General features: G+C 60.1%; 48 protein-coding genes (1 of these 48 only partly in view). 9 read left to right on the top strand and 39 right to left on the bottom strand.

Annotated features, from left to right (window positions below; genetic code table 11):
* On the bottom strand, window positions 1-635 hold the 5' portion of the coding sequence (locus JI745_RS18100) for a hypothetical protein (protein ID WP_201810134.1). 4 nt of this gene lie to the left of the window's left edge; only the first 635 of its 639 coding nucleotides appear in the window; the start codon lies at window positions 633-635; its stop codon lies off the left edge, out of view.
* A 163-nt stretch (window positions 636-798) separates the two neighbouring features.
* On the opposite strand from JI745_RS18100, the gene JI745_RS18095 reads away from it, so the two are divergent.
* Window positions 799-1,653: a LysR family transcriptional regulator gene (locus JI745_RS18095; RefSeq protein WP_310738756.1), complete on the top strand. Its 855-nt coding sequence runs from the start codon at window positions 799-801 to the stop codon at window positions 1,651-1,653.
* Between the two features lie 143 nt (window positions 1,654-1,796).
* Here the strand turns inward: JI745_RS18095 and JI745_RS18090 are convergent, their stop codons facing one another.
* From JI745_RS18090 to JI745_RS18000, 19 genes are all read right to left on the bottom strand, one after another.
* Complete coding sequence (locus JI745_RS18090) at window positions 1,797-3,389, bottom strand: methyl-accepting chemotaxis protein (RefSeq protein ID WP_201810130.1); 1,593 nt, start codon at window positions 3,387-3,389, stop codon at window positions 1,797-1,799.
* 15 nt (window positions 3,390-3,404) lie between these two features.
* Window positions 3,405-4,064: an HAD family hydrolase gene (locus JI745_RS18085; protein ID WP_201810128.1), complete on the bottom strand. Its 660-nt coding sequence runs from the start codon at window positions 4,062-4,064 to the stop codon at window positions 3,405-3,407.
* 55 nt (window positions 4,065-4,119) lie between these two features.
* Window positions 4,120-5,322, bottom strand: coding sequence for a carbohydrate porin (locus JI745_RS18080; protein ID WP_201810126.1), 1,203 nt, complete (start codon window positions 5,320-5,322; stop codon window positions 4,120-4,122).
* 152 nt (window positions 5,323-5,474) lie between these two features.
* Window positions 5,475-6,734, bottom strand: a complete 1,260-nt coding sequence (locus JI745_RS18075) for an ABC transporter substrate-binding protein (protein WP_201810124.1) — start codon at window positions 6,732-6,734, stop codon at window positions 5,475-5,477.
* Between the two features lie 79 nt (window positions 6,735-6,813).
* The gene (locus tag JI745_RS18070; protein WP_201810123.1) at window positions 6,814-7,917 is read right to left on the bottom strand and encodes a hypothetical protein; all 1,104 of its coding nucleotides are present in this window, start codon (window positions 7,915-7,917) and stop codon (window positions 6,814-6,816) included.
* Window positions 7,918-7,920: 3 nt separating this feature from the next.
* On the bottom strand, window positions 7,921-9,210 hold the full coding sequence (locus JI745_RS18065) for a glycerate kinase (protein WP_201810120.1): 1,290 nt from the start codon (window positions 9,208-9,210) through the stop codon (window positions 7,921-7,923).
* Window positions 9,207-10,373 carry a dihydrodipicolinate synthase family protein gene (locus tag JI745_RS18060; protein WP_201810118.1) on the bottom strand — a complete coding sequence of 389 codons (1,167 nt, stop codon included), beginning with the start codon at window positions 10,371-10,373 and terminating at the stop codon, window positions 9,207-9,209. The genes JI745_RS18065 and JI745_RS18060 overlap by 4 nt, the downstream gene beginning before the upstream one ends.
* Window positions 10,374-10,387: 14 nt before the next feature.
* Window positions 10,388-12,001: a GMC family oxidoreductase gene (locus JI745_RS18055; protein WP_201810116.1), complete on the bottom strand. Its 1,614-nt coding sequence runs from the start codon at window positions 11,999-12,001 to the stop codon at window positions 10,388-10,390.
* A 2-nt stretch (window positions 12,002-12,003) separates the two neighbouring features.
* Window positions 12,004-12,771, bottom strand: a complete 768-nt coding sequence (locus tag JI745_RS18050) for a 3-ketoacyl-ACP reductase (protein ID WP_201810114.1) — start codon at window positions 12,769-12,771, stop codon at window positions 12,004-12,006.
* The gene (locus tag JI745_RS18045) at window positions 12,768-14,279 is read right to left on the bottom strand and encodes a GMC oxidoreductase (RefSeq protein WP_201810112.1); all 1,512 of its coding nucleotides are present in this window, start codon (window positions 14,277-14,279) and stop codon (window positions 12,768-12,770) included. The genes JI745_RS18050 and JI745_RS18045 overlap by 4 nt, the downstream gene beginning before the upstream one ends.
* A gap of 5 nt (window positions 14,280-14,284) precedes the next feature.
* Entirely contained in the window at window positions 14,285-15,406 is a 1,122-nt protein-coding gene (locus JI745_RS18040) for an ABC transporter ATP-binding protein (protein WP_201810110.1), read from the bottom strand.
* Window positions 15,407-15,418: 12 nt separating this feature from the next.
* Entirely contained in the window at window positions 15,419-16,315 is an 897-nt protein-coding gene (locus JI745_RS18035; protein WP_201810107.1) for a carbohydrate ABC transporter permease, read from the bottom strand.
* Window positions 16,308-17,174, bottom strand: coding sequence for a carbohydrate ABC transporter permease (locus JI745_RS18030; RefSeq protein WP_201810105.1), 867 nt, complete (start codon window positions 17,172-17,174; stop codon window positions 16,308-16,310). Before JI745_RS18030 ends, JI745_RS18035 begins: the two co-directional genes overlap by 8 nt.
* Window positions 17,175-17,176: 2 nt before the next feature.
* A complete protein-coding gene (locus JI745_RS18025; protein WP_201810104.1) occupies window positions 17,177-18,415 on the bottom strand; it encodes an ABC transporter substrate-binding protein in 1,239 nt (412 codons plus the stop codon).
* A 78-nt stretch (window positions 18,416-18,493) separates the two neighbouring features.
* Entirely contained in the window at window positions 18,494-19,732 is a 1,239-nt protein-coding gene (locus tag JI745_RS18020; RefSeq protein ID WP_201810102.1) for an ABC transporter substrate-binding protein, read from the bottom strand.
* 36 nt (window positions 19,733-19,768) lie between these two features.
* On the bottom strand, window positions 19,769-21,274 hold the full coding sequence (locus JI745_RS18015; protein WP_201810100.1) for an aldehyde dehydrogenase family protein: 1,506 nt from the start codon (window positions 21,272-21,274) through the stop codon (window positions 19,769-19,771).
* A 30-nt stretch (window positions 21,275-21,304) separates the two neighbouring features.
* The gene (locus tag JI745_RS18010) at window positions 21,305-22,084 is read right to left on the bottom strand and encodes an enoyl-CoA hydratase/isomerase family protein (RefSeq protein WP_201810098.1); all 780 of its coding nucleotides are present in this window, start codon (window positions 22,082-22,084) and stop codon (window positions 21,305-21,307) included.
* A complete protein-coding gene (locus JI745_RS18005) occupies window positions 22,077-23,672 on the bottom strand; it encodes an acyl CoA:acetate/3-ketoacid CoA transferase (protein WP_201810096.1) in 1,596 nt (531 codons plus the stop codon). Before JI745_RS18005 ends, JI745_RS18010 begins: the two co-directional genes overlap by 8 nt.
* Window positions 23,673-23,682: 10 nt before the next feature.
* Window positions 23,683-24,687: a Gfo/Idh/MocA family protein gene (locus tag JI745_RS18000; protein ID WP_201810092.1), complete on the bottom strand. Its 1,005-nt coding sequence runs from the start codon at window positions 24,685-24,687 to the stop codon at window positions 23,683-23,685.
* A 258-nt stretch (window positions 24,688-24,945) separates the two neighbouring features.
* On the opposite strand from JI745_RS18000, the gene JI745_RS17995 reads away from it, so the two are divergent.
* From JI745_RS17995 to JI745_RS17965, 7 genes are all read left to right on the top strand, one after another.
* Window positions 24,946-25,965: a LacI family DNA-binding transcriptional regulator gene (locus tag JI745_RS17995; RefSeq protein WP_201810089.1), complete on the top strand. Its 1,020-nt coding sequence runs from the start codon at window positions 24,946-24,948 to the stop codon at window positions 25,963-25,965.
* Window positions 25,966-26,095: 130 nt separating this feature from the next.
* Window positions 26,096-27,367: an ABC transporter substrate-binding protein gene (locus tag JI745_RS17990; RefSeq protein ID WP_201810086.1), complete on the top strand. Its 1,272-nt coding sequence runs from the start codon at window positions 26,096-26,098 to the stop codon at window positions 27,365-27,367.
* A gap of 177 nt (window positions 27,368-27,544) precedes the next feature.
* Window positions 27,545-28,936, top strand: coding sequence for a sensor domain-containing diguanylate cyclase (locus tag JI745_RS17985; RefSeq protein WP_201810083.1), 1,392 nt, complete (start codon window positions 27,545-27,547; stop codon window positions 28,934-28,936).
* A gap of 279 nt (window positions 28,937-29,215) precedes the next feature.
* Window positions 29,216-30,397: a hypothetical protein gene (locus JI745_RS17980; protein ID WP_201810081.1), complete on the top strand. Its 1,182-nt coding sequence runs from the start codon at window positions 29,216-29,218 to the stop codon at window positions 30,395-30,397.
* Between the two features lie 46 nt (window positions 30,398-30,443).
* Window positions 30,444-32,399 (top strand): hypothetical protein, encoded by a 1,956-nt coding sequence (locus tag JI745_RS17975; protein ID WP_201810079.1) that lies wholly within the window; start codon window positions 30,444-30,446, stop codon window positions 32,397-32,399.
* A gap of 8 nt (window positions 32,400-32,407) precedes the next feature.
* On the top strand, window positions 32,408-33,460 hold the full coding sequence (locus tag JI745_RS17970; RefSeq protein WP_201810077.1) for an OmpA family protein: 1,053 nt from the start codon (window positions 32,408-32,410) through the stop codon (window positions 33,458-33,460).
* Window positions 33,461-33,723: 263 nt separating this feature from the next.
* A complete protein-coding gene (locus JI745_RS17965; protein WP_201810075.1) occupies window positions 33,724-34,053 on the top strand; it encodes a hypothetical protein in 330 nt (109 codons plus the stop codon).
* 249 nt (window positions 34,054-34,302) lie between these two features.
* Here JI745_RS17965 and JI745_RS17960 read toward each other — a convergent pair whose 3' ends face one another.
* The 3 genes from JI745_RS17960 to JI745_RS17950 are packed head-to-tail and all read right to left on the bottom strand — an operon-like array spanning window position 34,303 to window position 38,602.
* A complete protein-coding gene (locus tag JI745_RS17960) occupies window positions 34,303-34,707 on the bottom strand; it encodes a hypothetical protein (protein ID WP_201810074.1) in 405 nt (134 codons plus the stop codon).
* Window positions 34,704-35,357 carry a T6SS effector amidase Tae4 family protein gene (locus tag JI745_RS17955; RefSeq protein WP_201810071.1) on the bottom strand — a complete coding sequence of 218 codons (654 nt, stop codon included), beginning with the start codon at window positions 35,355-35,357 and terminating at the stop codon, window positions 34,704-34,706. Before JI745_RS17955 ends, JI745_RS17960 begins: the two co-directional genes overlap by 4 nt.
* On the bottom strand, window positions 35,357-38,602 hold the full coding sequence (locus JI745_RS17950) for a type VI secretion system Vgr family protein (RefSeq protein WP_236675033.1): 3,246 nt from the start codon (window positions 38,600-38,602) through the stop codon (window positions 35,357-35,359). Before JI745_RS17950 ends, JI745_RS17955 begins: the two co-directional genes overlap by 1 nt.
* 251 nt (window positions 38,603-38,853) lie before the next feature.
* On the opposite strand from JI745_RS17950, the gene JI745_RS17945 reads away from it, so the two are divergent.
* The gene (locus JI745_RS17945) at window positions 38,854-39,204 is read left to right on the top strand and encodes a hypothetical protein (RefSeq protein ID WP_201810069.1); all 351 of its coding nucleotides are present in this window, start codon (window positions 38,854-38,856) and stop codon (window positions 39,202-39,204) included.
* Window positions 39,205-39,255: 51 nt separating this feature from the next.
* Here JI745_RS17945 and JI745_RS17940 read toward each other — a convergent pair whose 3' ends face one another.
* From JI745_RS17940 to JI745_RS17870, 16 genes are all read right to left on the bottom strand, one after another.
* Window positions 39,256-40,296, bottom strand: a complete 1,041-nt coding sequence (locus JI745_RS17940) for a DUF4253 domain-containing protein (RefSeq protein ID WP_201810067.1) — start codon at window positions 40,294-40,296, stop codon at window positions 39,256-39,258.
* 87 nt (window positions 40,297-40,383) lie between these two features.
* Window positions 40,384-40,818 carry a hypothetical protein gene (locus tag JI745_RS17935; RefSeq protein WP_201810064.1) on the bottom strand — a complete coding sequence of 145 codons (435 nt, stop codon included), beginning with the start codon at window positions 40,816-40,818 and terminating at the stop codon, window positions 40,384-40,386.
* Between the two features lie 18 nt (window positions 40,819-40,836).
* Window positions 40,837-41,106, bottom strand: a complete 270-nt coding sequence (locus JI745_RS17930) for a hypothetical protein (RefSeq protein WP_201810062.1) — start codon at window positions 41,104-41,106, stop codon at window positions 40,837-40,839.
* A gap of 74 nt (window positions 41,107-41,180) precedes the next feature.
* Window positions 41,181-41,576, bottom strand: a complete 396-nt coding sequence (locus tag JI745_RS17925; RefSeq protein ID WP_255545723.1) for an AAA family ATPase — start codon at window positions 41,574-41,576, stop codon at window positions 41,181-41,183.
* Window positions 41,540-41,896, bottom strand: a complete 357-nt coding sequence (locus JI745_RS26655) for an ATP-binding protein (protein WP_255545722.1) — start codon at window positions 41,894-41,896, stop codon at window positions 41,540-41,542. Before JI745_RS26655 ends, JI745_RS17925 begins: the two co-directional genes overlap by 37 nt.
* A gap of 1,001 nt (window positions 41,897-42,897) precedes the next feature.
* A complete protein-coding gene (locus tag JI745_RS26480) occupies window positions 42,898-43,293 on the bottom strand; it encodes a prepilin-type N-terminal cleavage/methylation domain-containing protein (protein ID WP_310738684.1) in 396 nt (131 codons plus the stop codon).
* Window positions 43,271-43,741, bottom strand: a complete 471-nt coding sequence (locus JI745_RS26475; protein WP_236675032.1) for a type II secretion system protein — start codon at window positions 43,739-43,741, stop codon at window positions 43,271-43,273. The genes JI745_RS26480 and JI745_RS26475 overlap by 23 nt, the downstream gene beginning before the upstream one ends.
* Window positions 43,742-43,756: 15 nt before the next feature.
* Complete coding sequence (locus tag JI745_RS26810; RefSeq protein ID WP_201810057.1) at window positions 43,757-45,598, bottom strand: secretin N-terminal domain-containing protein; 1,842 nt, start codon at window positions 45,596-45,598, stop codon at window positions 43,757-43,759.
* A gap of 510 nt (window positions 45,599-46,108) precedes the next feature.
* The gene (locus JI745_RS17905; RefSeq protein WP_201810051.1) at window positions 46,109-46,729 is read right to left on the bottom strand and encodes a hypothetical protein; all 621 of its coding nucleotides are present in this window, start codon (window positions 46,727-46,729) and stop codon (window positions 46,109-46,111) included.
* A 5-nt stretch (window positions 46,730-46,734) separates the two neighbouring features.
* Window positions 46,735-48,060, bottom strand: a complete 1,326-nt coding sequence (locus JI745_RS17900; protein ID WP_201810049.1) for a hypothetical protein — start codon at window positions 48,058-48,060, stop codon at window positions 46,735-46,737.
* A 16-nt stretch (window positions 48,061-48,076) separates the two neighbouring features.
* Window positions 48,077-49,798 carry a GspE/PulE family protein gene (locus JI745_RS17895; protein ID WP_201810047.1) on the bottom strand — a complete coding sequence of 574 codons (1,722 nt, stop codon included), beginning with the start codon at window positions 49,796-49,798 and terminating at the stop codon, window positions 48,077-48,079.
* Entirely contained in the window at window positions 49,795-50,937 is a 1,143-nt protein-coding gene (locus JI745_RS17890) for a type II secretion system F family protein (RefSeq protein WP_310738682.1), read from the bottom strand. Before JI745_RS17890 ends, JI745_RS17895 begins: the two co-directional genes overlap by 4 nt.
* Window positions 50,938-51,054: 117 nt before the next feature.
* Window positions 51,055-51,531 carry a type II secretion system major pseudopilin GspG gene (gspG, locus tag JI745_RS17885; protein ID WP_201812634.1) on the bottom strand — a complete coding sequence of 159 codons (477 nt, stop codon included), beginning with the start codon at window positions 51,529-51,531 and terminating at the stop codon, window positions 51,055-51,057.
* A 53-nt stretch (window positions 51,532-51,584) separates the two neighbouring features.
* Window positions 51,585-51,956, bottom strand: a complete 372-nt coding sequence (locus JI745_RS17880) for a hypothetical protein (RefSeq protein ID WP_201810043.1) — start codon at window positions 51,954-51,956, stop codon at window positions 51,585-51,587.
* Window positions 51,953-52,927: an RHS repeat domain-containing protein gene (locus JI745_RS17875; protein ID WP_201810041.1), complete on the bottom strand. Its 975-nt coding sequence runs from the start codon at window positions 52,925-52,927 to the stop codon at window positions 51,953-51,955. Before JI745_RS17875 ends, JI745_RS17880 begins: the two co-directional genes overlap by 4 nt.
* Before the next feature lie 41 nt (window positions 52,928-52,968).
* The gene (locus tag JI745_RS17870; RefSeq protein ID WP_201810039.1) at window positions 52,969-57,249 is read right to left on the bottom strand and encodes an Ig-like domain repeat protein; all 4,281 of its coding nucleotides are present in this window, start codon (window positions 57,247-57,249) and stop codon (window positions 52,969-52,971) included.
* Window positions 57,250-57,671: the final 422 nt, after the last annotated feature.

Here is a 57,671-nt window from a genome sequence, read left to right as displayed (position 1 = left end):
TCGCGAGGAGACATCAGAGGTTGAACGAAGGAACGAGGCAGAGGCGAGTTTCCGGCAGGAGTGGCACGCATTCGCCTTCTCGCAAGGAGGGACCAGATCACTACGCAGACCCCACCCAGCGCTGCCATATATGCCACGAAGAAGAAGAAGAACTTGATAGAGGCAAACGTGGAATAGGCAAGCGCAAGGTGGTCTGGAAAACCGGTTGGGTCTGCCAGCATGAAGTAGGAGACTAGGTTTTCGCACGCATCAGCGATCGGCGCAATAGCGCTCACCAACGCGAAGACTACCCAGCCTCTCCGGATTCTCGAGTGAGCTCCGAACGAGCGTCCTATCCACGCAAAAACAAGGAAATGGAGGACTAGCGTGGACGCGATGAACGCAAAGTCGATGTGCTGCGTTCTGACATAGAGGTCGAGCGACCCAAGAGCCAGCAGCTGCCCATACCACGCCTTCAATTTGGCGGCGTCAAACGATAGCTGGGCAACATAGTAGGGCACCGGGAATTGCGATGATGCGTAGCTTTCGTTCAGCCACTGAGTGGCCCAAAGGTTCAGCGCAAATGCGAGCGGAACCCACACCAAAAAGCTGCGGGTCGATGGCCACTTGGTCCAATGCGAAATGAAGTCTTTCATTTGATGTGTCGAAGTCAGGAGCGCTCATTCTCTAGGGCAGATAGCGATATGAGAACGGTTGCCCACGTATAGGAGCTATGCGCGAATGGAAGCACGCAGCGGACGACGGCGGAATGCGGAAGCTCCTCCCGGAACTTGCTCACCGGAATCACTCGACTGAAATCTGCTTCGCGCCTTCCTGGGGGTGGCCGACGGTGGATCTCTTACTCGCGCCTCGCAGGCTTTGCACACAACTCAACCCACGCTGACTAGGCAGCTGGGCGCCCTAGAGAGGGCGATGGGCGCGGCGCTGTTCGAGCGGACCCCGCAGGGAATGCTTCTGACGGCAGCGGGCCAATCGCTCCTTGCACCTGCGCGTAGGGTGCAGGATGCGGTGCAAGAGCTGTCCTCCACTTTCGCTAGTGCGATGGGTCGGGAAGGCGGCACTGTACGTATCGCGGCGAGTGAGCTGGTCGCAGGTCAACTGCTCTTACCTGCGTTGAAAGGCTTGCGTGAGCGATGCCCTGATATTCAGATCGAGCTAGTCGCTTCAGACGAGATTCAAGATCTACTGACACGCCAAGCTGATATCGCCCTGCGAATGGTTCAGCCGCATCAGGGCAGTCTGGTCGTCCGAAAGCTACGGATTCTCCAGTTCGGGCTGTATGTGCATCGACGATATGCAGAACAGTATGGAGTTCCAACGCTGTCAGACGCAGAAGACCATCAGTGGATTGGCCTCGATCGGTCGCCGCTGCTGGTGGACGGATTCGCTCGTGCAGGCATGCGCGTCACCGCTGCTTTTTTTGACTTTCGATGCGACAACAGACTAGTTTGTTGGCAAGCGGTGACGAACGCGCTGGGTATAGGTATCGGTCTGCGCAATGTCGGCGACGCGGATCCCAACCTGGTCCGAGTTTTGGAAGAGGTCCCGTTGCCGGAGTTGCCCCTCTGGCTGACTACACATCGAGAGTTACGCGAATCGATTCCGCTAAGTCGAACTTTCGACTGCTTGGCCGAAGCACTAGCCTCACCTTAGGAAGGCGCAATTTGACCGTGCTCGGACACGCCAGCAACACAGGCGAAGTACTACGGGCCTGTACTGAGCACAACTGCGAGCCCGGCTGAAGTCAACGCGTGTTCTCGGCTCTTGGTCTGCCTAGAGGCAACTCGCTGCGACCTTCAGGCGGTCGTCTCCATCATGGCTACGTTGGGAATGGTCTGCGGCACCTCGGAATCTTCAAACGTCTCGTTGACTTTGAATACGCTCACGACACGAACGAGCTCGTCTGCCTGACCTCTCAACTCGCCTGCCGCCGCGGCCATCTCTTCGACGAGCGCAGAGTTGCGTTGAGTGACTTCGTCTATGTCACCGACTGCCCTCTCGACCTCGCTTACGCCAATGCTTTGCTCCTCGCTGGCGATGCGGATCTCCTCCATGATCTCAGTCACTCGCCGAGAGCCTTGCACGACCTCACGCATCGACTGCACGGACTGACTGACTAGCGCACCACCGGCATTGACCTCGTCGTTGCTTGCCCGAATCAACGTGCCGATGTCTTTGGCGGCTTTTGAAGCTCTGCCGGCGAGGCCTCTGACTTCGGTGGCGACCACCGTGAAGCCGCGGCCATATTCACCGGCGCGCGCCGCCTCGACACCAGCGTTGAGTGCCAGGATGTTGGTTTGTGCCGCAATTCCATCGACCAAGCCGACGATTTCCAGGATCTTCTTCGAGCTCTCCTGGATCACCTGCATACTCGCTGCAACCTTTTCTACGATTCGGCAGGCCTCGTCGGCTTTGCTCGACGCACCAGCTGCCAAACGGTTTGCCTCTTGAGCGCTCTGGGCGTTGTGGACTACAGCGGCGCTGAGCTCCTTCATGGCGGATGAGGTCTCCTCAAGGGAACTGGCCTGCCGCTCAGTACGAGCTGACAAATCCATATTGCCCTGGGCAATCTCTGCGCTCGAGATGGCTAAGCGATTTGCGCTCGACTTAACGCTTTTCACGATCGAGCCGAGGCTTTTCTGCGTGTCGTCGATTGCCGTCAAAAGTTGAGCCGTCTCGTCGTTGCCCTCGACCACGACTGGTTGCGAGAGATCGCCCTGCGCCAGTGCCTTGGCCACATATACCGCCTTGGCCATCGGCTTGGCCATGCGGGCAGAAAGCCACAGCGCAGCGCCAATCAAGAGCACCGTGCTGACAAGCAGTGAAGCAGCCACCAGCAATGTTGCGTTTTGAACGACCCCTTTGGAGCGTTCCGCAGATTGCTTTCCTTCCTGCTGGATCGCCTGAACCTGGCTGCGCATCAAACCTTCGGTCTCGTTGTAGAGACGCTGAAACTCCGGCACGGCGGCTGCAGCCGCTGTGTCTGCAGCAGACAGCTCCACAATCCGCTTGGCCGCGCCTTCATAGTCCTTTGCGACAGGAATCGTCTTCTTGATCGTCTCTTTGGTCTGAGAAGAGAGAGGCGCCTCTGTGAGTGCATTTAATGCGGCATTAAGCGCATCGCTATGACCAGCCAATGCACTTTGCGCTTCGCCGATCTGCTTTTTGTCTCGGCCAAGCGCTCCCAGCATGGCACGCTGAACATCGCCGCGAATGGCGTCAAGCATCAACGAGGCGCTCTGGCTGTCTTGGGCCGCCTGTCCCATGCGGGCAGTGGCGGCCATCGCGTCTGCAAGGCGGTTGGTGCTGAATAGTCCAATGGCGCCCACGAGTGCCGCCGCGCATGCGCCAGCAAGGCCGTAAAGCAACACCTGGTTTCTCAGTTTCATGGAACCTCGCGCTTTTCAATGCAGAGCCGCTTCGATTGGAAGGGTCCAACCCAATATCGGCCACAGCTCGCGGAAATCGACGACGTGATGGTCGGCAAGCGTGCTCTTCTCCACGTTGGGCCGGAGTGTTTGCACAGTAACCATGCCAAGATTTCTGCCCGCGTCGAGTTCCGACAATGGGTTGTCACCAATGACAAGCATTTCGCATGGTGCCCACTGTCCGGAATCTCTGATGCTTTCGAAGATCGCTTGCTTACCGGGATGAGATGCGGAATCGATTGCGTCGATGAAAATCGCATCGAAGAGCGACTCGATGCCAAGTGCGCGGATCTTGCTTTTCTGCAAACGTGTGAAGCCAGAGGTCACAAGAAAGCGGCGCAAAGGAAGAATGCTAAGAAGGCGAACGTCTGGATACGGCGCAATGGGCTTGGTGATCTGAAGCGCTGAGAACGCCGCTCGTCCGGCATTGAGCATTTCGACGGAAAAGCCATACCGCTCGGCAACCAAATCGAATGCGGTAAACCAGCACTCATGGAGCGCGCGATCGAGCGTTGCGGCGTCGAGCCATCCTCTATTGCTCTCGCGGATGGCGTCAAACGCGGGCGCAAACAACTCCACTCCAGCAGCGTCTGCCGGACAGATGCAATTGTCGAGATCGAAGATGGCTGCTTTCATGCTCCCCGCTCCGAATGCCCGCCGGACCTGTACGGCCCGGCGGAAGGTCACATGCTTAGAACCAGATCTCGGCTTGGAAGCCGTAGCTGGTGCCCGACCTCTTGTCGGCTTCTGCAGCGGTACCAATGATGCCGTTCGCACCTGCAGCAGCGTTGGCTGCCGAGTTCCACTTAGCAGTCGTCACGTAGAAGCGGAGCTCAGGACGGCTCCAGAACTCCGGGCCCATCGACAGCGTCGGCGCGATCGTGAACTTGGAGAGCTTCTGCGTGGCTGCTCCATCTGGCTTTTTCTGCGAGTAGCCGGCCTCAGCGACCATCTTGAAGTGCTTCATGAGCGCATAGGAAACCCGGCCGCCTACCGTCGCGGAAGTCACTTTGGAGGTGCTGCCACCTGTGGCCTCGATGGTGTCGCGCTGGACCAGACCGATGACTTGGCCACCAAAGGGGCCGGATTGCCAGTTCACGCTGTCCACGACGCGGATTTTCTTGTTGCCGGAACTGGCGTCGAGCGTGCCGAAGGTTCCCTTCAGATCTGCGGATCCCTGGGCGTACTGCAGCCACAGCGTGTTGCCGCCGCCAAACATAGACTGGTTGTGCTGAACCGTCAGCCCGAAGCCGCTCTTGCCGCCGGTGAAGTTGCCGCGTACGAAGTTCGTCAGGATGCGGAGCTTGCCACCTGGGTTGACGCCAATGTCAGACACATCAACGTTGAAGCGCTGGCCCGGCTGATTGGCGGTTGCGCCGTCGGTTGTGAAGTACGCGAGGCCGACTTTCGCGCCACCCAAATCGATCGCATCGGCGCCGGCGCCCACACCATCAAGCTCAGTGAAGCGCTGATCGACGATGTGCACGTCCGTACGCCCCAGGAATCGCTTGCCAACCCAGAACTTGACGTTCGGTGCAATATCGAAGCCTTTCCCTTCGACATACATTTGCGGCACGCCTGAGAAACCCGAATCCTTGATGTGACCGATGTCGGTCCCACCGTTGTAGTAGTTCGTCATGAACAACGCTTTGACCTCGACGTCGTTCTTCTTGATGGTCTCGCTCAGGGCGAACTCACCATAGAAATCGCACTCGTTGCCAAGGCGGTACTTCAGGCCCTCGCCGGCGAGTCCATAGCACGCACGCGACACGTCCTTCTTGGTGCCGCCCGGACCGGAGCGGAAGTAGCCGCCCCACTCGACCGCGGACGCGGGCATGGACACGGCGAACATCGAAGCGGCGAGAGCCGCGAGATAGGTCGGTTTGAAGTTCAAGAGAGTCTCCTACAAGTTGAGCTGTTGGGGGGTCCCTGTCCCCGCTTGAAATGACGATCGTTAAAGATTCGATCGTTTTGTGGAACGTTCCAATTTTGCTGTCGAATTGAACAATGCAGTAGAGCTTTTTGTCGCTCTTTGTCGCGTTCCGACTACTTCTTAGGGTAAGCCGCTAGAAGAACGCGACTCGCGGCTTCGCTCGACGGCATTGCGTCGTTGTTCCAGAAGTCACTGATGACGGCTTGCAAAGCTGCATGGGTCACGGTCGGCACCGACATGTCGATCGCAACGGACGGCACCAGCGTCTTCGCGGCTTCACTCATGGTGAAGTCCCTGGCTGATGCTTTGGCGCAGTCATCGAATTTGCTGAGATCCATATCGCGCCGCGATGGGATCGAGCCTTTCCGCAGATTAAATTTCTCTTGGAATTCTTTGCCCAACAGCACGTAGGCCAAATAGCCTTGCGCCTTCTGCGCTTCCCAACTCTTCAGCTGGAACATGGCGAAGGTGTCAATGACATAGGAGAACGCTTGCCCAGTGCCTGGAGCAGGAGTGCAGTTGAACTCTTTGCCCGGGCGCTGGCCCGCAACCACGAACTCCCCTTTAGCCCAGTCCCCCATGAACTGGAAGGCCGCCTTGCCGTTGATGACCATCTCAGTGGCGGCGTTCCAATCTCTGCCCTTGCTCTTGCTGTCGGTATAGCTCTTGACCCTGCGGAACACGTCGAATGCGCGACGCATTTCGGCACTGTTAAGGGCCGACGGATCCAAGTCCATGAAGGCGCGCTTGTAGAAGTCGACGCCGTTGACGCCAAGCACGATCGATTCGAACAGCAAGAACTCCTGCCATGCTTGGCCGCCATGCGCGATGGGAATGAAGCCGGCTGCTTTGATCTTCTCAGCCGCTGCGAGGAATTCGTCGAACTTGGTGGGCACCGCCGTCACGCCCGACTTCCGCAGCACCTCCGCGTTGCTGTAGAGCCAATTTGATCGGTGAATATTGGCTGGCACGGCAACGTACCGCCCCTTGTGCTTGACCGCATCCTGGACGACCTTGGGCAGTACCTGGTCCCAGTGGTCGAATGTGGCCATGGCGTCAAGATTGGCCAGCGTGTTCAGGGCGGCCCACTCCTGAACTGCCGGACCCTTTATCGTTGCTGCTGCTGGCGGCTTGCCAACCAGGACGCGCTGCTTTAGCGCTTGCATCGCGTTGCCGCCCCCGCCGCCCACAACTGCGAAGTCTTTCCAAGTGTGTTTGCGACGAGCAATCAGTTCCTTAAGCTCAGTCACTGAGACGGCCTCTCCAGGAGAGGTCCAGAAGTGCAGCACCTCCACCTCACCGGCGTAGACATCCTTGGCTGATAGCAGCAAACCGATGCAGACCGTCAAAAGCGAAATCAGGGTCTTGACCATTGTGTCTCCTCGCGTATGAAACTGGAACGTTCCAATTCTGCGAGTGCTTGTGTCAATCTGTATGCGGCATTTGCACGGATTAGCCCTGTGCCACGACCTCAGCCAATGCCTCTGTGCACTGTTTGGCATCCAGGCGTTGGACAAAGAAGTCGCTGATCAGCGCGAGCATGGCCTCACGCTTCGACGCAGCGCAGCATTGATCGAATGTGAGTGATGCGAATACGGATCGGTCGGCGTAGCTGAGCAGGCGGGCGCGCAACGGATCGCAGTCGTTCCACGCATCCACCATCGCTGGCATGCAGCCCTTTTTGCGCGCGTATCCCAGCTGGCAATCCGCAGTCGTCAACAGGCCTGCCACTACATCACTGATGTCGTTCCTGGCGTGATGCAACGGAACGAAGAAGTCCATGATGGCGAGAAACTTGCCGGACGTCCCGGGCACCGCCCACTCCGACAAGCCAGTGCCCGCAGATGGTCGAACCCAGTCGCCCATCACCTGCAATGCACACTGACCCTCAGCCACATGGTCGACCAGTTCCCGCCATGTCAAAGTCAGGCATTCATCACGCACGAATTCCCGCAAAGCGAGCATTGATTGGAGCGACTCGATCATCGCGTTTGATCTCCATGCGCTCGACTGCATCGCTTCGAAGGCTTGGCGATAGAACATCGGTCCGGCCACAGCGAGCACGGTGGACTCGAACAACATTCCAACTTGCCACGGGGCACTTGAGATGGCCAGCGGACCACCGCTGATATGTCGCTGAGCCTCGCCCAACCATGTCAACAGTTCCGAAAACGAGGCAGGCGGTTGAGCTCCGAGGCGTTGCGCGATCTCCGAGTTGACCCAGGCAACGTTCCCGCGGTGGATGCCCATTGGGATGCCATACCACCTCTCGCCATGGACCATATAACGACGCATGAACGTCGGCACTCTTTGACGCCATTTCCATTTCACTGCGGACGCGTCCAGTGATCTCACCGCAGAGTCGGGCGCCGCCACGGCCTCGATCAAGTCGTAGCCGTGCATCTTCACCGCGTCGCCATCAGGCGCAATGGAGCATTGTCCAAACGCGACGCCTGCCTTCGCCAACGCCGCGCCGCAGTACTGCAGCGCCTCGAGGTCGCTGTGACTACTCCATCCGTGGCGCAAGGTCCATCGTGCCTGACCGGGTGCCGCCATGACTCACTCCCCCGCGACGAATACCGCCCTGAAATCGTTGATGTTGGTATGCGTCGGGCCGGTGTGTACCAGGCTGGACACTGCGTCGAACACCGTCGCGCTGTCGTTGGCCTCGAGATGCATAGCTGCAGCAAGACCTACATCGCTGATCTGACGCAGGGTCGAAGGCGTCATCCAGGCACCCGCTGCTCCGGCACGACCATCCAGGCCGTCTGTGCCGGCGGACAAGGCATAGACCCGCTGTGCAGCGTCACGTCCCTTCAAGGCAAGTGCAAGTGCCAGCACGAATTCGGTGTTGCGTCCCCCTCGTCCATTGCCACGCACGGTCACCGTTGCTTCGCCGCCCGACAGAAGCACGCACGGCGTGCGGAACGGCTGTTCGTGCTGGGCGGAGCTCAGCGCAATGGCGGCGTGTGCTTTTGCAAGCTCCCGCGACTCGCCCTCCATTGCGTCCGACAGTACATGGCAGTCGTAGCCACGAGCACGAGCTAGTGCCGCAGCGGCATTTAGGCCCATGCGGCCAGTAGCGATCAGCGCGTGCTCGTGGCCCGCCAGCCGGGGGTCTCCGGGCTTCACCGACTCCCATATGCCAGCTTCCAGAGACTGGCGTACCGGTCCGACATCCTCCAGGCCGTATCGGCTCAAAATCGCGAGCGCGTCGGCGCAGGTTGATGTGTCCGGCAACGTCGGGCCTGAGGCGACCAAGGCAGGATCATCACCAGGTATGTCGGAAATGACGAGCGACACCACGCGTGCCGGATGCGCCTGAGCTGCGAGCCGTCCGCCCTTGATCCGAGACAGATGCCGCCTCACCGTGTTGAATTCGGAGATGGCGGCACCGCGCCGCAGCAGCTCGGTTGTGATGTGCTGCTTTTCTGCCAGCGACAAGCCCTCAGCCGGCAAGGAACACAACGCCGACCCACCGCCGGAGATCAGAGCGATCACAAGATCATCTCGCGCCAGACCGGTCACTGCAGCCAGCAGGCGCTCAGCACCAATCACACTTCGTTGATCCGGAACCGGGTGGCTGCTTTCGTGGACCTCAATGTGCTGCAAAGGCAAGCTTGCACCCTCCGGCACGACGACCACGCCGGATAGCGGTCCCCGCCAGTTTTGTTCCACTGCCATGGCCATCGCGGCCGCTGCCTTGCCGACTCCGATGACCACCGTTCGACCACGCGGCGCATCTGGTAGATGAGGTGGGACAACCTTTAGAGGATCTGCAGCCGCTAGGGCTGCCTCATACAAATCCAGCAGCAAGCCGACTTGCCATCCTGCGGTCGGTAGGTTCACGACGTGATGCCGCCTGCGACGGCGAGGAAGCGCCTCATCCTCAATACGGCCAGCTCTGGATCGGAAAGCACACCACAGGCATCTGCGAGTTCGAAGAGCTTCGAGTAGTGGAGGACACCGCGCGCCGATTGCAGGCCTCCCGCCATGGAGAAGTGGTCTTGATGTCCGTTCAGCCAGGCCAGAAACACCACACCGGCTTTGTAGTGGCGCGTCGGCGCGCGGAAGATCTCCCGCGACAGAGCGACGGTTGGGTCAAGGATTTCCCGGTAGAGAAAGGTGTTGCCTGCTGCCAATGCACCGAGCGCGACGGATGCGACCGGCGCGATCGGGTCAAAGATGCCGAGCAGGCCATGGGAATAGCCAGCCTCGTCGCCGGCGATCAACTCGGCGTAGTTGAAATCATCCCCTGTGTACATCTTCACGCCAGGCGGGAGCTTCTCGCGCAGAGCCAGCTCCCACTTCGGGTCAAGCAATGAAACTTTGATGCCGTCAACCTTGGACGCGTTCTCGGCGATCAGTTCCGCCACCGCGTCGATAGCCCGCGGAAGGCTTGAGGCCCCCCAGTAACCCTTGAGCGCAGGATCGAACATGTCGCCCAACCAGTGCAGCACCACCGGTTGCGAAACGTCGCGCAGAAGACGCCGGTACACCGCGACGTAGTCGTTGGTAGACGTTGCGCAGCGTGCCAGAGCGCGGCTAGCCATCAGGATCACCTTGACGGCCTCGTCCTCGGCGACCTGCAGCTGCTCACGATAAGCAGCCTCCACGTCTGCCAACGTGACGTCCGGCCCAGGCGTGAGCTGGTCAGTGCCGACGCCACACGCGATCTCACCACCGACGGACTGAGCGTGCCTGGCGCTGTACCTGATCAGGTCGCGTGCGACCGGCCAGTCAACTCCCATTCCGCGCTGGGCGGTGTCCATGGCCTCGGCCACCTTGAAGCCCAGCTTGAAAAGGTGGGCCCGGAAAGCCAGCGTCGATTCCCAGTCGACGACGGGCGATGCGTCCCACGGGTCGGCCGTTGCCACAGGATCAATCACCACATGGGCAGCCGCGTAGACGGTTCGATTGAATTTGACGGTGGGACCTTGCGGCGCGATGGGCTGCGCCTTGAGAACGTAGTCGGCCAGGCCGCCATCCGCGTGTGGAAGTCGAATCTGCATAGGGTTCATGTGAATCAAGCGGCAAGCCGCCCAGAGATGAGATCGGACGCCTTCTCGGCCACCATGATGGTTGGGGCGTTGGTATTGCTCGAAGTCAAAAGCGGGATGACGGACGAATCCACCACCCGCAAACCGTCCAGACCGACAACGCGCAGGTCGGGTGTCACGACAGTGGTCTTCTCGCTTTCCGGTCCGATGCGGCATGTGCCGACCGGATGGTGGTCAGTCTTCGAGTGCTGGCAGGCGTAGTCGAAAAGGTCGTCATCCGACGTCAGGGCCTTACCGGGGAGAACCTCTGACTGCACGAACCGACGCATCGAAGGCTGGTTGAAGATCTCGCGAGCAAGTCGCAAACCCTTGATGGCCATCTCGCGGTCATGCGGGTCAGACCAGTAGTTGGGATCGATGAGCGGCGCGGCCGCGGGATTTGATGACGCCAGCCGCACCGTGCCGCGCGAGCGCGGGCGCAGGTAGGCCGTGTTGAGCGTCACGCCGCCCTGCTTCAACTTGGCCATGCCGGCCTCGATGCCCGAGCCTAGGCCCAGGTGCATTTGAATGTCGGGTGAGCGCGCCGTCCCCTGTCCACCCGCGTACCAGAATCCCCCGGTCTCAAAAAGGCTCGACGCAACTGGGCCTTGCTTGAACAGCAGGTACTGCAACCCCGCCCATGCCGCATGGTGTGGCTTGAGGTACTTGTCATAGGTGTGATCTCCGTTGCATTCGGATATCACGAAAAGGTCCAGGTGATCCTGCAGGTTCCCGCCCACTCCTGGGAGGTCGTGGTGGCATTCAATCCCTACGGATTCCAAATGATCCGCAGGCCCGATGCCCGACAGCATGAGCAAGCGCGGGGAGCCAATCGCACCCGACGACACAATGACCTCTCGCGTGGCGCGCGCCATCCACGGCGTCTTGTTCTTCCCTGTCACGATCGACGCGCCGATTGCTCTTCGTCCCTCGACGATCAACTTGAGCGCATGTGAATGCATGCGTACCGTGAGGTTTGGACGTGACTTCGCCGGCCGCAGGAAACTGATCGAGGTTGACGAGCGACGTGCCTCCCACTGAGTGAGCTGGTAGTAGCCAAGGCCATCCTGCTTCGCGCCGTTGAAGTCCGGGTTGTAGGGAATCCCGAGTTCCTGCCCGGCCTGGAAGAACGCTTCGCAAATCGGCAGAGGACTGACTGGGCATGAAACGCCAAGCGGGCCTCCGTAGCTGTGGAACTCGTCGGCGAAACGCTGGTTGTTTTCCGACCGCTTGAAGTAGGGCAAAACGTCTCGGTAGGACCACCCTGTGGCCCCGGCCTCGCGCTCCCAATCGTCGTAGTCGGCCGCAGCGCCGCGGGTGTAGACCTGCGCATTGATCGACGAGCCGCCACCGATCACCTTGGCCTGGGTGAAGCGGATCACCCGGTTCTTCAGGTGGCGCTGGGGCACCGTGTGCCAACCCCACGAGCCGATGCCTCGTGTCATCTTTGCAAACCCAGCCGGCCAGTGGAAGAAGGGGTGCGCGTCTCCCCCGCCCGCTTCGAGCAGCAACACCTTGACCGACGGGTCCTCGCTCAAGCGGTTGGCCAGCACGCACCCGGCTGAGCCGCCGCCGGTGATGATGTAGTCGTAGGTTTCCATGTTCAGAATCTCGGCACCGACAAGGCACCATCCACATTCACGACGCTGCCGGTTGCAAACGCCATGTCGCCGGCGACGAGCATCCCCACGGCTCGCGCCACGTCATCGGCTTCCCCCCAGCGCCCCATGGGGACCAGCCCGTCGGCGATGCGCTGGTCGTAGCGGGTCGCCACGGCTTCGGTGAGAGGCGTCCGGATCACGCCGGGGCGGATTTCAAAGACGCCGATGCCGTGCGGCGCGAGCCTCAGCGAGAGCAGCTTGGTGACCATGCCAAGGCCGGCCTTAGAGACGCAGTATTCCGAGCGCTCGATGGAAGCCATTTCGGCACTGACTGAGGACACCGTCACGATGCTGCGGACGTGTTTGCAGTCTGAAGCGAGCATGTGTTGCGCGACCGCTTGCGAGAGAAAAAAGGTGCCACGGAGATTGACGTCAAGCACGCGGTCCCAGCCGTCAGGCGTCACATCCAGCAGGTCGCCTCGGCGCGGTGACCCGATGCCGGCGTTGTTGACCAATGTGGCAATGGGCCCGCGCCACTGCACCACGGATTCAATCAGGGCGACACGGCTCTCCACCTCCGCCAAGTCGGACGTGAAAAGGTGGGCCTCCCCACCAAGTGATTTCACCTCCTCAATGACCTCTTGTGCGCCTTCGGCGGCCACATCGGTCAGTGCCAGGTCGTACCCGAGCCGTGCGAGCTCAACAGCAATACGGGCGCCAATGCCGCGACGGGCACCCGTGACCAGCGCCAGCGGTCGGGACTGAGTCATTGGAGCACCTTCGTTCGCAGGTGGTGGCCAACACGCAAGGCCTGCGCGGCGATGGTCAACGCCGGGTTCACCGCGGCCGAGGACGGGAAAAAGCTGCCGTCGACCACATACAGGTTGTCGTGGTCCCAAGCCTTGCACATAGGGTCGAGAGCCGAGGTTTTGGGATCGTCGCCAAAACGCACGGTGCCACATTGGTGGGACACCACGTCGGTCCCGAATGACTTGGCCAACACGATCGGAAAGCCGGCGCGCTGCAGAATCTGCTTGCACTTGCGTACCCACCTGTGGTGAGTACCCAAGTTCGTACGGTGCCAGTGCAAGTTGATCGCGCCAGACGACGTGAGGCTCACGCGGCTGTCCGGATGCGGCAAGTCTTCGCTCTGGGCGTACCAGTCGACGCTCCTGTCTGCGATGGCACTGAGGACGGGCTTCGGCACACCTCGCAATGCACCTCTCAACATCGGCTCGCGAATCTTGCCCAATAGCTGCAGGCTGCCCAGCGGCTCAGGGCTTTGCGGAGTGCCCCAGTAGAAGTCGTGCACAGCCAACGTTTTGGGAAAGCGCGTCGTGTTCTTTCTGGTAGGGTGGATTGCCATCAGGGCAGTCGTGTTATGCGTCATATAGTGCCGCCCCACAACGTCACTGCTGTTCGCCAGACCGCGCGGGAACTTTGCGCCGCCTGAACGCAGCAGCAGCGCAGCGCTGTTGATGGCACCGGCACTCAGTACGAAGGTCCGTGCGCGGACGTTGAAGAGCTTCCCCTCGTGCAGCACCGAGGCGCTGATGACCCGTCTGCCGCTCCAATCGGTGACGAGCCTCTCTACCTTGGCGCTGTGACAGAGCTTGACATTGCCGGGCCGAAGGGCTGGGCGCAGAAGCTTGATCTCAGCATCGCCCTTCGCGTCGACCATGCACGGAAACGCATCGCAGTTCTCGCAACGCCGACAAGTTCCCAGAGGACCGAAATCCACGGCGCTCGGCATCGGAAACGGCTGAAGGCCTTGAGCGCGCAAGCGCGACTCGATGTCCTCGATCACGGGTTCGTGTGGGATAGGGCCATGGGCGTAGGCACCGCTTCGAGGGGGTTCAGTCGGGTCCAAGCCACTCTGACCGCGGACCCCAAACAGGCGCTCAGCCTGTGCGTACCAAAGCTCCAGGTCCGCGTAGCGGATGGGCCAGGCTGGAGACGTTCCCTCCTCCAGTTCGGTGGCCTCGAAGTCACGCTCGCGAAAGCGGAACATGGCAGTGCCGAAGAACTTCGTGTGACCGCCCACGAAATAAAACATGCCAGGATTGAACGCCCGCCCGTCGGCGTACCACGTCTCCTCAGTGTGATAGCGTCGATCGCAGAACACAGACTCAGGGTCCCAGTTCTGACTCTCTCGCGGCAGCATGGGTCCGCGCTCCAGGACGAGGACCTTGAGCGTTGTGCCGGCCAGTTGCTGAGCCACTGCGCCGCCGCCCACGCCGGACCCGATGATGACGACGTCGTAGTCTTCCTCGAGCATGGCCGTCAGCCGATCAGTGCCTCGGTCTTCGAATCGAAGCACACGAGCTTGGCCAGTTCGAGCACGAACTCCGCGGCGCGTCCTGCTTCCAAGCGAACCTCCGGCTCGAGCCGCGCGGTAATCTCCTGGTCTCCGATGGACAGCGTCACCAACGTGTCCGCGCCAGTCGGCTCCACCACTTCCACCCTGGCCCTGAAACGGCACTGCGTCGATGTCAGAGGCCGATCCGGACCTGCCAGAGAAATCGCTTCGGCTCGGATACCCGCAATCACGGTCAATCCGTCGTACTGGTAGTAAGCGGCCGGGCTCTGTCCAGGCTGCAGGTCAATGGTCAATCCGCAGCCATTGCTGCCAGCCAGGCAGAGACTGACGGCGCCATTGACGACCGTCATCTGCATCTTGAGCAGGTTCATGCGGGGGGACCCCATGAATCCAGCGACGAAAGTGTTGGCCGGCTTGTTGTAAACCTCGTATGGAGTGCCGAGTTGCTGCAGCACACCACCCTTCATCACAGCGATACGAGTAGCCAGCGTCATGGCCTCGATCTGATCGTGCGTGACATAGACGATCGTGGCTTTCAGGCGCTGGTGCAGTTTCTTGATCTCGGTGCGCATGTCCACCCGTAGTTGGGCATCGAGGTTCGAAAGCGGCTCATCGAAGAGGTACAACTCAGGCTCTCGTGCAAGCGCGCGGCCGATCGCCACGCGCTGACGCTGACCGCCAGACAACTGCTTCGGCTTGCGCTCGAGCAGATGCTCGATCTGCAGAAGCTTGGCCACCGACTGGACCCGCTCTTTGCGGGTCGCCTTCTCCACCTTGCGCATTTCAAGTGGGAACTCGATGTTCTTGGCCACCGTCATGTTCGGGTACAGCGCGTACGACTGAAACACCATGGAGATGTTTCGCTCTGCGGGGGAAACTTCTGTGATGTCGCGTCCGTGCAGGTGGAGGGAACCTTCCGTGGGGTCCTCAAGTCCCGCGATGATGTTCATCAGCGTGCTCTTGCCACAGCCGGACGGCCCTACCAGCACCAAGAACTCGCCGTCTTCCAGGCGAATCGAGATGTCGTGGAGGATCTGGACCGGCCCGAAGCTCTTTTGGACGTTGCGAAGAAGGAGAGAAGCCATGATGAGTACTCGTTAACCTTTGACGGAGCCCGCCATGAGGCCGCGCACAAAGTACTTGCCCGATAGCAGATAGACGATCAACGTCGGCAATGCGGCGATGAAGGCGCCCGCAAAATGAACGTTGTATTCCTTTACCCCGGTGCTGCTGTTGACCAGGTTGTTGAGCGCCACGGTGAGCGGATACGAGCTGTAGTCGCTGAAGGACGCACCAAACAGGAACTCGTTCCAGATGTTGGTGAACTGCCAGATCACGGTGACGACGATGATGGGAGAGCTGTTGGGCAGCAGGATGCGCCACAGAATTCCAAAGAAGCCCGCGCCGTCCATACGCGCCGAGCGCACCAGCTCGCCGGGGAACGCGGCGTAGTAGTTGCGGAAGAACAGCGTGGTGAACCCGATGCCATACACCACGTTGACGAACACCAGGCCCTTGACCGTTCCAGCAAGGCCGAGGAGCCCGAGCGTTTTGGCCATCGGAATCAGCACGATCTGATACGGGATGAACACTGAGAACAGCATCGCCGCGAACAGCAGGTGATCGCCACGAAAGCGGTACTGCGTCAGGATGTAGCCGTTGAGCGCGCCAATCAGGGTGGACAGCACAACCGACGGAATCACCAGCAGGAACGAGTTGATGAAGTACGGCTTGAGGCCAGTTGGTTGCACCCCGATCTGTGCCGTGCTCCAGGCCATGAGCCACGGATCGATGGTCCAGCTAATGGGCAGCGCCAGCAGGTTGCCCGATCGGATCTCGTCGAGTGGCTTGAGCGAGTTCACCACCATGACGTACACCGGCATGAGGAACGTCAGCGCCAGCACGAGCAGCGCTGCGTAAAGGGCTAGGCGTGCGACCCCGAAAGGCACCGGCGGACCGCCGGCGCGGCGTGCGGCGGCATTTGGGCTAGCCATGTTTCGCCTTGTTCATTTCGTTGTAGAGATAGGGAAGCACCACCACACCGATGGCAATCAACATCAGAACCGCGCTGGCCGCACCCACGGCCATCTCGTTTCGTGTGAAGGTGTACTGGTACATGAAGACAGAGGGGAGCCAGGTTGAGCGCCCCGGCCCGCCATTGGTCAAGGCGATCACGAGGTCGTACGACTTCACCGCCATGTGGCACAGGATCACGAAGGCCGAGACGAACACAGGCCCGAGCTGCGGGATGATGATTCGCAGGTAGATCTGCCAAGTCTTTGCGCCATCGACACGTGCTGCATTGACCTGCTCCGAGTCGACTCCGCGCAGACCTGCGAGGAACATTGCCATCACGAAGCCGGAGGTCTGCCAGACCGCCGCAATGACAACGCAATAGATCGCTAGCTCGCTGTCCTTGATCCAGCTGAAGGAGAAGCTCGTCCAGCCGAACATGTGCACGCTTCGCTCGAGGCCGACACCCGGATCGAGCAACCATTTCCACGCCGTACCCGTGACGATGAAAGACAGAGCCATTGGGTAGAGGAAGATCGACCTGAACGCGCTCTCGGCGCGAATCTTCTGATCGATCAAGATGGCGAGGCCCAACCCAAGGACCAAGGCAAAGCCGATATACAGACTTGCGAAGACCCAGAGGTTGGACAAAGCGACAGACCAGTTTTCAAGGCCGACCAGTCGCTTGTAGCTCGCCCCACCTGTCAACTCGTATTGCGGCAGCAGCGTCGACGGAGTGAACGACAAATAGAACGTGAACGCGATGTAGCCGTAGACGCACACCAAGATCAGCAAAGCACTTGGCGAGATCAGCAACCGAGCTAACAGGTGGGCACGCATCATCAACTCTTCGATGCAGACACCATGGCGGCAACCGCCTTGGCGTCATCCAGTTGGCCGTTGAAGTGGCGGGTGATGACGTCGTAGAACGCGTTCTTCACTGCGGTGGGCGACGCGTGGCCGTGTGCGATCGAGCCAACGAGGGTGTTGGCCTTGTTCGACTGCGCCAGTTCCTTCATCGCGCGCTTGCCGCAGATGTCGAAGGCGGCATCGGACACGTCTGTGCGAGCCGGCACGGCACCCTTGAGCACGTTGAACGCCGACTGCACCGCGGGGTCGAGGCTGGCCGATGCCATCTTGGTTTGCGCGTCCGCCTTGTCGGCGCCCACCTTGAACATTGCGAACTGGTTCGACAGGAACACCACACTGCCTTGCGTGCCCGGCACCGGGAAGCAGGTGTAGTCCTTGCCAGGGGTTTTCTGCGCGTTAGAGAATTCGCCCTTGGCCCAGTCGCCCATGATTTGGAAGCCGGCCTTGCCGGTGATGACCATGCCAGACGCGACGTTCCAGTCACGGCCGGAGAAGTCCTTGTCGACCAGCTTGCGCAACTGCCCCATGCGCTGGAACACCTTCAGCATCGTTGGCGAGCTCAGCGCTTTGGAATCCAGCTCGACGAACGCTTTGCGGTAAAACTCCGCGCCGCCGGTGGCGAGCACCACACTGTCGAAAACGGTGGCTTCTTGCCAGGGCTGACCGCCATGCGCCAGGGCGATGAAACCGGCCTTCTGAACCTTCTCAGCAGCTGCGATGAACTCGTCCCACGTCTTGGGTTCGGCCGTGACACCAGCCTTTTCAAGCACTGCCTTGTTGGCCCACACCCAGTTGATCGAGTGAACGGCAAGGGGCGCGGCAATCCACTTGCCGTTTTGCTTGGTGAAGCGTTGCACAGCTGCCGGCACAACCTTGTCCCAGCCTTCTTTCGCCGCGAGCGGGTTAAGGTCGGCAAGAACGCCTTGGTTAGCCCAATCGACCAGGTCATAACCCATCAGCAGCACGGCCGACGGCGGGTTACCGGATGTCACGCGAGCGCGTAGTGCGGTCATCGCCTGCTCACCGCCACCGCCGGCAACAGGCATGTCGTTCCACTTGATGCCTTGCTTCTCGAGGTTGGACTTCAGAACGCCCAGTGCAGCAGCCTCTCCGCCCGACGTCCAGAAGTGCAGCACTTCCACGTTCTTCTGTGCGGCCGCCGGAAACGCGATGGCCATGGCTGCGGTCAACATCGCAATTGATTTCTTCATGCTGTATCTCCGTCTGCTACATGCAAGTAGCTGGTTCTTTGAGAAGAGGCGGCTGCTCCCGAACCGCCTCTGTTGCGATCAGCTTTTGGCCGCGGCCACGAGCGCTGCTGCTGCCTTTTTGTCATCGAGCTGGCCGTTGAAGTGGCGCGTGATGACGTCATAGAAGGCGCTCTTCACCGAGGCCGGTGCGGCATGGCCGTGGGCGATGGAGCCCACAAGGGTGTTCTTCGAGTTGGCCTCTGCCAAGTCCTTGATGGCCTTCTTGCCACACGCGTCAAATGCCGCATCGGACACATCGGTGCGCGCCGGGGCAGATCCCTTCACCACGTTGAACGCTGACTGGAATGCCGGATCAAGAATGGCACCGGCAAGCTTCGTCTGCGCAGCAGCCTTGTCGGCGCCAACCTTGTACATCACGAATTGGTCCGAGTTGAAGGTGACGGAACCCTGCGTCCCGGGAATGCGGAAGCACAGGAAGTCCTTGCCAGGCACCTTCTTCGCGTTGATGAACTCGCCCTTGGCCCAGTCACCCATGATCTGGAAGCCAGCTTTCCCGCTGATGACCATGCCGGAGGCAACGTTCCAATCACGTCCCGAAAAATCTTTGTCCACGAGTTTGCGGAGCTGCGACATGCGCTGGAACACCTTTTCGGTGGTCGGAGATGCGAGCGTCGCTGGGTCACGTTCGATGAAAGCCTTGCGGTAGTAATCGACGCCGCCGGTCGCCAGCACAACACCGTCGAACACGGTCGCCTCCTGCCAAGGTTGGCCGCCATGGGCCAGCGCCACAAAGCCCGCCTTCTGGACCTTTTCGGCTGCGGCGATGAACTCGTCCCACGTCCTCGGCTCGGTTGTGACGCCGGCCTTTGTCAGCACCTCTTTGTTGGCCCACACCCAGTTGGTGGAATGCACGTTGACCGGTGCCGCCACCCACTTGCCGTTGTGCTTGGAGAACTGCTGCAGCGCCTTCGGAACGCTCTTGTCCCAACCCTCCTTGGCTGCCAACTCGTTCAGGTCCGCGAGCACGTTCTGCTTGGCCCAGTCGGTGATATCGAAGCCCAGCATCTGCACCGCAGTGGGAGGGTTGCCCGAGGTCACACGCGCACGCACAGCTGTCATTGCGGCCTCGCCGCCGCCACCGGCGACCGGCATGTCGTTCCATTTCACGCCTTGCTTCTCAAGGTTGCTCTTGAGCACGTTCAGCGCGGCCGCTTCGCCACCGGAAGTCCACCAGTGCAAGACCTCCACGTTCTGTTGAGCCAAAGCGGCTGAAGAGATAAATGCAGCAGCCGCAAAGGCCAGGGTCTGAATCTTCATACAAGTCTCCGTTGCTAAATGGTTATGTCTACGACTTCAGGGCTTGGGCAAGTACCAATTTGTCCGGGCCCCAAGGTGCATTTGCAATGTTTTGCTCTCGGTGTAGTCCTCTGTCGCAAAACGCCCCAACTCGCGGCCGAGGCCGCTCTCCCGATAGCCACCGAAAGGCAGCTCCGCGTGTCCCTCGAGAAACGTGTTGATCCAGACCGTGCCGGCGCGGATGCGTCGAGCGGCCGTCAGGCAGGTGCTGAAGTTGCTGCTCCACACCGCGGCCGATAGACCATAGAGCGTGGAGTTGGCCAAGGCGACGGCATCGTCGACCGTCTTGAAGGTCAACACGGACAGCACCGGGCCGAAGACTTCTTCGGATGCAATGGCCATGTTGGGCGTCACATTGGTGATGACGGTCGGCTCGATGAAGTAACCAGCGCGGCTCACACGGGCACCGCCGAGGGCGATCGTCGCCCCCGCGCGCTTGGCCCCTTCGATGTAGGCCAGGATGGTTTCGAACTGCTTCTCGGTGGTGATGGCGCCGACCTGCGTGCCTGGCAGCAGCGGGTCACCAAGGTGGACCTGCTTGGCCTTGTTGACGACGGCCGCCGCGAACTTGTCTGCGATGGTGTCCTGCACCAGGATGCGGCTACCGCTGTTGCAGCACTGGCCGGCGTTGAAGAAGATGCCATAAACAACGGCGTCGACTGCTGCTTCCCAGTCGCAGTCGTCGAAGATGACCTGCGGGTTCTTGCCCCCCAGTTCCATCGAGACCTTCTTCAGGGTCTGCGCAGACTTAGCAACGGCCTGCTTGCCGACGAGCGTGGATCCCGTGAATGACAGCATGTCGACGTCCGGGTGCGTGACCAGAACCTCTCCAACGACACGGCCGGGCCCCGTCAAGATGTTGACGACCCCGGGCGGCAGGCCCGCGGCGATGAGGATCTCACCCAGAAGCACCGTGGTGCCAGAGGTCACTTCAGCGGGCTTGACGACGGTTGTGCAGCCCGCTGCCAGCGCGAACGGCAGTTTTTGGCTAACGATCAGGAACGGAAAGTTCCAAGGCGTGATGATGCTCACGACTCCGATGGGATCGCGCAGCACCACCCCCAGTGTGTCTGCGCCCAGCGTGTTGTAGCTGTCTCCGTGAAGATTCCGAGCCAACGTGGCGGCGTAGTGCCACAAGTCGGCCGCGCCCTCAATTTCCGCAAGGGACTGCGCTAGAGGCTTGCCGTTCTCAAGGGTCTCAAGACGTGCCAGCTCGTCCTTTCGCGACAGGATGCCGTCGGCCACGGCGCGAAGAATTCGGCTGCGTTCGCTGCCACTCATGTGGGGCCACGGCCCGCTGTCGAAGGCGACGCGCGCCGCCTTCACGGCACGCTCTGCGTCCGACTCCGTAGCTTCCGCGTACACGCCCACCACATAGTTGTGTGCGGGCGAGCGTCGCTCAATGGTGCCGCCCTTTTCAGCGCCACACCAGTCTCCGTTGATCAGCAGGCGACCGTGGAAAGGTTTGAAGTTCGGATCGACTTGGGAAGCTTGTGTCGTCATAGATTGATATCGTTTCTGTTGGTGGCCGGCTTAACGTCCCTGGTACTGCGGCGCCCGCTTTTCCTGAAAACTTTTCACACCTTCTGCGGCGTCGAGGGTGTGAGCGGCCAACGCACCAGCCATGCCTTCGAGAGTGGCGCCCACCGCTTCACCGGCAGCGGCGTTCAGGAGCTGCTTGGTCAGCTGAATGGAGATCGGCGCTTTGTCCGCCATCTCTCGTGCGCAAGCCATCGCTCGCTCGAACACTTCACCCGCCGGCGCAACTTCATGCACGAGGCCGGTGGCGTGGGCATCGCCCGCCTTTATCCGGCGACCGGTGAGGGCCAGGTACTTGCCATGGCTGGCGCCGACAAGTTGCACCAAACGTTGCGTGCCAGACCATCCCGGACAAGTCGCGATCGATGCCTCCGGCAACGCGTACTGCGCCGCATCGGAGCTGATGCGAATGTCACCTGTTATCGCGAGCTCAAGTCCGCCGCCAAATGCGTGTCCATTGAGGGCGACGATCACAGGCTGACGAAGGCGAGCCCATTGATCGAACACCTGGTGCCCACGCTTGACCCAGCGACGCCACATGTCCAACGGCGCGAGTTCTGACCATTGGTTGATGTCTGCGCCCACGCAGAACGCTTTCTCTCCACTGCCGGTAAGGATCACCGATCGAATGGACTGATCCACATCCAGCTTGCGTGCGATCACCTCAAGCTCATCGAGCATCGCTGCCGTGAGTGCGTTCAACTTTTCAGGCCGGCTGAGGGTGACCAGTGCCGTGGCACCGCTCTCGGCATACCGAACAAGCGTCTCAGCCATGGCGTGATTCCCTTCTCGCCAGCTGCAGGCCCATCGGCGGCTCGTGAAAAAGTGCCTCGTCCATCTGCCGCAGGCTTGGTGAAACCCGAAGCGGTACATCCGACTGGCCGAGAACGTCGCGCTCCAGGTCAACCCCTGGCGCAACCTCCACCACCTCTAGGCCCTCTGCCCCCAGCTCGATGACACACCTTTCAGTCACATACGTGACACGCTGATGCCGCGTTTTTGCCATCAAGCCGCTGAAGGTGACATGCTCGGTTTCACTCACAAACTTGCGAGTCCGGCCTTCTTTCACAATCGAGAGGCGTCCGTCGCGGATTTCGATCTGCGCCCCAGCCGTGAAGAACCCAGAGAAAACGATTCGCTTTGCGTGCGCCGTGATGTCGACGAAGCCACCGCACCCGGCCGTGAGGTAAGGCTTGGCCCCCAGCTTTGACACATTGACGCTGCCGTCCTGCCCGACCTGCAGGAACGACAGCAACGTCACATCGAAACCGCCGCCCTGGAAGTACGTGAACTGGCTTGGCGATGGCACGATGCAGTCTGCGTTTGAGGCGCAGCCGAATGCAAATCCGAGCAAAGGCATGCCGCCGACGGCGCCCTGCTCGATGACCCACGTGACCTCGCCGTGCAAGCCTTCTTCAAGGAGGATGCGAGGCACGTTCGCAGAGATGCCGAAGCCGAGGTTGACCGCTTGGCCGGCTGCCAATTCCATCGCCGCACGACGGGCGATGACCTTCTCTGCGCCCCACGCTTGCAGTTCAAAAGTAGACAGTGGCTGGAAGATCTCGCCGCTGATTGCCGGGTCGTAGCTGGTTTGCGTCGTTTGCCACTGGCTAGGGTCAACCACCACATAGTCGACGAGATTGCCTGGCACTCGCACGTCGTGGGGCCGCATCGTTCCTGCGGCGACTTGGCGTTTCACCTGCGCGATGACGATGCCGCCGTTGTTGCGAGCAGCGAGTGCCTGCTCCAGCACACCGAGAATTGCGCCCTCGTGCTCGAAAGTTAGGTTTCCATGCTCATCTGCCGTGGTGGCCCGGATGATGGCGACATCTGGCGCAATAGACGGGAAGTAGAGCCACTGCTGCCCGTCGAAGGTTTCCTTGCGGACATACGGCTTCTCGGCGGCAGCGGCGTTCATTGCGCCACCCTGCAGATCTGGGTCGACAAAGGTACCAAGTCCGACCTGGGTCAGCACGCCTGGACGGCGCGCTGCTGATTCGCGGTGGACGTCATAGAGCACGCCGCTGGGCAAGTTGTACGCCTCAACCTGGTTTTCGACCACCATGCGCCAGATCGCCGGCATTGGCAGCGACGATGGGCCGCTTGGATACGAGCCTGCAAGGATCCGCGACAGCAATCCCGGCTTAGCGATGTGATCCACACCCTTGATGCCGTACATGTCGCCGGCTGCGATCGGATGAAGACTCGTGAGATTGCGGGGGCTTCCCTCGCGGTCAAAGCGAGCGCCGATCGCAGCGAGAATCGAGTCCGGACATCCGAGGCCGCTAGATGAGCTGACGGTGATGACGTCACCGTCTTTGATAAGGGTTGCCGCGTGTTCGGCGGAGATGGACATCTTCATCTTCTTCAGCTCACTTGAATGGGCTCATAACGCGGACCGTGCAACCGCTGCGGCTCGCCTCTGCCACGGCCGCCGCCACCGCCAGAGACATGACACCATCCTCTGCTGTAGCGGCCGGCCGTCCGGCACCTCGGACCGCAGCGCTGAACTCGGCGACGCTTCGCACATACAGGTTTTCGTGCTGCACTTCCACCTCGCGCTCGCCGAGCGCGTCGCGAATCACTACCTCGCCTACAGGGCGCTGGGTCATCACGTTTCGCCCGATCACTGACCCGATCTCTCCGTGTATTTCGATCCCGGTACCAGCGTGCCGAACGGTGAATGCTTCGTGCATTTGCGCCATGACGCCGTTGTCAAAGCGGATCACCGCCATCACGCCGTCTGCGACACCGTTCTCGGACATCGATGTGGACTGGGTCATGCCGACCACTTCCACGGGCTCTGCGTCCAGCACGAACCGCAGGGTGTCAGCGTCATGCACGGTGATGTCTAGGACCACTCCTCCACCGGCCTGCGGCTTGTCCACTCGCCAGCCTTGCAAGTGCGGTGGGAGGTGCACTGCATGGAAGACGCGCGCGCACAACGGGCGCCCGATCGCGCCGGAGCGAACCAATTCACGAATCTTGCGAATCGTGGCGGCGTTGCGCAGGTGATGATTGGTGCCAAGTACTACCCCGGCCTGCGCACAAGCATCGCGCATCGCCATCGCGTCTTCGACCGTGAGGGCCAGGGGTTTCTCGCAAAGAATGTGCTTTCCTGCTGCTGCTGCCGCGATCACCTGCGCGCAGTGCTTCTCGTTGGTGCTGCTGACATACACCGCATCGACCTTGGATTGAGCGAGAAGGCGGTCCACGTCGTCGTAAAACTCTGCGATGCTGTTCGCCTTTGCGAACTCTTGCGCGCGACTGGCGTTGCCGCTCATCACCGCCACCACCTCGTGGCCGGGCTGAGCTCGAATGGCACTGACCATGTGCTCGCTGGCCACGTTGCTGGCGCCGATGAGGCCCCACTTCATGCCTTGACTGATCGGAGACATCAAACTGCTTTCCTTTTTTGGAACGTTCCAATTGAAACACGTCCTTTTGTGACTTCGGGCTAGGGGAAACACCCAGTAGGCAATGTTGCGACGCACCAGTGCGAAGAAATTCGCAATGCCGACTAGGCCAGAAATGGAAGACAGTTCCGCTAAGCGCGAGGAATTTTCTTGATCCGCTTAAACTGGATGGACGTTGGGCGGCTCTTTGACCGTCATCACTACACGAAAGTAAGCGCTATGGCCCGGCACGAAGCCGACGCTGGCAAGAACCTCACCATCCTCGACGTGGCACGAGAGGCCAAGGTGTCGAAGTCGACGGTGTCCCTTGTCCTGCAAGGCAGCAACCTCATCCGCGAGAACACCGCGCAAAAGGTGCGTGATGCGGTTGAAAAACTTGGGTACGTTTACAACAGGCGTGCAGCAGAACTGAGAGGCCAAAGTTCCAACACGATTGGGGTGGTGATCAATGACTTGATGAACCCCTTCTTTGCGGAAGTTCTGGTGGGCATTGAGCGCAAGCTTGTGGATGCTGGATATATCGTTCTCATGGCGAATACGCACGAGAGCTTGAGCCGGCAGGAGAAGGTTCTCGCCTCGATGCGCGAGCACAAGACGGCTGGCATCATCCTTTGCCCCGCGCTGGGCACCTCGAAGACGGTGCCAGAGCTTGTGCAATCCTGGGGTATCCCACTTCTTGTGATGGCTCGCTCACTGGGTCGCGGCAGCTACGACTACGCCGGTTCCGACAACGAGCGGGGCGTCAAGATGGCGGTCGACTACTTGCTCAGTAAGGGCCACAAGAAGATCGGTTTCCTAGGCGGGCGGCCTGGCGTTGTCTACGACCAGCGCCTGCGCGGCTATGACAAGGCGCTCGCCGCAGCTGGCATCAATGTGAATGAGAAATTCATCGTCGAGTCCGCACCAAACCGGGCAGGAGGGTATGAAGCGATGAAGATAATGCTGGCGATGCGGACTCGTCCCACCGCCGCGGTCTGCTACAACGACATCACCGCTCTTGGCGCGCTGGCTGCACTCGGGGATGAGGGTATGCGCGCCGGGCGGGACTTCGCTCTACTGGGCTTCGACAACGTGATCGATACTGCACACTCCAACCCCCCGTTGAGCACCATCGACGTACGGCCGGCCGAAATCGGCGAGCACGCGGCCGCAGCCTTGATGGCGCGCATCGCAGACCCGAGCATTGCGCGCCAAGTCTATGTAGCGCAGCCGCGGCTGTTGCTTCGACAGTCCGCCTGAGTCGCCTCGGCGCGATCTTGCTCGCAGCGTGCAGTTGTCACGCGCAAAAGCCCTCTAGGCCGCAAAGTGTGCGGCTAGCATGCCGATAACAGTCGACAGGTCGCGCGGTTTGCGACCAGGAGGCATGAGCATGGCCACGCGTATTGGGGGTCGAAGCACTGGGACATTCCTCTGCGTCATCGCGCTGAGCACGCCACTTTGGATCCCCAACGCATTTGCGCAGCCTCGCGCAGAGCTGCTTCACTGGTGGACATCGCCTGGAGAAGCAGCTGCCGCGGAGATTCTGAGCAAACATGTTCGCCGCTCCGGCGTGCAATATGTTGACAGCCCGGTACTTGGGGGCGGCGGTAGTTCAGCGATGAAGACTCTACGGGCGCGGGTCAAAGCGAGGAACGCGCCCACGGCGGTGCAAATCACCGGGCTCGAGGTCGCGGAATGGGGCGAGCGAGACGCCCTAAATGACATCGACGCGCTCGCCCGAGCCGAGCGTTGGAGCGAAGTCGTTCCCAAGCCTTTCCAAAGGTACATGAAATTTCAAGGGCGATGGGTCGGTGTTGCACCGAACGTTCACTCAACAAATTGGGTGTGGGCCAACACGGACGTGCTGGCCAAGGTAGGCATCACACAACCGCCTCGCACGTGGAGGGAATTCGTAGGTGCAGCGCGCAAGGCACAGAGCGCCGGCTTCGTCGGGCTCGCATATGGTGGTCAGACTTGGCAGAGCACACTGATCTTTGATAGCGCGCTTCTTGGAGCGGGTGGGCCTGACTTCTACCGAAAACTCTTCATAGAAGGGCGGCGTCCCGGCAATGCGCACGCGGTACTCGAGCAGGCGTATGCCCGCATGTCAGAACTGCGCGACGTCATTGATGACCAAAGCGCGAATCGGCCCTGGAATCTTGCGACCGCCATGGTGATCAACGGCAGGGCGGCCTTTCAAATCATGGGTGACTGGGCTCGGCCGGAATTCACAGTGTCCGGCAAGCAAGTGGGTCGCGACTTCTGGTGCTTTCGGGTCCCAGGCACCGAAGACAGCGTCACCTTTAACCTCGACACGTTCGCAATGTTCAAGGTGGAGGGTGCCGAAAAGGTTCAAGGGCAGCAAATCTTCGCGAAGACTGTCATGAGTCCGGCTTTCCAGACCGAGTTCAACGTCGCCAAAGGCTCGGTGCCGACGCGTTCGGACATAGCTGGCTCAGCGTTCGAGGAATGTGGTCGACGCGCGGTCCAAGACATCGCAAAGGCTTCCAAACGCCAGACGCTCCTGGGCTCGATGGCGCTTGGGCATGCACTAGGAACTGAGCAAAAGGACGCACTGTCGGATGTTATCCACCGGCACTTCTCCGGTTTCCTGAGCGACAAGGACGCAGCAACTGAATCGCTCCGGGCGATTGCGCGCTGAGTACGTTGAAATCGGCGTCGTTCGTGCGATTGTTGACGGGGGGTATCAGGAAGACCCCCATTAAGCGGCGCCCCTTCGCAACCGATAAACCAGCAGCTAGACCCGACCAAGTCGGACGCCAGCGCGCCGTTAACGAACGTCGCTGACGCTCGACGGTTGCTTAGAAGACCGCCCGCTATGACGTTCTCGCTGCGCGACATTCCGATCGGATACCGTCAGGGGTTGTCCATCTTGAGCATCGTCTCCCTGATGATCGGCGTCGCTGCCCTGGCGATTACCGGATCGCGCGAGCCACGTGCAAAGCTTGCTGAACTCATCGACGAATCGAACGCATTGCAGTTCACGGTAGCGCAGATGCGACAAGATCTGCTGCAACAGGAGGCGCTATCGCGAACCATGGCAGGCGTCACAAGCTTCGACGAATCAAAGAGCACGATTGCTGCGCTCAAGAGCGCTCATGCGTCGTACCAGGAGCAATTGCAGCATCTCGCAGATCCAAAAATGCTTGGGCCGAGCAGCCCTTTTGTCACCGACCTGCGTGAGCTGCAGAGATCCGTCGTGCCGGGTCTGGCTGAGGCAAGTGCGAACGTTGAAGCATTCAACCCCGTTAAGGCGATGGAAGCCCTCGGCCGGCAGGTTTCACCCGCGAACGTGGAGTCCCTCCGCACGCTAGACCAGTTGTTGCTGTCTCGATCGCACGCATTGCAGGCGCGCGTAGAGGCCCTCGACAGTGCCGCGCGCAAGACAGACCTCGCGATCATGGCAATCTCGGCCGCGGCCGTACTCATCGCACTGGCCATTGCAGTGGTGCTGACCCGTAGCATCACCCGACCTCTGCGCCAAGCAGTCCAGTACGCCAATGAGCTCGGCGAGGGACACCTTGATGCGAACAAGCCGCTATCGTCCCACGACGAAGCGGGCGCGCTCATCTCCGCACTAGGCAACATGGCAGACCGTATCGCTGAGATGCATCACCGCCTGGAAAAGCTGTCGACAGAGGATGCGCTGACTGGCGCAGCGAATCGCCGGCAGTTTGACTATGTGATCAACCTGGAACACGGACGCGCGGCGCGGCTGGCAGCCAAAACAGGGGTCACCGAGAGCGCCCAAATGGCGCTTCTCATGCTCGATGTCGATCACTTCAAAAAGTACAACGACAAGTTTGGTCATCAGGCAGGAGACGAATGTCTCAAGAAGGTCGTGTTGGCAGTGCGAGCCGCTGGCTTGCGTCCATCCGACGTCGTAGCCCGCTATGGCGGGGAGGAGTTCGCGGTGATACTCCCTTCGTGCAACCTCGAAGGCGCGACGGCCGTAGCAGAACGCATCCGCGGCATGATCGAGCGTGCCGGTATCGAATCGGCCGGTCCCGATTCGCCGGTAGTCACCGTGAGCGTGGGTGCCGCAGTGGCCACGAATCCGGCGCGAACCAGTGTCGCCGCACTAATCAGAGAAGCAGACGCTCAGTTGTATAAGTCCAAGCGTGACGGGCGCAACCGCGTCAGCATTGCGCCCGCGCCTGAGGAGTGCGAATCTCAGACTGATCGAGAAAGCGTCGCCTGCGTTTCCTGATGCTTCCACGTCGTCCGCGTACACGCTCGAAAGAATGCAATATTGCTGCCTTCGTCGAAGGCAGCATCGGGTGAGTCGATCGGCCTGTCCGCCCAGAGGCGACTCGAAGCCAGTTGCGAACACAACTTAGGCGGCCCTCAGCACGTTCGCCGTGAGACGGCGCGCATTCAGCGAGCCCTTCGTCGCCAGCGCCGCGCGCAGCAATGGCCCGTTTGGCATCGTTGACCCGACAGACGGCCCACACAGCGGCCTAAGCGGTGCCGAAATTGGCACGTTCCAATGTATTCTCGCCTTCAGTGCATCCTCAAGGCAAAACAGATGCGGCCTCTCGTTCCATTTCTGGTGTCTCTGATTGTTCTTCTAAGCGCCTGTGGCGGAAGCAGCAGCGACAAGTCACCACCCGCTGCCGCACGCCAGAGCTACTTGGGTTTTAGCCCATGGCCCTATGACTCCACGCAAAGCGCGGTGGACTGGACTTGGGGGGCGATTCGTTCAGATGGAGACATCATTTCACAACACTTGGAAGAGGGTGTCCCATGGCCAGAAGCGCTCACGGGCGCTCCGTTTCCAGCATCCTTCGCACAGATGCTCGTTGACCGGAGAAACCGTGCCAATGGCCAACGAATCCTGGTGCAGATCAATCCACTGAATCTGGGGCGGGACGGTTTGGCGGACCTGCGAACGCAAAACGTTATCAACGCTGCCTTGCCCGCACCTTGGAGCAGCTATGCCTTCAATCACCCAGACGTATTGGCGGCCTATCGCAACTTCGCGTTGCGGGTCGCCGACGCGCTTGCTCCTGACGTGCTCCAGATAGGAATCGAGGTCAATGAGCTGCGTCGGAAACAGCCGACACTGTGGAATCAGTACGTAGAGCTGCATTGCAGCACCTACAACGCCATCAAGATGGCTCGCCCGTCACTCACCGTCACGGTGTCCATCCTGGCTCCCGCGCTGTTCCCGGAGTACTCAGCCGAATACAACCTGGCAGACCAACAGGCGGCGTTGGACGACCTAGCACCGTGCACCGACCAAGCGGCGTTCTCGGTACATCCGTTCATCAGTGGCCTTTTGGCGGACAGTCTCCCCAACTCATACTTCGACACCCTGTTCAACCGGCTGCCACCAACTCTTCGAGGCAAGCCGAAGGCCATCTCAGAAACGAGCTATCCAGCGCAAGTCTGGAGCATGTCGGTCAACGGCACTACGTTGACTTGGCATGGCAGTCCCACTAAGCAACAGCAATACGTTGGCCTGATGTTGGACGCAGCGCAGCGGCATCAGCTCCGCTACGTCATTTGGTACTCCGTGCGTGACTACGACGCACTTTGGGAAGGCGCACTCGGTCGCGATCAGCTGTCGCTGCTGTGGCGCGATACCGGCCTATACGATGAGGCGGGCGCTGCGCGCGATGCGCTTGTCCTTTGGAGAGAGGCACTGGCTCGACCGATTCGACGCTGAGCGCAAGCGCTGACTCGAACGGGAACATAAGAATCAAGGAGGTTTCATGTTGGCAAGTCGTCACTTGGCGATGACCGCGGCGCTGGTTGCCGCCTTCACACTGACAAGTTGCGGAGAGGATGAGTCATCGTCGCCAGCAAGCTCTGCACCGCAGACATCAACCAACGTCTGCACACAAGAGCCCGGTTGGACGACACCGCGGCCGTCCGCAGCCGATCAGTCTGGAACGCTGACGCGCATCGACCAACCTGGTAGCCGCCTGCACTACATCGATTCCACCGCCGGGTCAGACCAGACCGGCGAGATCTATTTCTGGGATGGTCAGCAGATCATCGACGCTCGTGGAAGCAGCACGGACCGGACAGGGCGTGCCTATGGCACGGACCCCATGAACCCCAGCAGTGCGGTGAAGCCGTTCCGCCGTTGGGCTTACGTAGGACCGCGCGCGAATGGTGCCGACGTCGGGCAACGTGGTTTCGTTGGAAGCCCAAACGGCGGCACCCGTGCAGGGTTTCCAGACTGGTGGCTCTTCGCGCGAGGAAGGACATTCGACCTGACGCAGGATCTGCTTTCTTTTGAGCGTGAAGCGAATCCAGGTGCCACCACAGTCAACAGCAGCCTCAGCGTGCCTGGTGGGCGTTCAGCCTCCGAACGACAGATTGTTGGTGCGTATGGCGATCTGTGTCGCGCACGACCTCGCTTCGTGCACCCGATGCTAGGGTTCGTGACAGCGATCGCGCGGCCTACATCCCCGTTGCGCCATGTAGCGTATCTGTCGCTGCATTTCGACGGGCACGATCGCTCGTCCGGGAGCAACTTCGGCGGGGTGACGATGCTGTATCAAACCACCGCATCCATCGACATATTGTTTGAGGACCTGTGGTTGGACGCTACCTCGGTGAACATCGGTGGTGGCAATGCCGGCCAGTTCACGTTTCGCCGTGTGCTTCTCACGGATGCGTTCTCTCCGGAGGGCCGAGAGCATGTGCAAGGGCTGTACTACGAAGGCGCACGACAAGGTCGGTTGCGCATAGAAGAGTCCATCTTGCTGAGAAACGGCTTCCGCGGCGACCCGGCATTGATGACGTGGCCGCCGTCAGGGAGTCAAGTATGGAACATCTACAACCGCAACCTGTACGTGCACGGAGAGACCGATACAACAACTTCCGGCCTATTCGACTCAGTGTCGATGATGGGCACGAGCGGTGATCAGTTTCGCCCTGGAATGCGCGTCGAACGAAACTTCTTCTATCAGGGTTATGTCGCGATGGGTGCCCATGGCGGCTACCCAGAAAGCGAGGGCGCGACTGGCGCGATCACGGACAACGTTCTGCAACGCTTCGTCGGTCGGGGCACTCAGGACAATCGCGGCCAACCTGGCTGGGGGTTCAGCTTGACCAGCGGTGCTCACCGCGTTGAAGTCGCCCGCAATGTGGTAACGGGCGCCCAACACTCCGCATCCGAGTACGCCCTGCAATTGTCGCCGCTTAGCTGGACCTGCTACGCGCACACCTATCGCTATGCGACACGAGACAACCATGTCCACGACAACGTGTTCGACTCGGGAAGCGCTGCACCCATCGGCATCGAGCTTGGCGTCGTCGGCGAGTCCCCTGCGGGCTGCGCGAACTACCCGGGGAACGGCGTGCTCGGCAATCGGATCGAAAACAACATCTTTTTGTCAGGCTCCGCGAGCGAGTCGACATACACGCTGCGGGGCACGCGTCTTGCCAGTGGCGATCCCGCGGCGTCGTCATTTGCCGGCAACCGACTCTTCTCCAGCAGAGGAGCCGCGGCAACGACGTTGGGATGGCCTGCACAGCAACGAACGCTGAAGACTTACCTGCAAAGCAGAGGGGTGAATGTCACCTCAGATGACGGCTTTCCAGAATACTTTGAACTTGCCACACAACTACGCCGTGGCCAGTGGCGGATGGAGTGGCACAGCCGGTCTCTGAACAACTATTTCCGCGAGGGGTTCGGGATGAGGCCCATTCAATAGGGATCGCAATGAACACGGTGCCGAACCCTGCCGCCGTCACGGCAGGAAGTCTCAATTCGTTCTACGCTTTTGCGTTGGCGGCGTGCATGGTCCTGTCGGGACCCGCCAACGCAAAGCCTCTTAAGGACAAGGCTGGGGGCAGCGATCACCCCGTAGTCGGACGCTTTCAAGGGGCGATCCTGATCAACTACGGAAGTAGCGCATATGACGAGGTGGAGGTGCCCCTCGCTGCGTACAGAAACGTAGACGGGCAACGTTACGTGCCCTCTAAGTCCGTAATCGCCAAAGGAAAGGTGTTCAACTACTTCTACTGGGGACCTGGAGATCGCAGCGAGCTGGAAGTATTCAGAAACTACCAAGCTGCACTGACGAAGGCCGGCTTCAAAGTTCTTCACACCTGTGACGAGCCGGAGCGCTGCGGTAAGGAATCGATGTCGGCCCACGCAGGCATCTGGACAAATAAGCCAAATACTTTTGCCGGTGGCTATGACTCAATCAGCCGAGTCGACTACGTCGGGAACTATCCGGTCCGCTATCTCGCGGCGCAGTTGCCCCGCCCTCAAGGAGATGTCTTCGTGACGTTGACCGTGCAACCACCGAACAGCATCACCCAGGGACAAGGCATGGGTGCTCGATACTTCATGCAAGTCATCGAGGCGGCTCCCATGACCAACGAACAGGTCAAGGTAGATGCCGCTGCGATCAGCAAGGGTCTAGCAAGTGAAGGTCGCATTGCGTTGTACGGCATTCTGTTCGATACAGACCAGGCCATCTTGAAGCGGGAGTCGCAGTCCACGCTGGCAGAGATGTCGAAGGCCTTGCAGGCCGATCCAAAGATGCGCGTGTACATCGTTGGTCACACGGACAACCAGGGGTCCTACGAGCACAACCTAACCCTGTCGGCTAACCGGGCCAAGGCAGTCGTCGATGCGCTGCAGAAGCAGGGCATTGCGTCGCAGCGTCTCACAGCGGTCGGGGTGGCCGACGTCTCACCGTTGGCAAATGGCGCGACGGATGCTGGCCGCGCCAAAAATCGCCGAGTCGAAATGGTGGCTCGCTAGAGAAACGCGGCCACCGTTTGCGTGACCGCATGCGGAGGAATTTCTACTACTCACTTCGGACAGGCGTTCGGCTCACCCGCGTACTTCGACTCCAGCAACACCTGGGCACGCCTGGCGCGACCATAGCGAGCTCCCCATCTCGTACAACTTGCTGTCGAGCTGTTGAACGGGCTTGAGCCCGGTCGCTTGCAGCCTTAAGCAACATAAAATTGGAACGTGCCATCTTATGGCTCATTGCACAATCCCATACAAGGAGATCTTTGATGTCAGCGATCCGCTTGAACACGCAAGTTCTCGCGCTCATATCGCTCGCCGCCTGCAACTATTCCAACAGCGGCTCATCGGGAATGAGCGGCACGTCAGCTTCATCGTCAACGTCTGCGATTTTCGGTGAGGTGACATTGCAGGGAGACGCGGGAGTGGCATACCTCGCCGCCGACAAAGTGGAACTAAAAAGAGGTGCCGCATACGTCAATGGTGTCTCCTTCGGCCCCGTAGCTCCGGGCGCTGTGGTGAAGTACACCAAGGACGCATCAGGCAATTTCTTGCTTGTCGACGGAGAACTGCGAAGCGCGCAGAACGCTGAGCGCTAATGCTTTCAATGGGCTCCAAGCTGCGCGAACGCGAGCCGCCCCGGGGTGGTTGATTGTGACCCGCCATGTCTGAAGGCGGCCGTGGCACGTCGGAGAACGCCTTCAGCCGTTTGCGCGATCACGCTTCAACGAGCCACCAGGGTGCTCCACCAGTTTCTTCGCTGACCGATCGCCCTCCGCGCCAAGGCAGAACAAGCCATTGATCGACGTCCTGAGACAGCCAAGTCACCGAGCCGGGCCCCTTTGCCGTCACGGCTTCGGGAGGTTAGTCTTCAAAAACTGATGCAGTTCTGTCGACTTAGAAAAAGCGACGCACTTCGAGAAGATGTGCGTGAACGGAGGCTTGCCTCCTTCTGCCTTGAGCGAGAGTTCATCCTTGTAGTACTCCTGTACATGAGCGCCCACGAAGTCGCTCAGTCGGCTTTGCCACTCGAAATGTTGCGTCAGTGTTCTGGATGCGTCGTAGCGAGGTGAAAACTGAGACCAGTCGTGTTCGCCAATCGAGACGCCGATGGACTTGTAGTTTGTCTTCAGGCATTGGAAGAGAACAAGTTCCTTCTGTTCCTCAAGTGTGCTGACGGCTCCACCTTTTGAAGTGGCAATCGTCGGGTAGCTTGCCACCACGAGGACGGCTACTAGCGTTCTGATGGTCACTTGAGTTCCCATAGCGACACTTTGGTTGTCTGAGCCATCACTTTGTCGGTGATCATCGTGCGGAGAAACCAGAAGTAGTACTCATAGCTGGTTTGGACGTTGTGCTCACCTTCACCGACGTAGAGAAGATCCTTTCCGTCCCAAAGCGTGAAGTGCCCGGTTGCATCCTGCCAACCGGTCACTTCAAAGACAACGATGCCCTTCTTGTCAGCGATGGTTGACAGGAACGTACGTGTGGTTTCGACCCGCTTGTCTGCCAGATCCTTGCGGAACCGCTCGACGGGGTCGTGTTTTAAGAGGAAGTCTGGTTTGCCGAGGTGGTCGGACAGCTTCTTGCTCAGTTGAGCGACGCGAATCCAGTAGTTGTACTTGTCGTCGCCGACGATGCTGCCGCCATTGGGGGCCACTGGAAGTTTCAACCCGGACCTATTGAGCGCGTAGCTCATGCGGGTCGCGCAGGTGTTGGACCATGTTTCAGGGCTGGTCTGAAAGGCCTTCTGGTACGCCTTGCTGACCATTGGATAGAAGTCGGCGCTCTTCACGCTCTCAGCGGGATAGTGCTTCTTCATGTCGGCCCATGAGGGCCTGTTGGCTCTGATGCCGATGGATTGGCCCTGCGCGCGTGCTCGAATAGTTGCTGCTTCAGTCATCAGGCCCTCCATCCAAGCTCGATGGTCTGCTCTCTCAACGCATTTACGAATACCGCTTCGCCCTTGTCGTTCACACTGCCGGTCAGCGTGACAGACCGCGCGGTTGCTGGGTCTTGGCCTGGCAAATCAACGGTGACCGAAACCGCCTCGCCCGTGCTGTAGTTCCGGGTCCTGACATGCAGGTTCATGTCCACATAGTGTCTCGACATCGTTGACAACCGCTCAAAGCTATCGCCGTAGGTCCAAAACAGCTCGATGATTTCCTTGTCTGGAACGAGTGACGGGCCACTGGACACAGGCAACGTAGGCAGCGAAAAGGTCTCTCGAGCACCGCCCGAAAAACTCTTGCTTGCTGCCTTCACCGTTATCTTCCCCGGGCATTGAACAGTGATGCCTTCGGAGCCAATCACGATCTGTGCCCCACCCGAAGTCGTCAACGTGATCTTCTTCGCCGCCGCCCAATCGATGTGCGCATTGGCGCTCTGCACGTTCACGAGGTTCTTCGCCGCCACCTCCGCCTGATCGGCCTGGGCCTGCATCTGCACCGGCCCCTTGCCCGCGATCATCGTGAGCCCGGTGCCTTTGGCGCCTTGCCCGGCCTTCACGGCGCCGGCCAGCACCCCGATGCTCTGGCCGGTGTGCAGGCGCAGCTGTTGACCGCTCGCGAGCTGCATGTCCTGCCCGGCCTGCCAGCTGATGGCTTCGCCGCTGGCGAACTGGATGTCTTGACCGGCCACCGTCGCAAGACCCGCCTTGGCGGTGATGGCGACGATGGGATCGGTGGTGTGCGGCAACTTGCCGTCGCTGGCCTGCGTGCTCTTCTGGCCGGCATCGGCGATGGCGGCGTCGAGTGATGCGTGGCTCACCATGCCGCTTGCGGCTTGGTGCAGCGCCTTCATCGGCGCAAGCTTGTCGGAGAGGGTGCTCTGGCCGGCCTTCAGCGTGCCGATGGCGCTCGCAAGAGCCGTTGTCTGATGGGTCTTGGCGGCATTGCTGAAGCTGTCGGCAAGCGTTGCCGCCTGCTTCAGGAGCGCCATGCCGGCGGCGTTGTCGCCGGCCGGGTCGGCCTCTCGGGTGCCGAATGTCGTGATCAGCAAGCCGTTGGTGGCGCGCACGGCGCCATACGCGTCGGTCCTCAGTTCGAAGCCGCGGCCTCGGTAGTGGCCGCGGTGGTTGTCGGCCTGGTGGATCAGGTGGCCGAGGTTGAGCTGGGTGGCGTGCTGCGTGGTGGCGAGTTGCACGCGCAGCTCGCCGGGCGTGTCGTCGAAGACCAGCTGGTTGAAGCCCTCTCCGCCGAACTCCTTGCTCTTGAAGCCGCCGAGCGCAGCGGTGTTGTTCTGCGCCGCGGCGTCTTGGCCGGCCGGGCCGGGGGCGCCGCCGTGCCACGCCGGGCTGTGGCCACCTGAGCCACCGCCGACGAGGTTGCCCTGGGCGCTCGGGCCGTGGTTGTGGCTGGCCTTGTAGGCGCTGGTGTCGGCTTCCGCGGCCGCGCCGCCCGGTGTCGGCGGCAAGCCGGCTTCGCCGCGGCCGTTGTACAGGCTGCCGAGGACGATGGGTCGCTCGATGTCGCCCTCGATGAAGTCGAGCAGCACCTCCTGGCCAATGCGCGGGATGTGTTGCCACCCCATGCCGGCGCCGGCCCAGCGCTGCGCGACGCGCACCCAGCAGCTGCTGCGGTTGTCAGGCCTCGCGTCCGCGCCCGGGGCGGACTGCCAGTGGAACTGCACCCGGATGCGGCCGAGCGCATCGGTGTAGAGCTCGTCGGCACCGTTCGGGCTGGTGGCGCCGCCAGGGCCGACGACGATGGCGGTCTGTGCCCCGAGCGCGGTGCGCGTGGTGGGCGGCAGGGGTCGCCATGGGATGAGGCGGCGCAGGGCTTCGAAGCGGTTGGCGTAGCCGAGCTCGGCGGCCTTGCGGCTCAGGGCCGGGTCGTGCTCCAGGCTCTCTGACAACGTGCTGGCAGGCTCGCCATCAAGTTCGGCGAACGGGTCGGACACCGGCTGCTGCATCAGGCGCTCGCTCAGCTCCTTGGGCAGGTTGTTGACGCCGAGCGCATGCACGCTGTGCACACAGAACTCGCGATCGGCGGCGCTTTGCAGCTCCGAGAGCGCATCCAGCGTGCTCTGCGTGAGGCCGAAGTGCTCGCCGGCGCGCAGGCTGCGCACAGTGCTGCGGCCGAGCCAGGTCTTGTGGCGTGCTTCGTGGGCCTGCTGGCGGCAGGTGGCGCGGTGCTGCAGCTGGGTGCTGCTGCAGGTGCCGGTGTCGGCGGTGGCGCCGATGGGCTCGTACTGCTGCAGCCACGGCGCCATGTCGCGCATCGACTCGCTGGTGTAGTCGTAGGCGGTGGGGGACTCTGCGGCGATGGCGCGCTTGGCCTGGTAGTCCCACTGCAGCACGGCGCTGGCGGCCGGCGTGAGCTGGCGCCAGCCGCCGAAGCTCTGGATGGCGTCTTGCTCTTCGGCGGCCGAGCCGCGGTGGAAGCGGATGCCGGCACCCCCGAGCGCGCTGCGCGAGGTGGTGTTCTCGGGCCAGCGGGCGCTGTCGGCGAAGAAGACGATGCGGTGGCCGCTTGGGGCATCGTCGGCTTCTTCGACACGCCAGCCGAGGCCTTCTTCGGCCAGGAGGCGCTGCAGGAAGGCGAGGTCGCTCTCGCGGTATTGCACGCAGTAGGAGCGCACGCCGGCGTTGGGGCCCTGGGCGATGAATGCGGCAAGGTCTTCGGTGTTGCCCTCGGCATCGGTCTCGCCCCACCGCCAGGCGGCGTGGGCCTTGTAGGCGTCGGCGCCCAGCACGTCGTCGAGGATCTGGATGATGGTCTTGTCTTGCCAGACGCGGCTGTTGCGCGTGTGGCCCAGCAGGGCGAGCCACGGCTGGATCAGCAACTGGTGGCGCACGAGGCCGCCGTCGGCGCCCGCATCACGCGCCTCGAAGACGAGGCCGCTGCGGCGGTGGCGGCTGCCATCGGCCAGGGTGCTCAGCAGGGTGATGCGCTGTCCGAGCAGCGCTTGCAGCGGAGTGCGGTTGTGCACGCACAGGGTGTGCAGCTGCAGCTGGAAGGGCTCGCTGATGGTGTCGACCACGCTGAAGCGCTCGACCATCAGGTCACTGACCGGGGCCGCACCTTCGAGGTTGTAGAGGCGTTGTGCGCTGGTCCAGCTTGCGAGCAGTGACCTCAGTGCGCTGTCGAAGCCACTGACCATGCGTCCTGCGGCGCCGCTCATGGCGTCGCTGAGTCGGTCCATCATGCTTTTTATACGTCCCTTGCTAGGGGCGCGATTTTGGAGGCAGTTGCCCGCGGGGCAAGCGGTTGCAACAGGCTCTTACAACGAACCACTCCTAAGGGGGTGCGGTTGTGGAGGGTTTTGCAGTCGCTTAGCATCGCCCGCGTTTCTCAGCCGGGCCACTTCTTATGAGACAGCAAACTCAACCCCTCTCACCGAATTCGACGGAGATCCTTGAGCGGCAAAAGAGAGCCGAAGCGCTTCGCGCGAGCGGGATGACGGTTCGCGAGGTTGCAATTGAGTTGCGTTGCTCGATGCACGTCGCCGGGACGCTGCTGGCCCGCTCGCATGATCAACGCATCGACAAGAGCAGCTCGGACTGGCTCAACGGGCTCCCGCATAGAACTGCGAGGGCGTTGCTGACGCTTGGCTTTAAAAGCCAGAAGGACGTTTCAGAAGCGCTGGTCAACGGAACCCTCAACAGCGACACGCCCGGCATGGGCCAAAAGACCATTACCGCAATCGAAGAATGGCTTGGATCCCGGACCGACTCTGAGCAGTCAGGTGGCGGCATGCAGGGTATCGGACCCGCGGCGGGAAGCGCGGCCGCAGCGACACCTCGCTGAGCCACCCGTGACCCCTGCGGGACTGGTGGGGTCGGCGCCAGAACTAGACGACTAAGGTTTGGCCATTAGCTGCCAACGATCGCTGGCCAGCAATGTACGCGCGTAGTCTCGAAGGGAAAGGCCCGAGAGCGTGCGCTTGTCCGACGCAAAGTGGTCGTGCTCAATGGCCAGAGCAAAGGCCTCTTGAATGCTCGTGGGTGGGCGAGTGACTTTCAAATTTAGAACGCTCGCGAATCCACAGACGAGCTCTGCGCCAAATCGCTCGTTCCAGCTTTTCAATGCGGCGATTTTTGTTGCAGGATCGTGCTGTGTGCCGTACCAACCCATGAAGAGAAGCGCCTCCCAAGCGGTGGGAGTTGGTGGGAGCACCGCGACGTATTGCGATTCATCGTCAAAGTCGATCAGGTCGGAGTCTCCGAGGTGGCTCACATCAAGTGCTGCGTCACCAAAGTGTTCTACCTCCCAGTTCAGGAGCCAGAGCTCAAGATCTGCGTTTGATCGCAGCACCCCTTTCGCTATGAGCGCAGAGACATCCTCCACATCAGGAGCGGACCCGAAAGTCCGCTGCGTCTCGCCCAAGACCCTCGCTAATCCGTTAAAGAGCTCAGCTGACCGAAGAGGGCTGAACTCTCCACGCATTACCTCGCCGTCCTGAAGCGCTGCGAAGCCATCAATCGTCAGATAGTCTTTCAAGACCTTTGTGGGATATGTGACGTAGGCAAGGTCGTCCGGATGAGCAGGCTCGTCTCGAAACAGTCCATCAATGTCTTCGAGCTGCGAGACAAGAGGAAAGCGCAGTAGTTGCTCAGCCAGGCCACGGAGCACGCTCCAAGATGAGAGAACGTCGTCGCTGTTCAGTTCGACGATGAGCACACTGTCCAGTGCTCCGGAGATCCAACCCTCGGCAATCGTTGAGGATTCAAGGCTTGTTGCCGCAAGCGCTTGCTGAGTATCAGCTAGAGATGAAGTCATGTTTGGGTCCGGCTGTGCAGCACTGGCTTGGAATTCCTGCAACGCGCGGCGTGGATCGCAAGGCCCGGTTGGGTATTCAGTGAGATCCAGTACCCGTTCCTTGCGGAAGGAGGAGAACATTCAACCCTTCGACGCAGCTTTGCAGCTTCCGTCGATGCGCATTGCTGAGGTTGATCTTGACCTGACGCCAGAGAAGCGGGTGCACCTCTATGCGCCCTTGAGTTCAGCAAGTCGCCGATCCGCCTCGCGTTTGCCGATGGTGCGGACCTCCGCAATCCTGGCCAGGGCGCTAGATCGCGGCTTGACCTTGCTGTCTTCCCATTTGTAGACCGAGAGCATGGATGCTCCAATTAGCAAACCATAGTCTTTCGCGGAAAGCTTCAGCTTCTTGCGATGCGCCTTCATGCCTGCCGCACTGAAGCGCACCTGGGTTTCGTCGCCAGCCTCCTCGGGGGCTGGCCGCTTTACCCCCTTTGATGCCCGTTTGAGTTCGCCGTGCAGCGAGCGCACTTCTTTCTTAAGGGCCCCGATCTGCGATCGGTGCCCAGCCAGCGCCTTTTTGAGTGACTGGATTTCTGCACGGACTTCTTTGCGCGCGAGTCGGATGATCTCGCTCTTGAGGAGGGATGCGATATTGGTCATCCCCCATTCTGTCCCAGCCTAGTGTGCCGAAGTGTCTTTCACCAACTTGGCACCGGCAATCGCAGCAGCCAAGGATTCCATGGCAGCTGCCTTGACGAAGACGGCCAGCAACTCTGGCTTCTCCAGCACTGCACCAGGCCCAAACTCTTCGTCGAAGTGCTCTATAGCCGCCGCAAAGTGTTTCTTCCCGGTGTCATGCGCCAAGGCCAGTCTGTACTGGTCATCGAGCGAGATCTCATGAACGTCAACCCCTGTCATTGATTCCTCCCTGTAGTTGAGAGCAATCATGGCGGACATCATGGCGCGTCTACAACCCTCCAGAGCGTGAGCCCCCAATGGAGGGAATCCAAGCCGGAGATGTCCTACCGATTGAGGCGCAGCCTCCTGCGCTCCTGCAAAAGGCTGCGAACCGCGTCGACCGCGACGGTGTCCTGGTCGTGCATCACCGCTTCCTTGATCGCGTCGCTGACGGCACTGGCGACTTCGGCATGGCTGAGCCCGGTGGCCACCTCGGCGAGCTCAGCAAGCGCCTTGGGCGACTTGAGGTAGTTGGCCAGACGCATGCGAAGCAAGGCCTTGACCTCGTCCGCCGACGGCACGTGGTACTGCACCACATCATCGAAGCGCCTGAAGAGCGCCTCGTCCAGGATGTCCGGGTGGTTGGTGGCGGCCATGATCACGCTGCTGGACTCGTCCTGCTCGATCATCAGCAGGAAGCTGTTCAGGATGCGGCGGATCTCGCCCACGTCATTGGCCATGCCACGTTGGCGCCGATGGCATCGAATTCGTCGAACAGGTACACGCCGCGCGTCAACGCGACGGCGTCGAACACCTGGCGCAGCTTGGCCGCGGTCTCGCCCATGAACTTGGTGATCAGCGAGTCCAGGCGCACCACGAACAACGGGATGCCCAGCTCGCCGGCGAGCGCGGCCGCCGTCATCGTCTTGCCGGTGCCGGAGGGACCGACCAGTAGCAACTTGCGGCGGGGGTGGAGGCCGTGGCTGCGCAGCTTGCTCAAGTGCCGCTGTTCCTTCAGGACCTGCTGCAGGCTCTCGAGCACCGGCGGCGCCAGCACCATGTCGGACCGGCGCCGTGACGGGTACGAGACGCTCAGCAGGGAGGCAAGCTCGCCCTCCACAGATCGTGGTGCAGGAGTTCAAGCCGAACACCAGCGGGAAATGCCTTTGGTCGCACTGGAGCAAGGGCGGCGAGCCCGAGCTTGACTCGTTCACGCTCATCACCGACGAGCCACCACCAGAGGTCTCAGCGGCTGGGCATGACGCTGTCATACCCTGAGCGTTGCACCCGCCACCTTGTCGTGACCTTAGCTCTTGACGAAGGTGCTGGCGATCTTCGTGTCGGAAACTCTCAGGAGCATGAGCCGCAATAGACGGAGTGGTGCGGCTCGCGGAGGAAGTCGGAAGAACACAGTAAGTAGATCAGCTCATTCTGTTGAATCGGTTGCTGACCTTGCACGAGCTTTTGCGGAGAACTCGTCGGTGGCGTTTTCTTATCGAGTTCAAGTCGACTCTTCCGAGATGGCCGACCCAGCTTGGGCGGAACTGACGCCGAAGTTGCACCCGAACGCCCCAGGGCTCCAGTGGACGGACTGACTACCTCGACCCCTAGTCTGACAGCGAGAACACCCACTCGCCCACCGATCGCCTACCTTTAAAGTTCCGATCAGCATCTGAGAACCCATCTTGCTTAATAGCGGGTCGTGTAGACAAAGAATGTACCCCTACGATACGTCCTCCGACACGCACGACGCCCCAATCAGCTCTTCCTGTCATGGGGTCAACATATACCCTTCGGAGGTGTCGCCTGAGGCTTCCATCTCTTTGATCTGCGAGAAGATCATCAAATGACAGTGGGTACTGATGAGATCCGTCTACCAGCGCTACCTCGTAGTAACGCCTGATCGCCTCACGAAATTCGTTCCCAATGGCCAGCAACGCGCGCTCGTTTTCGCGTTGAGTAGAGATAGATGCGTGTTCGGCAGCACGGGTGAGTCCGAAGCCCAGCGTCCCAACAATGATGAGGACCCACACATAAGAGAAGCCCTGCGACCGGTAGCGCCTAGTAGGCTGCATAGGGCCTTCCCTCTTTTGAGATGCCGCTGGCGCCGCTCGCGACATCCGCGATGCCATTGTCGCTGCCGCTGACGCGCAATTGCCACGTCCGGTTCGATTCGGTGACGGGATCCAGAGGAACAGCACGTAAGTACCGGTGCTCGACCAACTCGTCCAGGCTGGATGGAAAGCGGCCCTTGTCGGCGAAGTACTTATCGATCGCACCTCGCATGGTCTGTAGATTTTCGCGCAGGACGACCTCCTTGGCGTGCTGCAACGAGCCCATGTAGCGGGGCATGGCCACCGTCAACAACAATGCAACGATCGCCAGAACAACCAGCAGCTCCACCAGCGTGAAGCCAACGGCGCCGCCGGTGGACCTACCAGAGCTTGTATGGAACACCGTTGAGCCCGATTTCTTGAGACGACGAGTAGATGTCAAAGATGTCCGAACCTTCCGCAGGCGCTTCAGGTGACGACGCGTAGCTTCGCAGCTTCCAAGTTGATGCCGGAGACACCGCCGTGTCGGCGTGGAATGGATCGCGTGGCAACCGCCGCAAGAAGAAGATCTTCTGGCCCGCCGGACTGCGCACATCGACCACACCCTCAACGAGTTCATCTAGCCGCTTCGGATATCCGCTGTCGTTGACCGCAAGATGTATTCGGCCTTGCTCGGACGCACGCTTATAGGCGTCGATGGCTTCTCGGATTTGAATTAGCGCGACCCGCAGCTCGCGTTCTTTGCTCCGCTGAACAGCCAGTTGTGAGACTGGCATCGCGATGGTGGCCAAGACTCCGAGAATGGCAATCGTCATCAGGAGTTCGACGAGCGTAAAGCCGCGTTGTTTCATGTGCTGGCAACTGCTTTACTTCGGACTCACAACGAGTTCGGGTAAGCCAGGGGGGGCACCAACACGCGCCTCAGTGCCCGACTCAAACTCCAGCGCCGAAAAATCGGGCTGGGGCAGCGCCCGCATGATCCTTGGCGTGATCGACAACAGAATCTCGTTTCGTTGGCTGTCGTCCTTTTGGCTGCCGAAGAGGCGCCCCAGGATGGGCAGTTCACCCGCTGCAGGAACCTTGCTGGCCGTTGCCCGTTCCTCATCGCTGATCAGGCCCGCCAGAATCTGCGTTTCGCCGTTGCGCAGCCGCAAGACCGTGCTCGCTCCGCGTGTCCCGATCTGGTAAGAAAGAGAGCCGGTCTTGCTGAGGATCTCCTTGACCAAGGTGGACACTTCCAGATTGATCTTGATGCCGACATCCTCCACGAACACCGTCGGCTCGACTTCCAGCTTGAGACCCACGTCCAGGTAGTTGATCGACTCGGCCACGAAACCAGTTGCAGTCGACGTATTGGAAATGACGGGAACACGGTCTCCGATCAAAATCTTTGCCTTTTCCCTGTTCCGTACGCGAATGCGGGGATTGGCGAGGGTGGTGCCATCCTGATCGGCCTTCCTGGCGTTGATGGAAGGGAAGGCATCGAAGCCGGCTTGAATCGTGCTCGAGCTCAGATTCCTGAGGTCCGCGAGGGTCAAAACCCTGCCGCTCGGGATGGGCGACAACGTGACCTGGCCCGGCCATTGGATGCCCAGCTCCAATAAGCGGGAGCGCTTGACCTCCAGGATCTCCACTTCCAGCATCACCTCGGCATCGCCAATGTCTAGCAACGACACAATCTTTTCCGCCACTCTGACCACCTCGGGGGCGTCCCGAATGATGATCACATTCAGCCGCTCGTCGATGGAAAGATCGCGAACTTTCGCAATGGTCTTGAGCGTCGACGCGACGGTCTTCACATCTGCGTTGCTGACATAAAAGGTGCGAACGACGAGCGTCTGGTAGTCCTTCAGTTTCTGCGCGGTTGCCGGGAAAATTAGGATCGTGTCGGGTGCGACAACCTGCTGCTCAAGCTGAGTGCTCATGAGGATGGTTCGGATCGCGTCTTCGATCGACCGGCCCTTGGAGAACACGGTCGCCCGCAGGTCTTGGCGGACTTCCGCATCAAAGTGGAACTTCAATCCGGAAACCTGCGAGATCAGATCGAAGATCGAGCGGATCGGTGCATCTCTGAATTCGAGGTTGATAGGTTTTCTGTACGCAAGCGCGAGCCTACCTGAGCTGCGGACAAGATCGCGCTGTGCGATCGATGCGCGGTGCAACAGGGCAGCTGCACCTCGGTGTGCCGAGTTTTCCGCCACCACCGAACGCAACAGTTCCTGCGCCTCTGCAACCCCCGCGGCATCGCCTCGGCTCAGCAATGCCTCCGCGGAAGCGATCAAGCGCTGATGTCTCTCCGTTGACTTGACGACCCGCAGTCCGTGCAACGCCAAGGGGTTGCTTGGCTCCAATTCCAACACTTGCTGGTATGCACGCTCGGCTTCGCTTACTTGGCCTTCCGCAATCTTTGCATCGGCGACCGACAGTGCGGCACGAACCGCCTGCGCACGCGTGCTCATGAGCGCGATGCGATATTCGACATTGCGCGGCTCCAACTTAAGCGCTTCTTCCAATCGCACGAGCCCCTGATGGGTCTTCCCCTCGGCGAGCAACGACTGACCCTCGCGATACGCGGCAGAGGCAGCACATCCCTGCAGCGCGAAAATACAGCACAGCGCGAGCAACCACAGGGCCGGACGGCGCCACGTGTGCTGCCAGCCGCATCCAGGACTGCCGGCGACCTCATCGTCAGTAAGTCGGGCACTCACGTCATCGTTCTCCGGTCGCGAACGTCTGCAGTTCATTTTGAGGAAGGTAGAGAAGGACGACGCTGTCCGGATCTACGCGCTTGACTTCATACTGATCCTCGATGCGGTCACCTTCTCGTACCACATACTCTCGCCCACCCGCGCTAATGAACACCGCGGCTTTTCCGTTTTCTTCGTATCGTCCGAGCACTTGAGGCCGCGCTGGCGCGGGCGGTGCCATCGGAACAACCTGCGGCGCCGTAGACGTGACAGTGGGGGCAACCTGTTGCACACGCGGAATGACTGGCTCCCTCAGAGTGTCGAATACCAACGACGAGACCGGCATCACTCGATCTCTAGATCGGATCGTCAGTACTTTCTCCGTGTCTGTCGTCGATTGCCGGAAGGTGCCGGCGTCGGCAGTTTTCCGGCGCGACTCTTGGACTGGTGCGACCTGAGGGTCCGGCGACAGGTACGCCAACAGGACCGTCAAGATCAACAGACCGAAGAGCCACCTCGAACGCGACTTACTCACGGGCGGACCTCGGGATCAAAGGACGAGGCGTCCACGGCCATTGCACTTTGCATGGGCAACCGGGTGAGAAGCACAAGGTTGATCTTGGCTTCAACCTCGGGGGACGCGACGCTCCCTCGCACGAAAGAGGCGGAGGTCAATGCAAGAGACCGATGCTTCCTAAGTGCCTCGTTCAAGAAATCACGTAGAGCATCAGGGCGGCCCTTGAGCGGAAACGCGATCAGGACACGCCTGTACTGGCCTGGCACGTCGTCGGAACTGCTGTAGGTCGCGCGCGCCAGAGCCAGCCCACTGGCTTCGGCTTGCCCGAACAACTCGCTCAGAACCCAAGGCGCCTCCTCATGAGCGATAAGGAGCTTGTCGAACGCCGCGAGGCCATCCAGACTCGACGCCATTGGATTTCCTGCTGGCGCATCCGGAGCAACAGTTCGAATTGACGCGGGTGACTCGCCCGAACGCATCTGCATGCGAAGGAGCCACCAGGCGCTGATCACCACGACCGCAGCACACGCAAGCAGGACTAACCATGACGATCCAACGGTTCTGGCGGCCAATCTGGCTACCCGACGCGACTCCCACCAAAGCGCCTCAGGCAGCGTCGCGAATTGCTGGATCATCGAATTCAGTCCCGCCACGACAACTCCACTGAGAATCGATAGGGCGTGCCTGGCTCGCCTTCCATCAATTGATGGGCTACCAGCGACGGCTTCTGGACAGTAGGACGGTCGGCCAAGAACGCCACATATCTGGTCATGTCGACGCTTGACCGTGCGTCGGCTGTAAGCAGGACGGCTGACCGTTGCCCCGCGGCGCCGACGGAGCTGAAAGATAGAGATAGAAGGCCCACATGGATGTCACGCGGAGGCGTGAGGCTTCTGGACAGATCCTCGAAGGGCAGATTGAGCTCCCTGATAGCCGCATTTACTGCACGAACACGCGCAGGGTCGGCGACCGGTGCGACTCGCGACGTTTCGAGGCCCGTCGCTTGGACCCTCGCGGGTGGCAGGCTCGCATGACCATCCACCTCCGCTTGCGCGCGATAAACCGTCAACAGCGCAATTGATGCGCATGTCAGCGCGACGGATGCCATCCCAATCTGCATTCGTGTCGTCCGAGTCGCGACTGGCATCACGCTCAGCGGCCGATGGGCAGAACCGCCCGTCGCGTGAAAAAGCAGTCGTGCGAGGACCTGGGTGTCGCCTCCTTGGAGCGGCGATTTCATGCGAGGCGCCTCGAAGGTGTGTGTGACTGAGTCAACTGGGTCGGCCGAACCGAGATCGATCAAGCGTACTTGGGTGCGAACCGAACGAACCGTTCTCAACGCTAGACGGCGGATCAGGCGGGCAGCGGTGTCGAGCGGGGAATCGTTTGGTGCGCTGAAACACACCTGGCCAGGCATCCAGGCGTTGCGTTGCCCCGGCTTGATCATGCTCACGTGTTGGCCGTCTACAAGCGCCAAAGCTCGAAGCTTTGACGACGAAAATACCTGCCACACCGTCTGTTGCAGCGTCATAACGACTTTAAGTGGGCAGTGCAACGCATCACTTAGCTTGGCTACTGCCGCCAAGACGTCAGCTCGGTACAGCACCGCCACGGCCGTCACTTTGTATCCGCGGTCTTCGATACGAATCTCGTCGGTGTCAGCGACTGTGACGCCGGAGGACGTAAAGAGCTCCGAGAGGTAGCGCCTAGCGGGAGCCGCATGTTGCAGCTGGCGACTCCAAGGGCAGGCGATCGCTGGCGCCCAACGAGCGCTGAGCAGGACGATTAATGGGCCGCGGACGGATCTGGTGTCGCCGAGGTCCGCTTTCACTAGCGGCTCCAGGCGCGATATGGCATCTGGAAGCGCCTCGCGATCCACGCCGTCCAGGGCCACCTCCGCGATGGTTTCAATGGACTTTCCCCGCACAACCGCCATCAATTCAACGCGATCGGAACGGACCAGCAATGCAACGGACCTGCCGCTATCCCGCCACACGGAGAAACTCCTCGAGCGTCGTGTCGCCTTGCCGAACCACATCCAGTGCGCACTCTCTCATCGTTTGCATGCCGACGGACGCAGCCATCTCTCTTAGCACCGAGACCGGCGCGCGCGTTGCGATGGCTTCTCGAAGGCGATCATCCAACACCAACACTTCGGCGATCGCGCGTCTTCCTAGAAAACCAGTGCCACGGCAATTCGCGCAGCCAGCTCCGGCCATCAGCTTCCAAGAACGGAGGTCTGCTGATTGGAGTTTGGCCCGCTGGATCGCACTCTCGTCGGGCCGCCGTAGAGCCACGCAACTCTCGCAGTTCACCCGCAACAAACGCTGAGAGACGATCCCATTCAACGCTGCGGCAAAGCTATAGGCATCCACGCCCATATGAAGAAAGCGCCCCAGGACGTCGAAGACACTGTTGGCGTGGACAGTGGTGAAGACCAGATGCCCAGTGAGCGCAGCCTGTACAGCGATCTGCGCCGTGTCGCTGTCGCGAATCTCACCAACCATGATCTTGTCTGGGTCGTGGCGAAGAATAGAGCGCAAGCCTCGAGCGAAGGTAAGCCCTTTTTTCTCGTTGACTGGAATCTGCAGCACCCGCGGGAGCCGGTACTCAACTGGATCTTCGATCGTGACGATCTTGTCGCGTCCGGTGTGAATCTCCGTGATGGCAGCGTAAAGCGTGGTGGTCTTGCCTGATCCCGTCGGTCCGGTGACGAGGAGCATGCCGTGAGGTCTCTGCGCAAGCTCCCGAATGTTCGCAATCCCATTGTCATTTAGCCCCAGGCTCTCAAGAGTCAATGCGCCGGCCACGTCCTCGGTCAGCGACCGGCGATCAAGCAGCCGCAGCACCGCGTCCTCGCCGAACGCGTTCGGCATGATGGACACTCGGAAATCAACGTCCCGCCTATCAACCCGAACGCGAAAGCGGCCATCTTGGGGGATCCGGCGTTCCGCAATGTCCAGCTCGGCCATGACCTTCACACGCGATATCGCCTGGTTCGCGCGCTCAATACCGGCGATGCTTGTCACTGGCACCAACACGCCGTCCACTCTGAACTGGACATGCAGACCGGCTAAATCACATTCCAGATGAATGTCGCTCGCCTTGATCTTCAATGCGTCATAGATGGTCGAATCCACCAAACGCACGACGTCGCTCTGGACATCACCGATGGAGCTCAATGAGATGACGGGGATGTCGTCGTCGGTGGACAGATCGCTCGTCGAACCACCTTCCTCATATTCGTCGACCGCTCTTCGGTGAGCCTCGTACACCGCCAGCAACGCATCCACGTTCGCTCGACTCACCAACATCGTGGACCACTCGCCCGTTGTTGATTCTTCGAGTCGGCGCATGGCCCAGCCTTCGCTGTCTTCATCAAAAGGGTCGGAAAGCAGGAGCGTCCGCGCTCCATCGGATTTCCTTCCGAAAATGACTTTTCGCGACTGGCACTCGGCGAATGGCAGCGCAGAAAAATCCGCCACCAAGCCCTCCATGTCCGATCCGGTGCCGAAGGGATATTCGAACACCCGGGCAAGCGCCGCTGTGTACTGCGGCTCTGACAACTGGCAAAGCTCCGCCAGGCAAGTGCGGACGGTGCGCTGTGTTTTGCTTGCGAGGTCGGCCGCAGCGGGAATCTGTCGTTCGAGCTCGGCAACGCAGGCGTCAGAGGCAGCGTGTTCTACGATGGCGGCCGCCTTCATTGCAGCGATCCTGCGAGTTCGAAGATCGGCATGTACATCAGGAGCACCACCGCCCCGACGATGATCCCGATCGCCGCCATCAGCACCGGCTCGAGCAGACGAGAAGCCCAGTCGATGACCCGACTCATCTCCTCTTCATGAAACATCGCAGTCCGCTCAAGCATCTCTGCCATTTGACCTGAACGCTCGCCCACCTTGATGAGCGACTCAGCAACTGCACTGCTCAAGTCTGCTTCAACCATTGAAGCAGAAAAGCTGCGGCCTTCATCGAGGCCTGTCCGGGCGACACGCAGTTGCGCTCGCTGTACCGGACTGAGAAGCCCTTCAACCATCATCAATGCACGAGGTAGGGCAATGCCGGACGCCAGCAGGAGCGATGCCGCCCTGTAAAAGCGAATCATCCGGAACTCGCTGGCACGATCGGCAAGCCAGGGAAGACGAAGAATCGATTCGAGGAGCGCTCGACGGGTTGCTGGCAGTTTGACTGCAAGGACGGCCAGCAAAACCACAGTGCCGATTGCAATGGCAGCAATCACCCAGTGTTGGTGTAACAGCCGCCCAACGTCCAGCAGCATCAGCGACAGCCAGGGGATTTCACGGCCGGACCCGTCGTACACCACGCTGAATCTCGGCAAAACGTACCCGACCAGGAACACGCAGACCAGGGCTCCGACCACCAGCAGTGCCGATGGATAGATTGCAGCCGATGTGATCTTCTTCTTGATCTCGTTGAATTGCGCTTGATAAGCGATGTACCGAGCGAGTGCCCGAGGCAGATCCCCGGTGCGCTCAGACGCCTTCATGCTAGCGACGAACATTTCAGGAAACAACGAAGGCTGATCAGAGAGCACCTTCGAGAAACTCAAGCCCTCCTGCAGCCCGCGAGTAACAGCGCGCAGCACGTCGGCGACGTCCTTGCGGCGCTCTTTGTTCACTAGAACTCCGAGCGCCTCGACCAGTGTTAGTCCAGCTTCTAGAAGAGCGAGTAGCTCTTGGCTGAACAAAAGGAGCGGGAAGCTCTTTCCGGAAGAGTTGGTGAGGGTTGGGCGGTCGGGTTCTTCCTCGACACTGATTGCGTGAACGCCTCGTTGTCGCGCCAACCTGATGGCTTCCGTAGTGCTAGCCGCAAGCAGCTGCACTTCGACGTGTTCCCCTTTGGGGCCACGGCCTTGCACCAGCACTAGCCGGCGGCTGGAGCTACCTACCGCCTGCCCTGGCTGCATCGCTGAGTGCACAAGTGTTCTACCCGTTGAGCCCTACTGCCTGAAGGTGATATCCGCAGCGTCGTCTGCTCCGCCAGGCAAGCCATCCTTGCCGAGAGATATCAGCTCAAAGTCAGCGCCGTTCGCACCTGGCACCACATAAACATAGTCTCGTCCCCAAGGATCAGGCGGCACCGCTTTCTGTAGATACGGACCATTCCATTTTTCTTCCCCTTGCGGTCGCGATACGAGCGCGCGCAGACCATTGGTCTGAAGAGGAAAGTGACCTGTGTCGATTCGATATGCGTCTACCGCTCTTGCAAGGCTTTCGATTTGAGCCTTCGCAGCGCTTCGCTCAGACTTGCCCAATTGAGCGAAATATCTTGGCCCAACGTAGGCAGCCAGAAGGCCGATGATGACCATCACAACGAGCAGCTCGAGCAATGTGAAACCAGTTCGCACCCTGAGGCGCTTAGCATCTACAGACGCCCTAACAATTTCACCTCTTGGCCGACGCACAACCGCAGCCATCATCGGCGCGGCAATCCGACGGAGGAATGTATGAGACCGTCTTGCTCGCGGCGCTAGCCCAGTAGAACTGCAATGCAATTTGGTTCCTCCATATCGTTTGCAAGCACGCGCACCCGAACACTGCTCGAACTAACCGGCAGCGTCACAAGGGGCTGATTGAGAACGCTGACGAGTGAAACTTCGCCACTTGTCACCTCAATGTGGCCATCGAATGCTAAGTGCATGGTCGAATGTTCCACAGCGTCGATTTCATCCGTCAGCAAGAACTCAGTCTCGCCACTTTGTTCAGCCAAAGTTCCAATGGCGAGGCAGGATCCGCTACTTGCAACCAACGTCTCCCCCATAACCTCAGGCGGCTCGCCGGACGCGTAGTCCATAACGAGAACCAGAGAGTTCGGTAGCGAGGCACTAATCGATTTCTTCACTTCTTGGCGTCCTCTCGAAGCTGTCTAATCACCGCGAGGCCTTGGTTCTTGCTGCACTTTAAGCATTGAGGATAGAGGCGCTGCGGAGCACCTTTTGTATTCAATGCCGACACGGGTTGGTGATCCAGCACCGGGTCGTTTCTCTTCGTGCCCGCGGTCTTGGTTCCGCAGGTGTGACAGCCGGTCTCACTAAAGATTCGCTTTCCTTCTGCGCGTTCATGAGCTGTGAAATCTCGCCCTGGCCCACGTGCGGGGATTGACTCTCCAGCATGCGGTCCAGGCTTAAACGTCGGATGGACCTTTGCGGCAGCGGAGCCTAAGCTCGCTGCTTGAACCGCATTCTCGCCTTGGTTTGCTGCAGCCAGTCCCTTTTGAGTGATCCGCGAGACTTTGTATGCCTGACCTACGCCCGGCACTGGGCTGAAGACGCTCGCGAAACTGATGGCCGCATCAACCCCGGCATCAGCAATCGCTGCTGGATTGCCAACGTAGATCGCTACACCGAGCTTTCCGAGATCCCAGAACAAAAAGAGCGCGTCGACCGGTGTATTTCCATCCGGGTCGATGTATCGATACGGATTGTTATTTGCGTACGTGTATCTATTCAGGCTGTGAACGTTTTCAGCATCCTGATCTGCTGGATCCACACCAGTGAATCGCCCAATGACGGGGTCGTAGTACCTGGCGCCCATGTAACTGAGCCCAGTAGAGTTGTCATATGGACGGCCGGCATAACCGATCTTGTTCGTCCCAGCGCCGGGTTGGTTGTTGAGCTTGTCGCCGTATGGTCGATACGACTCTTTCCACACAACATTTCCATTTACGTCAGTCGCGACCTGCGGCGTACCTGAAGGATCGTTGTGGTAGTACGTTGTGATCTGCGCCAGCGTTGCGAAGGAAGCAAGCGACAGCGAAAGTGCCGCGAGTGCCGCCCCAACCTTCCGAACCGCGATATAAAAGATTGTGTTCATTGCCACTCCTAGCTCGTGTTTGCTGCGAGGTTGAGACAAGCTCATTGGCAGAGCCGCGGATCAACCGTGCAGTTCGGCGGGTTGGTACCCGTCCGCGATACGACGGTGACGACAACAGGCGGCGATGTCACATTGCCTGAGTGCCGTGCGGTAACGGTCCAATCGTCGTCAAACGGAAATGCGTAGAAGCGAGTCGCTTGCCCATTCGTAAGCGGGTAGGTACCGAGATTGAGGGTGCCATTTGACACACCCGTAGCAGTGAAGGTGACACTCCCGGTGCTAACTGAGCCGAATCCGGTGGCTCTAAATTCGAACACTGTGGCTTTGCTTCCTGATGTCGGCGTTGCTGTAAGTCCGACTGAGCCATCAACGCTAACTTGAATGACGACGGGTTGAGAGGTGGTGGGTTGGTTAGAGCCATCACCACTGTATGCGGCCGTGATCGAGTGTGCGCCAGCCGTAGAAAACGAAGCCATGGTGGTTGCCAGCGCACTGGTGCCGGTGGCGCCGATTGGAACCGTTGCTATCACTGCGCCGTTGTCTCTAAAGACAACGTTGCCCGACGGATTGTTTCCGTACACCGTGGCGGCCAGGTACACCTGCTGACCGACCAACGCGGTGGTCGGGTTCGCGTATACGAACGTCCCTGCCACTGCAACCGCAACAACGCCAGAACTGCTTGGGCCGTTATTCGCGTCGCCGCTGTAGACAGCCGTCAGGTTGTGATTGCCACCAGTGCTAAATGTTTGCCCTGCGAGAGTGGCGGTACCGCCGCTCACGGTCGCAGTACCGAGCACAGCCCCACCTTCGCGGAACGTCACCGTCCCGGTTGGTGCCGATCCTTGCACCGTTGCCGACAAAGTGGTCGGCTGCCCCGGATTCAACAGCGCTGGAGAGGCGGTCATCCCAGTGGTGGTCACCGTTCGCGGATCAACTTCAGCAATGCGCTTGCCGCCGAGGTAGAAGTACTCCGTCAGCTTCGGAGTCGGCGATGCGACGTACTCAACCAAGAGATGGCCATGAGACCCGTATACCTCGTAAGTCTTGACTCCGCCTTTGATGCTGAAGACCCGTTGACTCATGCCGTCGTAGGCGTAGTCCACTCGGGTCGTGCCGGCACAGTTGGCGCAACGCATGTTGGGAGCGCCGTCGAAGGAATAAGTGTTACCGCCGCCCGATGTGATGTTCCCTAGGGTGTCATAGCCGTAGGTAGCGGAGCGGGATCCCGAGATGCTCGCCAATCGGTTGTTGCCGTCATAGCCATACGAGAGGCTGTATGTGCCAAGCGTTTGGCTCGTGATGTTGCCGCGCCCGTTGTAGCCAATAGTGCCCGAACCCCATGGGCCGGTAATCGTCGTCAATCGATTGATGGCGTCGTACCCGATTGGGCTTCGATTGAAGCTGCTGTCGGCCGAGTCGGAGATGCCTGTCAGGTTGCCCGCAGTGTCGTAGCTATACGAACTGTTGGTGTAGGTCCCGTGTCGAGTCGTGACAAACGAATTTGGCCAGAGTCGTGTCGAGTGCTGACCGTATGTAGAAGTCGCACCGTTGCCATAGGTGATGGTGTTGACCTGACCGGACGGCCAATAGGAGACCGACGTAACGAACGAGCCAACCTGCGTTGGGCGTCCGAGGGTGTTCGGGGCGAAGCTTACCGTCCGATTCGACCGGGGATACGTCATCGAGGCGAGCTGATCACGGCCGTTGTAGCCGTAGCCGATCACAAAGCTTAGACCGTCGACCACTAGCGTTTCGGTGGACAGGTTGTCGTTGTCGTCGTAGTCAAACGTTCTGGAGGCCACCGACGAGGTGACGCTCTTTAACTTGTGGGTTCTTGAGTAACCTTTTCGGACGTCCGGGGTGGTACCGGGGTAGTCAATGTTGTACAGGCGATTCTGGTTGTCGTAGGAGAAAACAGTCGTCTGGCCACCCACTGACTTGGTGGTCATGTTTCCGGCAGCGTCACGTCCGTAGTCTGTCCGTCCAGTCTCTGGCGTTGTTGACCACTCCATGTAGCCGGAGGTGTAGTAGTCGAAAGTTCTTGCAATGCCATCCTGAGTCATGCTCGTGACGAGATCTTTGCCGTTTCGACCCAGCGAAATACTTGCACCCGACACCGAGCCTGGCGCTGTAACGTACATCAGGAACTGCTGCGCGGGATCGCCATACGCCCGGTATCCAAATGTGGTCGTATGCGAGCGTTCGTCTCGGACCGCTTTGGTGGAACCGCCGTAGGTGATGACCTTCTCAGAGCTGTCAGCGTTGCGAACGAGCGTGACGCGATCCAGGATGTCATACCCGTAAGTAGTCCCAGTAGAGCTTGTATTCGGATTCGAAACAAAGGTGAGCCGCCCAAGTGCGTCGTGCAGATAGTTGCGGTCGATGCCTCCCAGCGTGATCCGTCGAGGGCGTCCGAAGCCATCAAATGTGGTGGTCTCAACAAGCCCCCCGCGACTCGCGGTCTTGCTCGTGGAGGTGTAGTTGATCGTGGTGTCATCACCACGCGGCAGGTTGATTGACCGTACGCGATTCAAACCGTCATACGTATAGCTGGTCGTCTTGCCTTCGCCATTGCGCTCTGACATGAGATTGCCAGCATCGCTCACCTCACGCGAGTACGAGACGCCTTCCGGCTGAGTTTCAGTGCGGGCGATGCCTCGGTGGTAATTCGAATAGCTGTGGTCAAGATTCCGAGGGAATCTTGTTTGGCTGACATTGCCGTCGGGGTGATACCAGTGTTCCGTCGTGATGCCGTCGCGATTCACCGTTCGCAGGTTACCGTTCGTGTCGAAAGTTCGGGTGATCGACACCCCGCCCGAAACGACCTGGTCTTTCAGCTGCTTGATGATCCACTTCGACGCACCGTCAAAATAGGTAAGACTCGTGGTGCGGCTGCCGCCGTTCGGCCCTGATTCCGAGATCGTTCTGGGATTGTCGTAACCGTCGAAATTGCTGAAGTTAGTGTTGTGGTCCGTGCCGTGCTGGGTAATCGTCCGACCCGTGAGCCGCGGGGCATACACCGCGGGATCAAGCCGCGTAGCCTGCCATGCACCGGGTCGCTTGAATTGCTGGCTGGAGATTGCCGCAGAGGGTGCCCAGGTGTACACCTCAGTCCGTATGGATCCAAGTTGCTTGCGACGGAGAAGACCGACGCGCCACAACTCCCCACTAAGCGCGTAGTTCGCCCCGTAGTGGTCGTAGGTCACAGTGCCTGACGGAGTGGACACCGTCGTCCTGTCAAACGACCCTTGGCTTTGGGCGGGCACATAAGAGAAATTCCACGTACCTCCACCGCTCGCGCGCTTCGATTTCACAACAGTCGCGCGGCTCGTTGCCGCAGCTGTCGAATCGAATACAACGTAGTCAGAAGTGGAGCTTCCGTAGTCGTAGTCGATGTAGCCCCCTTCCGGGTAGGTCACTCGATTGAGAGCGTATCCACCTGGAATGTTGTTGCGGACTCCGAAGTATTCGTACTGCCAGCTCGACCCGTCTGGCCCCGGTCGATCAACACGGGTCAGGTAGTACGAGCCCGGGACTCCCGTGATCTCTCGGTACGAGTAGGTGAAGGTGGCGCCGTGAGCGCTGATCGTATTGACCAAGCCATAGCTGTGATAGGTGAAGTTGATGCTTCGACCGTCGCTTGTCGTGACCGAGGAGATTCGCTGCGTACCGGAAACATAGTTCACCGTGGCGCTGTTGTTGTTTCGGTCGACAATGCTCCGCGTATACCACGCGTATTTCACGCCAGCACCAGAGCCAACTGCTACAGGGTGCGTCATGTCGTAACGGGTGCCATCGGGCGAGTAAACGATGAGGCCCCCCCCAGAAGCGCAGTCCGCTTTCCAGCGTTGGGTGGTGTACATCATCGGAGAGGCTGACCCAGAGAACACCAGCATCTGGGTACTTCCATCCGGCAGTTCAATGACCGGATTGGCAAGGGTGTCCACCCTGAACGCGCTGGAGGAACACGGAAGCGTGCTGGTCTTGTGAAGTACGCGACCAAAGTGGATCGTCCACCCCAAGCCCGCGATCCCGCTGTGCGCAGCAGGATTGTTCTCATCAAACGACACGCTGTTGTAGGAGCGATTTACCGATAGATCGAAGCCACCATTGCCAGGTACATGGATGTCTACGTAGTGCAACTGCAGAGCACCGGTATATGGGTCAATGTGCTCGTTGAAGCTTTGGTTGACGAAACTGCGATTCGGATTGATACCCGGTTCCTTGTGGAAATCGGGGATTACCTCTTGAGCCATAGCCATCGGCATCGCTGCCAAGACTGGCAACACAGCGCGCAGCGCCCCGCGAGCGAGCTTTCCCACAGCGGCCGCGAATGGAGCGGTGAGCTGCCGCCTGCGACCTGAAAGATTTGCGTTTCCCATAAAGACGAGCCCTTCCCTGCGAGTGCGTATGGCACTTGCATAACGGTGTATTTGTGTAGGTGCTGGCGGGTGACTGACGGCACACGCGCGACTCGGACGAACCGAGGGCGTTACGTCGACTTCGACTGGTTCTTCATTTCACTCCCTTGATTCCTTTTCCAACGAGCGTTGCGCGGAGACGTTCTTCGTCGTACTTGTCGTTTTCGTCGCCATCGCAGTATGAAAACATTTCAGTCAGTCCGCTTCCCACCTTTGGAGGCAGCCCGTCGCATAGCAAGTTGTCTAAAGGCGGCTCTTGCCCCCCCTTTGGGGGCGATTCCAACGGCGCACTTCTGCCGCGGCAGGCATACGACCGCCGAGTC

It is taken from the genome of Piscinibacter sp. HJYY11 (assembly GCF_016735515.1).
Lineage (GTDB): Bacteria > Pseudomonadota > Gammaproteobacteria > Burkholderiales > Burkholderiaceae_C > Rhizobacter.
The sequence above is the reverse complement of the archived record's forward strand: the minus strand, read 5'-3'. Positions and strand labels throughout refer to the sequence as shown.

Bases quoted from the DNA above. Each gene is read 5' to 3' on its own strand.
- JI745_RS18090 (WP_201810130.1), bottom strand. From the start codon at position 3,389: ATGAAACTGAGAAACCAGGTGTTGCTTTACGGCCTTGCTGGCGCATGC.
- JI745_RS18085 (WP_201810128.1), bottom strand. From the start codon at position 4,064: ATGAAAGCAGCCATCTTCGATCTCGACAATTGCATCTGTCCGGCAGAC.
- JI745_RS18075 (WP_201810124.1), bottom strand. From the start codon at position 6,734: ATGGTCAAGACCCTGATTTCGCTTTTGACGGTCTGCATCGGTTTGCTG.
- JI745_RS18070 (WP_201810123.1), bottom strand. From the start codon at position 7,917: ATGGCGGCACCCGGTCAGGCACGATGGACCTTGCGCCACGGATGGAGT.
- JI745_RS18060 (WP_201810118.1), bottom strand. From the start codon at position 10,373: ATGCAGATTCGACTTCCACACGCGGATGGCGGCCTGGCCGACTACGTT.
- JI745_RS18055 (WP_201810116.1), bottom strand. From the start codon at position 12,001: ATGGAAACCTACGACTACATCATCACCGGCGGCGGCTCAGCCGGGTGC.
- JI745_RS18050 (WP_201810114.1), bottom strand. From the start codon at position 12,771: ATGACTCAGTCCCGACCGCTGGCGCTGGTCACGGGTGCCCGTCGCGGC.
- JI745_RS18045 (WP_201810112.1), bottom strand. From the start codon at position 14,279: ATGCTCGAGGAAGACTACGACGTCGTCATCATCGGGTCCGGCGTGGGC.
- JI745_RS18040 (WP_201810110.1), bottom strand. From the start codon at position 15,406: ATGGCTTCTCTCCTTCTTCGCAACGTCCAAAAGAGCTTCGGGCCGGTC.
- JI745_RS18035 (WP_201810107.1), bottom strand. From the start codon at position 16,315: ATGGCTAGCCCAAATGCCGCCGCACGCCGCGCCGGCGGTCCGCCGGTG.
- JI745_RS18030 (WP_201810105.1), bottom strand. From the start codon at position 17,174: ATGCGTGCCCACCTGTTAGCTCGGTTGCTGATCTCGCCAAGTGCTTTG.
- JI745_RS18025 (WP_201810104.1), bottom strand. From the start codon at position 18,415: ATGAAGAAATCAATTGCGATGTTGACCGCAGCCATGGCCATCGCGTTT.
- JI745_RS18020 (WP_201810102.1), bottom strand. From the start codon at position 19,732: ATGAAGATTCAGACCCTGGCCTTTGCGGCTGCTGCATTTATCTCTTCA.
- JI745_RS18015 (WP_201810100.1), bottom strand. From the start codon at position 21,274: ATGACGACACAAGCTTCCCAAGTCGATCCGAACTTCAAACCTTTCCAC.
- JI745_RS18010 (WP_201810098.1), bottom strand. From the start codon at position 22,084: ATGGCTGAGACGCTTGTTCGGTATGCCGAGAGCGGTGCCACGGCACTG.
- JI745_RS18005 (WP_201810096.1), bottom strand. From the start codon at position 23,672: ATGAAGATGTCCATCTCCGCCGAACACGCGGCAACCCTTATCAAAGAC.
- JI745_RS18000 (WP_201810092.1), bottom strand. From the start codon at position 24,687: ATGAAGTGGGGCCTCATCGGCGCCAGCAACGTGGCCAGCGAGCACATG.
- JI745_RS17995 (WP_201810089.1), top strand. From the start codon at position 24,946: ATGGCCCGGCACGAAGCCGACGCTGGCAAGAACCTCACCATCCTCGAC.
- JI745_RS17990 (WP_201810086.1), top strand. From the start codon at position 26,096: ATGGCCACGCGTATTGGGGGTCGAAGCACTGGGACATTCCTCTGCGTC.
- JI745_RS17985 (WP_201810083.1), top strand. From the start codon at position 27,545: ATGACGTTCTCGCTGCGCGACATTCCGATCGGATACCGTCAGGGGTTG.
- JI745_RS17980 (WP_201810081.1), top strand. From the start codon at position 29,216: ATGTATTCTCGCCTTCAGTGCATCCTCAAGGCAAAACAGATGCGGCCT.
- JI745_RS17975 (WP_201810079.1), top strand. From the start codon at position 30,444: ATGTTGGCAAGTCGTCACTTGGCGATGACCGCGGCGCTGGTTGCCGCC.
- JI745_RS17970 (WP_201810077.1), top strand. From the start codon at position 32,408: ATGAACACGGTGCCGAACCCTGCCGCCGTCACGGCAGGAAGTCTCAAT.
- JI745_RS17965 (WP_201810075.1), top strand. From the start codon at position 33,724: ATGTCAGCGATCCGCTTGAACACGCAAGTTCTCGCGCTCATATCGCTC.
- JI745_RS17955 (WP_201810071.1), bottom strand. From the start codon at position 35,357: ATGACTGAAGCAGCAACTATTCGAGCACGCGCGCAGGGCCAATCCATC.
- JI745_RS17950 (WP_236675033.1), bottom strand. From the start codon at position 38,602: ATGATGGACCGACTCAGCGACGCCATGAGCGGCGCCGCAGGACGCATG.
- JI745_RS17945 (WP_201810069.1), top strand. From the start codon at position 38,854: ATGACGGTTCGCGAGGTTGCAATTGAGTTGCGTTGCTCGATGCACGTC.
- JI745_RS17940 (WP_201810067.1), bottom strand. From the start codon at position 40,296: ATGTTCTCCTCCTTCCGCAAGGAACGGGTACTGGATCTCACTGAATAC.
- JI745_RS17935 (WP_201810064.1), bottom strand. From the start codon at position 40,818: ATGACCAATATCGCATCCCTCCTCAAGAGCGAGATCATCCGACTCGCG.
- JI745_RS17930 (WP_201810062.1), bottom strand. From the start codon at position 41,106: ATGATTGCTCTCAACTACAGGGAGGAATCAATGACAGGGGTTGACGTT.
- JI745_RS17925 (WP_255545723.1), bottom strand. From the start codon at position 41,576: ATGGCCAATGACGTGGGCGAGATCCGCCGCATCCTGAACAGCTTCCTG.
- JI745_RS26655 (WP_255545722.1), bottom strand. From the start codon at position 41,896: ATGGTGCTGGCGCCGCCGGTGCTCGAGAGCCTGCAGCAGGTCCTGAAG.
- JI745_RS26475 (WP_236675032.1), bottom strand. From the start codon at position 43,741: ATGAAACAACGCGGCTTTACGCTCGTCGAACTCCTGATGACGATTGCC.
- JI745_RS17905 (WP_201810051.1), bottom strand. From the start codon at position 46,729: ATGATCCAGCAATTCGCGACGCTGCCTGAGGCGCTTTGGTGGGAGTCG.
- JI745_RS17895 (WP_201810047.1), bottom strand. From the start codon at position 49,798: ATGAAGGCGGCCGCCATCGTAGAACACGCTGCCTCTGACGCCTGCGTT.
- gspG (WP_201812634.1), bottom strand. From the start codon at position 51,531: ATGGCTGCGGTTGTGCGTCGGCCAAGAGGTGAAATTGTTAGGGCGTCT.
- JI745_RS17875 (WP_201810041.1), bottom strand. From the start codon at position 52,927: ATGAACACAATCTTTTATATCGCGGTTCGGAAGGTTGGGGCGGCACTC.